A 55574-nucleotide genomic window follows, 5' to 3' on the forward strand; every position below is an offset into this window, starting at 1 on the left:
ACCCTGTTTCTTAACAAACCGCCGCTCACGGCAAATGTTACAGCCCCGCGAAGTGTTACAGACTGCGCTCTTCTTTTGTTTCAAAATATCCTGCAGGGGGCCTGGGGGATGCAAAATCCCCCAGTGGCGCACCACCAAATCCAGCCCAAAAAACCCGTCGGACAGGGCGTATGGCCTAGCGTCTGCTCACGGTATGGCAATGCGTCAGACACTTTGGCGCAACCAGTGTGTTCCCCGCGCCCGCCAAAAGCCGTATTGCCGCCGGCCTGCAGACCTGATTTGGTCGGCCGATGCTAAGTGCTTTCATTCTGTCGGTCGTGGTTTTGACGGGCGCGCTGTTGATCTGGCCGCGTGTGGCGAATGCCCCGATCTGGCGCGCGACCATCACGCCCTTGGCGTCGATTATCGGCAGCGGCTTTCTGGTTCTTGGCCCGATCCTAGACGTCAGTTTCGGAGGGTATGCGCCTTTGGTCATGATCGGCCTATGCGCCGTAGCCTATCTTTTCGGTAGCGCGATCAGGTTCAACATCACCGATATCGCAAACGGGGCCGCAGCATCGCCCCTTTTGAGCAAACTTGAAACCGCCGCGTCAGGGGTGCTGGCTTTTGCCTTCATTATATCTGTTGCCTATTATCTTAATCTGTTTGGCGCTTTCGGCGTTAGCCTGACCGCTTTGGACGATCCGTTTCACGCCAATTTGCTGACGACATCGGTCTTTATGTTGATCCTGTTCACGGGCATGACGCGTGGCTATGCGGCTTTGGAACGGATGGAGCAAGTCTCGGTCGGGCTGAAGCTGGCGATCATTGCCGGGTTGATCTTTGGCCTTGCGGTGCATTTTGGAAAGGTCAGCGGCCAGCATGCTTTGCATTTTGAGGCCCCGCAGGTGACGGGATGGGCCGCGTTTACCTTGATGGCGGGTCTGATTGTGACGGTTCAGGGGTTTGAAACCTCCCGCTATCTGGGCGCCACCTATGATGCGCCCATGCGGGTCCGCTCTATGAAATTGGCGCAGTGGGTCTCGTGTGTGATCTACGTCGTCTACATCGTGCTTTTGACCTATGCGTTCGACGCGGGGTCATTGTCTTTGGATGAGACCGCGATCATCGCATTGATGCAGGTGGTTGCGCCGATCCTTCCATTGCTTTTGGTTGTCGCTGCGCTGAGTGCGCAATTCAGCGCGGCGATTGCGGATACCAGCGGGTCTGGTGGATTGGTTTATGAAATGAGCAACGGGCGCGTTCCCGAAAAGCTGGCCTATGCCCTTTTGGTGGGCATCGGTATCGCGCTGACATGGACTGCCAACATATTTGAGATCATCAGCTATGCGTCGCGCGCCTTTGCGCTGTATTACGCCATTCAATCGGGTATGGCCGCACTCCGTGCCTGGCACGCAGGGCGGCTGGCAAAGGCAGGGCTGTTCGGGTTTATGTCCCTCGTGGGTCTGGTGGCCGCAGTGATCGGGACATCTGTCGAATAACGTGCAGATGCGCATCAAGGGGCCAAAGCGTGTCTTGACCTTTGCCCCGTGACAGACACTTCTCACCCCATGCCCAAGCGTTACGCCGAGATTTACCCGTCCCTTCCGCTGCTCAATAGCGAGGCGATGCAACATATGTCAGCGGCGTCTTTGATGTCTGTGCGCTATTTCCAGGCCCAACCTGACACAATGCCCGAAGATGTTTTTGCAGAGCATCATGTGCTTTTGAACATATGCCAGACACCGCACCGTGTGCAGAACCGCAGCGATGGCGAGATGCGGGACTTCACGATCGAACCCAACGAGATCATCGTGACCCCTGCGGGCATGCGATCGGGGTGGCGGTGGTTTGGCACATCGGATGTGATCATCGTCACACTGGACCCGGGCAAGGTGCAGGATTTTGCGCAAAAGGAATTGGGGATGATCCTGGACCGTCAGCAACTGGTCGATCTGCCCCAGTTCAAGGATGCCGATCTGGTCGCCGCTGGCGTGATGTTGCGCGATGCGTTGGAGCAGGATGATCTGACATCGGGTGTCATGTTCGAAGCGATGAGCCGCGTTTTATTGGTCAAGCTGCTTCAGAAATACGGGCGTAGGCGTCCCGAGGAGGTGGCGTTGAGTGCCAAGTTCACATCAGCGCATTCCAGTCGGGTTCTGGCCTATATCCGTTCTCATCTGGATCAGACGATTGGTCTGGACGATCTGGCGCGCGAGGCGGGTATGTCGCCATCGCATTTCAGTCGCGTGTTCAAAGAAACGCTTGGATCGACGCCGATGCAATATGTGATGGCCTACCGGATCGAGCAGGCGATGAAGATGATGGGGGATGCCGCGCGGCCCTTGGGCGAGGTGGCGTTGGCGTGTGGTTTTGCCGATCAGGCGCATTTCTCGCGCAGCTTTAAGCAGATTACGGGACAAACGCCGCGGGCGTTTCGTGCAAATCAGAGCGCGTAAAAGCAGGAATATGCAAAAACCGAGCAGGGGCTTTCAAGTATAGCGGCAGGTGGTGCCGTATTTCTTGTGTCATCGGGCAAGACGCCCACCCACACAGATACTTGAAAGAGAGACCGAGATGAAAGTTTTTGCATTGACCACCGCCGCCGCTTTGATGGCTTCCACTGCTGCGATTGCCCAAGTCGAGATCCGCAGCTTCACATTTGAAAATGAAGGCGCAACGCTGGCGGGCACGCTGTATCTGCCCGAAGGTCACGATGGATCGGCCCTGCCCACAGTGGTGGTGACAGGCGCATGGACATCGGTGGAAGAGCAGATGCCAAGCCTTTATGCCGAACAGACGGTCGAGCGCGGTTTTGCGGCTGTCACCTTTGATTTTCGCGGTTGGGGTAAATCGGGTGATTTGCCAGGCAACACGCGCTTTGTAGAAAGCCCTGCGGCCAAGACATCCGACATTCGTGCCGCCTTCGAATTTGCGGCCTCCCTGCCCGAAGTGGATGGCATGCGGATGAATGGTTTGGGCATCTGCGCATCGGCGGGATATATGGTAGATGCGGCTGCGGGCAATGAACTGGTGCAGCGCGTGGGCCTTGTGGCCCCATGGCTGCAAAACGCCGAGATTGTGAATGCCGTCTATGGCGGTGAAGAGGCCGTGCAGGGCCTGATCGAGATGGGCCGCACGGCTGAGGCCGAAGGCGGGCAGATCATCCCTGCCGCGGGCGACGTCGGCGCCGAAGGTGTGCTGATGCCATTCGGCGGCTACTATTATGAGGCCGACCGCGGCGCCATTCCTGCCTATGACAACCAGTGGAACAACGCAGGGTGGGAAGGCTGGCTGACCTATCACTCCGCGGACAATGCCGAACGTCTGACGCAGCCTTTGGCCATCGTACACTCTGAGGCTGCAGCGATCCCGCAGGGCGTGCGCACGTTCCTTGAAGGCTTTGCAGGCGAGGCGACGTTGCAGATGTTGGAAGAGGTCACACAGTTTGATTTCTACGACAACCCCGAGGATGTGACCCGCGCTGCGGACACTGTTGCCGCACACTTCGCCGCAACCTCTGGCACAGACCGCTAAAGGATGCAGCCTTGCGCGTCACACAGATGCGCGGGGCCAGCACTTCACATCAAACGAAAAAGAAAACCCGATAGAATCCCTTATGCCCGCGACAGCACATATGACGTCGCTTGGTTACGCGTGGAACCCTTTGGAAAGCGGCCTGCTGGCCGAAAACGGCCGCAATGATCTGTGGGAAGTTTGGGGCGCCGTGCAGATCAGGCATGGCGCCCTTTTTTCAGGGTGTGGTCAGATCGCCACCGCGTCAGAGCTTTCCAGATCGAAGGCGGCCGCCATCAAAGCGCGGGTGTAGTCGGTTTTGGGCGCGTCAAAAATCTGATCGCGGTCGCCCATTTCCATCACGTCGCCGCGTTTCATCACGATCACCTTATGCGACAGCGCGCGCACAACTTTGAGGTCGTGGCTGATAAAGATATAGGCCAGCCCGTATTTCTGTTGCAGGTCGCGCAACAGGTCCACGATCTGCACCTGCACTGTCATATCAAGGGCCGAGGTCGGTTCGTCCAGCACAACCAGTTTGGGGCGCAGGATCATGGCACGCGCAATCGCCACGCGCTGGCGTTGGCCGCCTGAAAATTCATGCGGGTAGCGGTCCATCGTGGCGGGATCGAGGCCCACCTCTTGCATGATCTCGGCCACCATTTCGCGTTTGTCGCGGCCCGGTTCCACACCGTGCACGCCAAGCCCTTCGGCGATGATCTGATAGATCGACATGCGCGGGGACAGCGAGCCAAAGGGGTCTTGAAACACGATTTGCATATCACGGCGCAACGGGCGCAGGCGGCGCTTTTGCCATGTGTGAATATCAGCACCCTGAAAGTTGATTGTGCCTTCGGAACTGATCAGGCGCATCATCGCCAGCGCGAGGGTCGTCTTGCCAGAGCCCGACTCCCCCACAATCCCGATGGTTTCGCCTGCGCGGACTTCAAGTGTGGCGTCGTTCACCGCTTTTACGTAACCCACGGTGCGTTTGAGCAGACCGCGTTGGATGGGAAACCAGATTTTCAGGTTTTCGGTATGGGCCACCACGGGCGCATCGGCTGGCACAGGCACAGGCACGCCCACCGCCTCTGCCCCCAAAAGCATTTGCGTATAAGGGTGTTGAGGGTTGTCGAAAATGTCGGTGGTGATGCCTTCTTCAACGATCTCGCCATCTTTCATGACACAGACCCGGTCGGCAAATTTGCGCACGATGGCGAGGTCATGGGTGATGAAGAGCATCGACATGCCGAGTTTCGTTTTGAGGTCGGCCAGCAGTTCGAGAACCTGCGCCTGAATGGTCACGTCAAGGGCCGTTGTCGGCTCGTCCGCGATCAGAAGTTCAGGGCCATTGGCCAGTGCCATCGCGATCATCACGCGCTGGCGTTGCCCGCCGGAAAGCTGATGGGGATAGCTGGTCAGACGGTTTTCCGCGTCATGGATGCCCACCTGTTGAAGCAGTTCCAGCACTTTGCGCCGCGCGTCGCCCCCGCGCAGCCCTTGGTGCAGCGCGATGGATTCGGTGAGTTGTTTTTCCAGCGTATGCAGCGGGTTCAGCGAGGTCATCGGCTCTTGGAAGATAAAGCTGATGTCATTACCGCGCACTTTGCGCAGCAGCTTTTCCGATGCACCGACCATTTGCTGACCGTCATAGGTGATTGAGCCGCCGATGGTGGCGCTGTTGGGCAAAAGGTTGACCGTGGACAGCGCGGTGACCGATTTGCCAGAGCCGCTTTCGCCAACAAGGGCCACCGTCTCGCCTTTGTTCACGTGAAACGTGACGCCTTTTACCGCACGGCTTGAGGTGCCGTCCTGACGGAAATCAACCGTTAGGTCGCGGACATCGAGAACCGCACTCATTGAAATGTCTTTCTGGGGTCGAACGCGTCGCGCACCCCTTCGAAGATGAACACGAGAAGCGACAGCATGATCGCAAAGGTGAAAAAGTTGGTAAACGCCAGCCACGGGGCTTGCAGGTTGCGTTTGGCTTGCAGCGTCATTTCACCAAGCGACGGGGCCGATGCGGGCAGGCCGTAGCCCAGAAAGTCGAGCGTGGCGAGGCCGCCGATGGTGCCTGTGATGATGAAGGGCAGCATGGTCAGCGTGGCTACCATCGCGTTGGGCAGCATGTGGCGGAACATGATGGTCCAGTTGGAGACCCCAAGCGCCTGGGCCGCGCGGACATATTCAAAGTTGCGCGCGCGCAGGAATTCCGCGCGCACCAGCCCCACAAGCGCGGGCCAGCCGAATAGCACCATCAAGAACACAAGCATCCCTATACTTCGCCCAAAAATGGCGAACATGATGATGATGACGTAAAGCGACGGGGTCGCACCCCAGATCTCGAGCACACGCTGGAAGATCAGATCCAACCAGCCACCGAAAAAGCCCTGCACCGCGCCTGCGATGATCCCGATGACAGAGGCAAAGCTGACCACAACGATGGTAAACAGGATCGACAGGCGGAAGCCGTAGATCGTGCGCGCCAGGACATCGCGCGTGCCTTCGTCGGTGCCTAGCCAATGGGTGGCATCGGGGGGCGACGGGGCGGGGCGGTCAAGGGTGTTGGGCGTGTCATAGCTGAACGGGATGATCGGCCAGATCATCCAGCCTTTCATGAAATCAGGGTCATCAAATGTGCCCGCATTAATCTGTTCTATGATGCCAACGGGATCATCAAAACAGTCGATCACACCGCCTGAGCGGATCAGGCATTTGACCTCATCATCGCGGTAGATGGCTTCGGTCCTGAAATCACCCCCAAAGGCGGTTTCGGGATAAAAGCTAAAGATCGGCATGCGGTATTCGCCGCGGTAATTCACGAGGATCGGTTTGTCGTTCGCGATAAACTCGGCAAACAGCGACAGCACGAAAAGAAAGGTGAAAATCACCAACGACCAATAGGCGCGGCTGTTGTTGCGGAAATTGCGCCAGCGGCGCTGGTTGAGCGGTGAAAGCATCATGTCTTGCGGCTTTCAAAGTCGATGCGCGGGTCGACCAGCACATACATCAGGTCAGAGATGATCCCCATCAACAGGCCCACAAGGCCGAACACGAAAAGCGTGCCAAAGATGACAGGGTAGTCACGGGCGACGGCGGCTTCAAAACCCAGACGCCCCAACCCATCAAGCGAAAAAATCACTTCGATGATCAGGCTGGAGCCGAAGAAAATGCTGATAAACGCCGCAGGGAAGCCTGCGATTACAATCAGCATCGCGTTGCGGAACACATGGCCATAAAGCACGCGTCCTTCTTCCAGCCCCTTGGCTTTGGCGGTGGTGACGTATTGTTTGTTAATCTCGTCCATAAAGCTGTTTTTCGTCAGCAAGGTGAGGGTGGCAAAGCTGGCGATGGTGCTGGCGATGATCGGCAAACAAATGTGCCACAGATAGTCGGTGATTTTGCCCCAAAGCGTGAAGTCCTCCCACCCGTCGGATGTGAGGCCGCGCAGCGGGAAAATGCTGAAGTAAGACCCCCCCGCAAAAAGGACCAGCAAAAGGATCGCAAACAAAAACCCAGGGATCGAATAGGCCACGATGATCGCGCCCGAGGTCCATGTGTCAAAGGGTGTGCCATCGCGCACGGCCTTGCGGATGCCCAATGGGATCGAGACGATATAGGCGATCAGCGTCGACCAAAGCCCGAGGGTAATAGAGACAGGCAGCTTTTCGGCGACCAGTTCAAACACACCAATCGAGCGGAAGAAACTTTCCCCGAAATCGAGGCGCATATAGTCCCACATCATCAACAAGAAGCGTTCCAGCGGTGGTTTATCCAAACCGAACTGTTCTTCCAACTGGGCGATGAACTTGGGGTCCAGCCCCCTGCCCCCTTGATAGCCATCTTCGCTTTCGATGCCAGAGGCACCATCGCCCGCACCCGAGCCTGTCACACCTGCCAGAACATCCCCTTCGCCTTCAATCTCGGCGATGATCTGTTCGATGGGGCCGCCCGGCACAAATTGCACCAGTGTAAAGTTGACGATCATCACCCCCAAAAGGGTCGGGATGATCAGCAACAGCCGTCTGAGGATATAGGCGCCCATGTGTTAGCTTTGGTTCTCTGCTGCGTTTATCGTTGGAAAGCGCCTGCGTCGCGCAGGGCCTCATATTTTTCTTCGTTAGACCACCAGAAGTCGCGCACGCCAAGGGCCAAGGTGGGCAATTCTTCGGGATGTTCGTAATAATCGTAGTAGGCGACCCAATGGGACGGGTTATACCACGCGGGCACGATAAAGCGTTCAGCGCGCATCAGACGGTCCAGCGCGCGGGCCGCCCCGATGAATGTTTCCGCGTCCCCTTCGAACTTCAGGCTTTCGAGGATCTTGTCAGCGGCTTCATTGCCAAAGGCGGCAGGGTTGAAAATACCTTCCAGCCGATCCTTGCTGCCAAAGCGTTGTTCATACCCCAAACCCGGACCATAGGCGGTGATGTAATCGTCAAAGACCATGTCGTAATCCAACTCGCGGGTCAGTGCGGTGTATTGGGCAGGATCGACACGGTTGTAGGTTGCCTCAACCCCCAGACGTTTAAGGTTTTCGACATAAGGCAGGATCAGGCGGTCCATCTGCGGGTTGCCTTCAAGAATATCAAGTTTCAGCGTTTCGCCATCCTTGCGGCGGATGCCGTCATCGCCCACGTCCCAACCCGCTTCATCCAGAAGGGCAGATGCGCGGCGCAGATTGGCACGGTCAAGCTGACGTGTGCTGCTTTCGTGGGGCATTACAACCTCATCGGTCAGAAGCGCGGGATCAATCAGGTCAGACACCGATTGCAGGATTTCCAGCTCTTTGCCCGTTGGCACGCCCGTCGCGGCCATTTCGGTGTTTTGCCAAAAGCTGCTGCGTTGGTTGAACAAACCATACTGCAAGGTCTCATTCGTCCACGTGAAGTTATACATCAGGCCCAAGGCCTCGCGCACGCGGATGTCTTGCAGATGCGGTTTGGTCAGGTTGAACGCAAAACCGCTGGCCCGCGGCAGGGACCCATTGGGCAGTTCCTTTTTCACAGCGCGCCCGTCGTTTAGCGCAGGGAAGTCGTATTGCGTGGCCCAGATTTTGCTGTCGGTCTCTGTACGGAAGGTGACACTGCCGGCCTTGAAGCCCTCAAACGCGGCGTTGCTGTCGCCAAAATATTCCACGCGGATGCGGTCAAAGTTGTGGCGGCCGATGTTGATGGGCAGGTCTTTACCCCAATAATCAGGGTTGCGTATGTAGCTGACCGAGCGGCCAAAATCGACCTTGTCGACCATGTAAGGGCCACTGCCCAGAACCGCCGTGGGGCCACTTTCATCGATGCGCGTGCCTGTTTCTTCGAACCATGCTTTGGAAAACACTGCGTTGCTGCCCATCTGCGGGATCAGCCCATCGCGCGGCACGCCCTCGCGGAAGGTGTATTTGATACGGCGTTCATCAAGCGCCACGGCACTTTCGACCAGCGCGTTCAGGGCTTCGCGGTAGCTGACAAACGCCTGTTCCATCAAGAGCGACCACGTGAATTCCGCGTCATAGGCTGTCAGCGGTGTGCCATCGGAAAACCGTGCTTCAGGACGCAGATGGAAGATCACCCAATCGCGGCTTTCGGGGTATTCGATCTTTTCGGCCAACAGGCCGTAATCGGTGTTGGGATCATCGAGTGCGGTTTCCATCAATCGTTCCACCATAACCGATGCAAGCGCCGCAGGATCACCTTTGCGCGAAAACGGCATCATGGAATTGAAGGTGCCGACAGTTGCGACCGAATACTCGCCGCCTTTGGGCGCATCGGGGTTCACGTAGCTAAGATGCGGGAAATCCTCTGGGTATTTCGGCTCTCCGATGGTGGAGTAGAAATAGGAGGTGATGATCTTTTCATCCTCGGCGACCGCTTGCGACACCGTCCAGACCAGCGCCACTACGATCAAAGAGGCCGCAAGCCACAGCTGTTGGACGAATGGGCGGGTCGCGGCGCGTGCTTGTGCCTGCGCCTGAATCTGTGTCGAGCGGGAAAAATGGATCATTGCGCACCTCATATTATCGGCTGTCTGTGCCTTAAAATGAAGCTAAGTGCGCAAAAGTCGAATATTCAAGCCGCAAACGACGCAAATCATCGAAACGTGAGAGGCACGCGAGGTGCCTTAAATGACAAACGCGCGCCAGGTTTCCCTGACGCGCGGTCTTTTTTCGGTCAAATCGGCTGGCTTAGGGCGCGCCGTTCGCTGCCAGATATGCGATCAGATTGGCGCGGTCTTCGATGTCTGCCAATCCGCGATAGGCCATAGCTGTGCCTGGCGCATATTCACGTGGGTTTTCGAGGAAGCCGTTCAGGTTTTCCGGTGTCCATGCACCACCCACGGCGACCAGAGCGCCCGAGTAGTTGTAGCCGTCTACAGCACCTTTTTCACGGCCGACGACGTTATACAGGTGTGGACCTGTGCCATTCGCGCCATCTTCGATCTTGTGGCAAGCAGCACATTGGCGCCAGATACGGCTGGCGGCACTCGCGTCTGCATTTGCGTAAACTTCTTCGAAGCTAACTTGCACAACTTCTTCTTCTGCCGCGTCATCCCCTTCGACAGGAATCACATAGGCTTGTTGTTCTTCGCCATATCCATGGCCGCCACCGGTGTGGTAAAGTTCTTCTGCGGCCCATGCACCAAGCAAAAAGACCAATAGGGAGCCGCACAAGCCACCCAAAACTTTTGTAAACGTCATCGTGTCCATTTTGTCGCGTCCATCATTTGGCGTTTCGTCGGGGGTCTATATGCGCTTTCAAACGAAAAGAGCAAGGTATATGCACCGCGACCAAACGCCCTTTTTATGAATAAGTCGCGGAGACTTTGAGTTGACCAAGAAAATTGCATTTCAAGGCGAGCTTGGAGCCTATTCCCATGAGGCGTGTGCCGCGGCCCGTCCTGATCACGAGCCTTTGCCCTGCAAAACATTCGAGGACGTGATTGAAGCCGTGCGCAAGGGGCATGCAGATCTGGCGATGCTGCCGGTTGAGAACAGCATCTATGGCCGCGTCGCGGATATTCACCGCCTGCTGCCAAGTTCGGGGCTTTATATCATAGACGAAGCGTTCGTCCGCGTGCGCATTGCGTTGATGGCAGGCGAAGATGCAACGCTGGACGATATCAAACTGGTCCGCGCCCATCCCGTTTTGATCCCGCAGTGCCGCAGCTTTCTGGCCGAACACGGCATTACCGCCGAAGCCGCGATCGACAACGCAGGAGCGGCCGCAGATTTGGCAGCATCGGGCGAGGTGGGCGCAGGTGCACTGGCATCGGAATTGGCCGCACAGCAATACGGGCTGAAGGTGCTTGCGCGTGATATTGAGGACAATGACACCAACACCACACGGTTCTTGATTATGTCGCGCGAGATGGATTTGAAACGGCGCGGCAAGGCCGTGATGATGACCAGCTTTGTGTTTCGGGTGCGCAACATTCCTGCTGCGCTGTATAAGGCGATGGGCGGATTTGCCACCAACGGTATCAACATGACCAAGCTTGAAAGCTATATGGTGAACGGCGCATTCACCGCGACCCAGTTCTTTGCCGATATCGAAGGTCACCCTGATGACAGAAACGTGCAGCTTGCGATGGAAGAGCTGGACTATTTCACCGATCAGGTCAGTTTGCTTGGGGTCTACCCGGCAGATCCGCAGCGCAGTTAAACCACTGCGCTGCGTTTTGAATGGAAAAGCGGTTTAGTAGATACCGCCCTTGTCCACTTTCTTGGAAAAATCGGTCTCGCCGCCGTCTGCCAACAGCTTGGCTTGTGACACCCAGTTGTCGCGCGAGGCACGGCCTTTGAAACTTGCGAGGTTGCTATCGACCCACGCCAGTTCAGAGTCCGACCAAGAGGCAATCTGGTCAAAGTGCCAGAACCCAAGCTGGTTGCACAGTTTTTCCATTTGCGGGCCAATGCCTTTGATCCGCTTGAGATCATCTGCCTTGCCACCACGCGGCGCATCAAGGGTTGTGGGTTTTTCTTGCTCTTCCACCGCTGGCACAGCGGCAAGGGGCGCCGCCACAGCGGCGGCTGCCACGGGTGCCGGTTTGCTTTGCAGATCGGCGACACGTGCGTTGCATGTGTTCAAATCTGCCTCAAGTTCGGCAATGCGGCGATCTTTTTGGGCGATCAGATCGGCATCACCATTGCCTTCGACCACCTCTTCTCTCTTGCTCCAGATGATCCAGCCAGCCAGCAGACCAAGCAAAGCGGCCAGCAGGATCAATCCCCACATCTCGCCAAGCAAAAAACCCCAATTCTGTATCATAACGCGTCCTTCCGTAACCTGAACCTAGTCTCGCCACACCAAAACGGTGCGACGATTTTCGGCGCGCCCTTCTTCGGTATCATTGTCTGCAATCGGGCGGCTTTCGCCGAAACCGATGGATGTTAAACGTGCGTTTTCAATGCCGCGCTCGGCCAAGGCGGCGACCACGGCATTCGCGCGGTCACGGCTGAGCAGTTGGTTGCTTTCGGCGCTACCGACACTGTCGGTATGGCCCTGAACGATCACCGTCAGCTCAGCGTTTTGGGCAAAGCACGTTGTCACAAGCCCTGCGAGTTCAGCAATCACCGAACGCGATGTTGCATCCAACTGGGCCGAGCCTGTCACGAAGTTAATGGACTGGCCTTCAAAGACCGCACGTGTGGCATCATCGCAGAGGTTGGCAGTGGCATTACTGATGTCCACAACAGGCACCCAGAACCCGTTTTGATACACCTCGTCGCGCCCTGTCAGCGCATTGGGGCGCAGATCGCCATCGTTAAAGCGCGGCTCTGCCCGCGTGAGCGCGACGGATGTGTAAAGGCCCGTATCTGTCAGACGTTGCTCAATTTGATCCAAATCGGCTTCGCGCAGAACAGTTCCTTCCAAAGCAACATCTTCGCCCATCACGGTGGCGCGCACGGTTTCAAACTCTGGCAAAAACGGCTCAAGCCCCGTCAGCGCGTCTGTTACAGGGGCGGCCGCTGTCGTGCCTGTTGATTGCAGGCTGCCCGTGACAGCAGGCGCGCCAATCTGTTGGGCGATGCTGGCTTCTGACAGATCAGCCGGGGCGACACCGCCCACAAACAAACCGCGCACGCGGTCATAGCGCACCGACATATCCGCTTCGATCACCGGCGGGGGCGCCACGGTAAGCGCGGCCAACGCTGTGCCGCCGCCCTGCGCGGCCAAACCTTCAACCGCCTGGGTGACGTCGGCCATATCAGCATCTGTCGCAGCCTCGCCCGAGATCGTCATCTGCATATCATCAACACTCAGCGTGCCTGTGTTCAGACGTTGTAACTGGCCCAGACCCCCAAGGGTCATCGTGGACCAGCCATCAGGCGCTGTGCGTGCAATGACCAACCCACTGGCATCGGCCCCTGTTTGCGATGCGATTTGCGCGCGCACCTCTTCGGACGGGATAAACCCCTCAAGCGTCATGGTGCCGTCAGCGGCCCTTTGTGCATTAAGCGTGAAACGGTCAATCGTTGGCACAAATGTGACGTCCTGGGTCACTGCAAAATCACCTTCAAGACCCGCAACCGATGCAGTGACCGTATCCAGAACCTCTTGTGAAGGTGCCTCGCCTGTCAATGTCACGGCTGTGTCGGTTACGCGCAATTCGCCAAACGTCAGTGCGTTCAGTGCGTCCAACCCCGTTGTCATGGCTTGTGTGTAGTTTGCTGGCGCACCCGATGCCAAAGGCAGATCCCCAAGGGCTGCCACGCCGCTGGCATCTACCAAACCGCTTTGCACTGCAGCCGTTGGCACAGTGCCATCGGCGCTATAGTCGCCCGCGTCGGACTTAACCACACCAGTGATATAGGGGCTGGCCACGGGGATAACTTGCAGGTCGTCGCGCACAACGCGCCGCCCTTCCACGGCGGTGGCCGCTGCCACAAGCGCATCGCGCTCGGCGGCGCTGTCTGCGATGCCCGTCAAAACAATGTCGCGTCCAAAGACTTCGGTTTGCACGCCATGGATGCTTTGTTCACTGACCACTTGGGCGGCTTGGGAAATCTTGGTTTCCATTTCGACGGCGTTGTTGAAATTGCCCCATGCACCAAGGCCTACGACACCCAACCCAAGCACACCAAGACCCAAACCCTTAGACATCACACACCCCTTCAAAAAGTCGATAACCAAGCGAATGGGAATATTAACGCAACGTCAACAATTAATTCACTTTTAGGGGTATTGTTCAGCCAACCGCCTTAAAATCGTCCTCGATGCTCTCTGCAAAGGCACCCATCCGCTTGCGCAGTTTGCGATTTATGCGTCGCTTGGCCAGCTTGAGCGACTGAATAACCAGTTTGGCACGCAACGATTTAGACACCATTTTGATATCCAGCGTCAGCCGTGTGCGCGATGGCGACAACGCCACCAGATCAAGCGTGACCACAGCCACCAGCCCCTTGATCCGTGTTCGGTATACCACCGATGTCGGATGATCCAGCTGCGCCACTTTTACAGTCATGCGCCGTTCGGCCCCGCGCAGCATGAACGACACTTCCCATTTCGCACCATCGCCAGACGCAGCCCCCTGTTCGACACGGCGCACCTTTGCACCGCGCCGCAACACACCGCGTTCAAACGCATCAAAGTTTGTGACGCGTGCAAAAACATACTCAATAGGCGCTGAGATATCTTCGACGACAGAAATTTTCATAAGCCTGCTCGCTTGTTTTTTTGATAGCTAACTTTGCCGTTAATCCAACGTGTCGGCAAGCCAGTTATGCAAAAGAAAATGCGCAATCGCGCCTTCGCGGGCAGGATTGATCAAAGGGTGGTTGCCTTCAAAAACCTGCGCCATCTCTTCGCGCGTGACCCAAACCGCATCCTCGATCTCGCTTGGATCAATGGTGATCTGCGATGTGGTCGCCTGCCCCCATGCCCCAAACATCAACGATGCGGGAAACGGCCACGGCTGTGATGCCAGATAGCGTACAGGGCCGACGCGCACGCCTGCTTCTTCGAAAACTTCGCGGCGCACCGCAGCTTCCAGCGTTTCACCAGGCTCCACAAATCCGGCCAAAAGCGAATACATCTTGTCCGGCCACCCGGGCGAGCGGCCAACCAGAACCGAATTTCCATGGGTGATCAGCATAATGACAACTGGGTCCGTGCGCGGAAAATGATGCCGCCCGCAGTCAGGGCAGTTTCGTTGCCACCCTGCCTGCGCCATCTGGCTGGCCGCACCGCAATTGGCACAAAACCCGTGAATGCGGTGCCACTCCAATATACCGCGCGCCGTTGCCGCCAATTCGGCATCACGCGGCGACAGGTGCGTCATGATCCCCCGCAATTCGCAAAACGCCCAATGGTCTGGCACGTCAGGTGGCGTTTGTTGGGTCGGGTCAAGGAACTGATTAAGCTGGCTGTCATCCAGGTCGTCGGGCACCCAGTGGGACACATCGACGGCAAAAAGCGGCCCGCGGTCTTCGTCTTGGCCCAAAAACACGGCCTGTTCGGCCCCTTTGGCAAGCGTTTGCGCCACCAAAGGATGTGTTGCGGACACCAATCCAAGGGCCGCATCCGCGATCAACGGTTTGCCGCGCCACATCATCAAAACCTGCGCGGGGCCTTGAATATCACGTGCCAAGCGCTGTGCATCACCACGCCGTTCCGCATGACGCTCAAGGCGCGAGCCTCCGAAGGTAACTGTTTCTGCATGTCTCACGACGCGCGCCGCCTCACTTGTTTGCTGTGCCTGCGTCGCATACCCAACATCCCCAAGTTTGGCGAGGGACTTTTGAATACAACCTATGGTTGACAAGCCCATCAGCCGCACCAATGATGCGCCCATCACGGGGAATTTCAGAAAGGCCGTTCGGACCTGCAATGCCCAAAGTGCACCTATCCCTTTTTGTCACCACCGATGTCCACGGGCGTATCGTGCCAGAGCCAGAGCAAACCCGCGTGGGCAGCCTGTCTTTGCTCGCATCGGCTTTGGCAGACCTCAGACAGCATGTGCCAAACGTCATCGCACTGGATAACGGTGATACGCTGCAAGGCTCTGCCGTTTCGGATTGGGCTGCAGCGGTTCAGCCCGCATTGGTAAATCCCGTGATCCAGACCTTCAATGTGATGGGCTATGATGCCGGCACACTTGGCAATCATGAATTTGACTTTGGCACTGCGTTTCTTGGTGCCGCGATCAAGGATGCGCAATTTCCCTTTGTCTGCGCAAACATTGTCAGCACAGACCCGCATCTTTCAAAAGTGCAGCCCTTTGTTTTGATCGAACGCAAAATGACAGACACCCAAGGCGCCCCCCGCATCGTAAAAATAGGGGTCACGGGATGCATCACGCAGGCCACACAACACTGGGCGCGCAAGGATCTGGGCACGCACACCCAGATCACCGATTGCGTCGCTGCCACGCGCCATGCCCTTGCTGCACTTGACCAGATGGGGGCGGATGTCACCATTTGCCTTGCCCATATGGGAATGGCTGAAAAGGGGGCAACAGCCGATACCGCCATGAATGAAAACAGGGCCGATGAACTTGCAGAGTTGTCAAATCTCGATGTTCTGATCACAGGCCACACGCATATGTCGTTTGCGACGCGCAATGCCACAAAGCCTGTGATCGTCTCGCCCGGATCAAAGGCCCAGGCCTATGGTCGCGTCGATCTCGAACTGGACGGGACAGGCGCAACCGTCAGCGATGCCCGCATCATCCCCTGCCCCCCCGCGCCACAAGATACCGCCATCACAGATCTGGCAGCGCCCTACCTTCAAGGTGTCAGCGCGTGGCAATCGCAACGGCTTGGGTCCACGGACGTGCCACTGAGCACCGATTTTGCCCTGCTGTTCCCAAGCACCGCGTTACAGCTGATCGCCGATGCAAAACTTGCATGGGCCAACACCCAGAACATCCCGCGCGATCAGCCCGTTCTGGCGCAGGCGGCTGCCTTGCGGTTTGGCCTGATGCGGCGGCGCGAAAGCTACACCCATATTCCCAAAGGGCCCATCACACGGGCTGATCTGCTTCACCTTTATCCCTTCCAAAACGATATCGCGCTTGTCACGATCACGGGCGCGCAACTGCATCAACTTCTTCTTAACAGCGCACAATGCTTTGCCCAATGCAGCCCCGCCCAAGATGGACCACAATGGATTATGCAAAGCGGCGTCGCGCCCTATCGATCCGATGTTATCTTTGGCATCGATTACCGCGTGGACATCACCAAAGCCACCGATGACCCCGCCCGCATTACGCCCATCCTTCATAACGGCACCGCCATCACAGCCGATATGCGCTTCACCCTTGCGACCAGCGAATTTGCGATGAACGACAGGATGCCTGCCATCGGTGGCCCCTTGGATATTCTCCGCATAGGCGCGGCCCCGTCGCTGCGCGACGTGCTGACAGATCACCTTGAACAGGCAAGCCCCGTCACGCCGCGCCCCACCCATGCAGGATGCCCCATCGGTGCGCCAGGCCAGACAATCGCCTTTTATGCCCCCGATCGCGCCCCGCCCGAAATCGATGGGCTTCAACGTATCGCCCCCCACCCGACCGAACCGGATATGGCGCGCTTTGATTATACATTCCCCCGTGACGCCCCACCCGTGTCGTGATTAACCTGCGCCCAAACAAGCAGACAGGCACATCACATGAAACTTATCCGCACTTTTATTCTTCTTGCCGTCATCGCAGGCGGTCTTGGCTATCTGACAAAACCAAGCGAAGCCGATGTCGACGCCAAGATCAGCGAAACCATCGCACAGGCAATCGCAAGCGGCGATGTCGATGCAGCCCGGGACCCCGCTCTGGCCCTTGTGCTTCTGACCTGCAAAAGCAATCAATCCACCTGTGCCCAAATCCTCAAAAGCGGCATTGAAACACGTGTCGATGATCGCCTTGTCTATACATCTGTCGATGTTCAGGGCTTTGGCCACCGCGCCACATGCTATGGCGCTTTCACGCAGTTTTTCTGCCCCGGTGGCTTGCAGAAATAGGATTCTTGCGAATCTGACGCGCCGCCCCTATATCAAGCGGCGAGAGGTTGGCGCGGGCAAGTGCCTCGCCAACCTGGTCAGGACCGGAAGGTAGCAGCCACAACGAGCCCCACTTGGGTCGATGTCCAACCTCTCACCCACGCATCTTCGCCGCGCACAGAAGATCGCGCCAGCGTCCCGCACAACCGTCATTCCCCTGTGGACCTTGCCCGCCCCGCGCCCTAGTCTGCATCCGTTCACGCAAGAGGCCGCAATGACCGATCAACCCGCCTATCAGGTGCTTGCCCGCAAATACCGCCCCGAAACCTTTGCCGATCTCGTCGGCCAAGAGGCGATGGTGCGCACCCTGAAAAATGCGTTTGAAGCGGATCGCATCGCACAGGCCTTCATGATGACGGGCATCCGAGGGACGGGCAAAACCACCACCGCCCGCATCATTGCCAAAGGCATGAACTGCATTGGCCCCGACGGCGATGGCCAGCCCACAACCGAACCCTGCGGCACCTGCGAACATTGCACCGCCATCATGGAAGGGCGTCATGTCGACGTGATGGAAATGGACGCCGCCAGCCGCACCGGGGTTGGTGACATCCGCGAGATTATCGAAAGCGTGGCCTACCGCGCCGCCTCTGCACGCTACAAAATCTATATCATCGACGAGGTGCACATGCTGTCCACCTCTGCCTTCAACGCGCTTCTTAAAACGCTGGAAGAACCGCCCGCGCACGTCAAATTCATCTTTGCGACGACCGAGATTCGCAAGGTGCCTGTTACTGTGCTGTCGCGCTGCCAACGCTTTGATCTGCGCCGCATCGAACCCGAAGACCAGATTGCCCTGCTTCGCAAAATCGCCACCGCAGAAGGTGCAGAAATCAGCGATGATGCGTTGGCCCTCATCACGCGCGCCGCCGAAGGATCGGCCCGTGATGCCACCTCGCTTCTGGATCAGGCGATCAGCCACGGCGCAGGAGAGACCAGCGCCGATCAGGTCCGGGCTATGCTTGGGCTGGCCGACCGTGGCCGCGTGCTGGACCTGTATGACATGATCCTCAAAGGTGATGCGGCAGGCGCGCTGACAGAACTGTCTGCGCAATACGCCGACGGCGCCGATCCGATGGCGGTGCTGCGCGATCTGGCCGAAATCACACATTGGACCAGCGTGGTGAAAATCACGCCCGATGCCGCCGACGATCCAACCATCAGCCCCGATGAACGCGCCCGCGGCCAATCCATGGCCGCCGCGATCCCCATGCGCGTGTTGACCCGTATGTGGCAAATGCTGCTGAAAGCTATCGAAGAAGTCAGCAACGCACCCAACGCCATGATGGCCGCTGAAATGGCCGTGATCCGCCTGACCCATGTGGCCGATCTGCCCGCGCCTGACGATCTGGTGCGCAAGCTCAAAGACACCACACCGCCGCCCGCGCCTGCCCCCACGACCCCGCCATCAACTGGCGGCGGTGGTCCCGTTGCCTCTGCGGCCACCCCCTCTGGCACCGTCACTGCGCTGGCCACCGATCAGGGGCTGGCCCATTACCCGACCTTTGATAGCGTTGTCGCCCTGATCCGCGCGCACCGCGACGTCAAGCTGCTGGTCGATGTGGAAACAGGCGTGCGCCTGATCAACTATCAACCGGGGCGCATCACCTTTGCGCCCACCCCGTCGGCCCCTGCGGACCTTGCCCAAAAACTCGGAAGCCGCCTGCAGGCATGGACAGGCAACCGTTGGGCCATCAGCGTCGAAGCCGACGGCGGGGACGCCACCATCGACGAAAAGCGGCACGCCGAAGAAAATGCGCTCAAAGCAGAAGCCCGCGCCCATCCAATGGTCGCAGCCGTTTTCGAATTGTTCCCGGATGCAAAAATTACCGAAGTCAAAACGAAACAAGAGCTGACAAACGAAGTGGCCGTCGAAGCCCTTGCCGAAGTGGAGGACGAATGGGATCCCTTCGAAGAGGACTGATCATTGCCGCCCTTGCCATCCCGACACCCGTTTGGGCCGAGGTCTGCGACAAGGAACGCCCCGATTGGAACGGCACGCCCGTCACCGCATGGGGCGAATTTCTCTATCTGCTGACAACACCCCTGACCATGCTGCTGCTCTGCGCCACGGCGCTTGCGTTTCGGCTGGCACGCAAATGGCTGACCGTCGCTGTTGCGGTGGGGTGGACTGCCTACACCTGCCTTCTGGCCTTCAACGTGCCGACCGATGCAACCAGCATCAGTGCCGCCGCCCTACGCGAAGGCTGCGTCGGATCGCCCGCCCTCTTCATTGCCTTCGCTTGTGCCCTTACATTGGCACTGGTGTTTTATGTTTCACGCGGTGCAGATGCGCCGCCCCAACCCCCAAAGGAATAATTCATGCTCAAAGGTCTCGGTGGACTTGGCGATATGGCCAAGATGATGAAAAGCGCTCAGGAAATGCAGGCAAAGGTCACACAACTGCAAGAAGACCTCGCCGCCATGACGGTCACAGGCGAAAGCGGTGCAGGGCTGGTTAAAGCAACCGCCACCGCCAAAGGCGAACTCACAGCGCTCGACATCGACCCAAGCATCTTCAACGGCGATGACAAAGAAGTGGTCGAAGACCTGATCCTTGCTGCCATCAAAGACGCCCAGATCAAAGCATCCGAAAAATCCCAAAGCGAGATGCAAAAGCTGACCGAAGGCATGGGGCTTCCAGCAGATATGAAGCTCCCGTTTTAAGGGAGCTTCATGTCTGACGGTGGGACAGAATGGGTTTTGGAACAAAACCCGTGGAGTCCCACACCCCCGAAAACCTAGGCGCTGCAACACCATGGCCAACCAACAATCCGACCTCGAAACGCTGATCGACATGATGGCCAAGCTGCCAGGGCTTGGGCCACGGTCCGCGCGGCGTGCTGTGCTGCATATGATCAAGAAAAAGTCGCTGCTGCTGATGCCCCTTGCAGATGCCCTACAGCAAGTGGCCGCGACGGCCCGCGAGTGTCTGAACTGCGGCAACATCGGCACCACCGACGTCTGCGCCATCTGCGAAAGCGAAAAACGGCGCAACGGTCAGATTTGCGTGGTTGAGGACGTGGCCGATCTGTGGGCGATGGAACGCGCTCGCGTGTTCAAAGGGCGCTACCATGTGCTTGGCGGCACGCTATCGGCCCTTGATGCCATCGGCCCCGATGAATTGCGCATCCCCAAGCTGATCCAACGTATCGCATCCGAAGACGTCACCGAGGTGATCCTCGCCCTAGGTGCGACCATCGACGGGCAAACCACGGCGCATTACATCGCCGATCAGCTGCCCCAGATCACCGTCACATCCCTTGCCCAAGGGGTGCCCATCGGCGGAGAGCTGGACTATCTCGACGACGGCACAATCACCGCCGCCCTGAACGCGCGCAAGTCGTTCTGAACGCAAAGAAAAACCCCCGAAAACTGTCGGCGAGAGGGCATAAAAAGACACACTAAGGTGCAGCCTTACGCGCCACCTGCCATGTATTGCATCAGCATAGTGTAAGATGCATGGTGGTCTTGTATTTTTGGCATTAGAAAACTTGAATTATGAATATCGCAGTTTGGGAAGCAGACAAGACGAATTTGATGCGGGATATGTCCCAGTCAATGCAAGGCATGGTCGACCACGGACTAATGGAAACTCCGCTTTATCAAGCGATGGATGGCCACAGGCGCGCTATCAGCGCTGCCGATGCTGGAGAGCCTGTTGAAGCGCTCAGATCCGGCGCCGAAAGCTACATGCAGCAGGCAGACGAAGCCGTCTATCAAAGCCAACGACAACAAAGCATGGTCGACCCAGAAAACGGCTCCGCGCTCATCGAATGTAACCCAGGTGGACCATGTTGCATCAACACAGTAACTTTGGGGTGCTCTCATGGAACGGGCCGCCTGACCCTGCCCGTGGAAGGCGAACAGGAAGCGAAGCTAACGCTTATCTGTGATAAATCTTCCAGTCCTATGGATACGCTCACTGTCGATACCACACGGATCACGCCGCCCTGCCCTTGTGGTATGCCCAGCCAACGCCCGGACATCCTACTTAAGCGTCAAGGACGCAGCCAGACCTTCAGCTCGGACGCCTTTAGCCACGACATCACTTACGAAAGTCGCGGCGGCACCGACGGCAGTGACCTTCTGAAATTCGCGCGCGCCACAAAAATGGCGCTCTACTCAAACCTAGATGATGTTGGACAATCCCACCGCCTAGAATACCGCAACTGCGTGTTTACGACCATGTTCGATGCAGAAATCATCGCTTTTCCCAAACTGTCCTGGGAAGCCAAGAATTTTGGGTATCGTTTCAGCGGCAAACTGGGCGCGAACGGATTTCGCGCCAAATATCTGTTTGGTGGAACACTCGAAGGCAAATATGGAAGCTCCGCTTTTGAGATCAAAGGTGGCGTTGATGCAGCCCCGTCCAAAGAGGATCTTGAGAGCAGCGGTCAGGACGACTCAGCAGGTGAAGCGGAGGAATCCAGCGGAGGCTTTGTCGAGGCGATCAAAAATCTTGTGGTCCGCACAAAAGCCAATGACGGACCTCCAAGCGCCAATCAGACAAGCATCGAAATCAGCCACGCTGTCGACTTGGCAAACAGCAAATTTGAACTGAAAGAACACCCTACTGATCCTGCAAAGGTCGGTGTCGAAGCATCTGTGGAAATGGCGTTCGACCCGCTTTTTGGCGTCGAAATAACCATTGATCTTTTGGAGTTGATCATTCGCATGGCGCCAGCCGGGCTAAGCACGGCAGCCCTCGAACTACGCGATCGTCTCGCAAAAGGGTTTGGATCTTCTACATCTCAGGCCGCAGGGAATGTTTCAATCGGCCTGAACCTCGTTGGAAAGGCAGAAATTGGCGGTGGCGTGACACTGACACGCGCTGTCGCAGCTACAGAATGGCAGGGAACGGGCGAAGCTGTAGGCAGCGTTGGCCTATCCATTGAAGGCGCGATCCAGGGTGAATTGCGCTATTATTTTGTCACAGGATCGATGTCCGCTTCGGGAACTGGCAGCACATCTATCGATGCGTCTATCAAAACCCTTTCAGGTGGCGAAGAAAAGCTCCACACAAAGGTGGAGTGGAAGGGCATTAGGTTTACTTACCGCGTGCAAGGGACGCTGGAAATCGGTGATCATGTGGACATGTCTGGAGGTTCGGGCTCAAATGAACCAGTATTACTCGTTGGTGGATCTATCCTATATGAAAAACGTTCTTAGTCGCTTCATTCTACTCCTTTCATTCATCACTATTTTCGCGGGAGGTGCCGCCATGGCCGAGAACGCAAATGTTGCTCAGACACAATTCCAAATCGAACTCCAACTGCAAAACACGACAATAGATGTCGAGGTGAATGGTAAATCCATTTTCGGGGTGAACAATCCGATCGTTAATATAGGTGGCGCTGCATTCCCTTTGCCCATCAACCCGCACATACATAACGGTGAAAACACGGTCACCATCACCTACAGTCCCAGTGAGGGCGCAGGAGAAGACTCCTCTTCCTTCCGTGCGCGCTTTGAGCACGTGGAAAAGAACACATTTCCGCCGCTGTTCGCAGACCGCCTGACGGCCGCAGACATCTCGGTGCCTGGCCCCGCGGAATTGCCATTTTCGTATGCACCCGGCGACATGGCTTTCCTGACAGGCAGCACCGCCCCCGAATTTACCGACGGGCAAATAACCTTTACGCTTACAGCACGGTCAGACCGCCCTGATGCGCTCTGGTTCAATGGTCAGACACTTCAACCCGACTCAGAGACAGCGTCTGCCGTTTTGACCCAATTTCAAAACGCTTATGGCGCTATTGAACGCGGCCGCGAGGCCGTTCTGGACACACTCGGGCCGCATCTGGCCTACCAAGGTGGCTCAATCGGGCTCACCGCAGAGCAAGTGGCCGATACACATTTTGCAATCTACATTGACGCCGCACGAGGGTTTGTGCGTCAGCCTTTTGACCCAAGCCAGTCCGAACTGGTTATCACGGGCAACGGTCGTCTCGCCACATTACACCCGTCGCCCATCACCTTCATCAATGATGACACCCAACAGATGGCCACCGTACGCTTGTTCTACTGGAAAGACGAAAACGGCGCCTGGCAGGTGATGCACTAAAAAGGCCCCCGCAAAGCAATCGCAGCAGGGGCCATCCGATCATAAGACAACCAAGTTATTTGTCGTCATCATCCTCGTCACTGCTGTCAGGCAGATTAAAGAACGTATCCGCATCTGGCACAGGCTCTTCTTTCTCAGGCTCGGGCGCATCGCCAAGGGTGAACTGCTCAAGCCCCGCAATCGCAGCAGGGATCTTGGGCTCTTCCCCACCAAGGCTCTGCTCGGTGCTCACCAGTTTGCGGCGCTCATCATCCGACATCACACTGCCGTCTTTGGCTTTCTTGGCGTTGGCCTTTTGCACGGCCGCATCCAGCTCGGACTGTTTGCACAGGCCCAAAGCCACAGGATCAATCGGCTGGATGTTGTTGATATTCCAATGCGTGCGCTCACGGATCGCCTGAATGGTCGGCTTGGTCGTGCCGATCAACTTGCCGATCTGCCCGTCTGACAACTCTGGGTGAAACTTCACCAACCAGTAGATCGACGCAGGACGGTCCTGACGCTTGGACAACGGCGTATAGCGCGGACCACGGCGTTTTTCCTCGCCCTGTGCCGCCTGATAGAACTTCAGCTTCAACACATGCGCGGGGTTCTTTTCAGCCGCATCAATTTCCTCTTGGGTCAGCTGGTTGTTGGCAACAGGATCAAACCCTTTGACACCCGTGGCCACATCACCATCCGCAATGCCCTGCACTTCCAATTCATGCAGCCCGCAGAAATCCGCGATTTGCTTGAACGTCATCGTCGTGTTGTCGCACAGCCAAACGGCGGTGGCTTTGGCCATAATCGGTTTACCGGACATCGCGTGCCTCCTTCATCAAAACATATCTCTCCCGCGACCTTAAAACGGTCAGCCCTTGATCGGACGGGTTCACATTGTCGGGGAACTTGGAAGCTATATAAGGAAGGTCATCAGAATTGGGAAGATCAAAAAATGCGCTGGCTTTTCGCCCTCATACTCTCTGCTCAAATGGCCCACGCCGATGGCGAACGCGCAGGCGCGTTTGACTACTATGTTCTGGCCCTGTCATGGTCACCCACATGGTGCGCTTTGGAAGGCGACGCGCGCAAATCCCCCCAATGCGACGATGATGCCGATTTCGGATGGGTGCTGCACGGTCTGTGGCCGCAATATTGGGAAGGCTGGCCCGCCTATTGCCGCACATCCCTGCGCCCCGCCACCCGCAGCCAGACGCGCGCGATGGCCGATATCATGGGCACCTCTGGCAGCGCATGGCACCAATGGAAAAAACATGGCACCTGCGCAGGTGTGCCCGCCGCCGACTACTTCGATCTGGCGCGCAATGCCTATGAAAGCATCACGCGCCCGCAAGTCTTTCGCAAACTGCCCCGCACGGTCGCGGTCCCCGCGCAGGTGATCGAGGAGGCGTTCCTCAAAGCCAACCCCACCCTGACCCGTGACCAGATCACCATCACCTGCAAACGCAACCGCATCCAGGAGGCCCGCATCTGCCTGAGCCGCGATGACCTGACCCCCGTCACATGCGGCCGCGATGTGATCCGCGATTGTAGCCTTGATGATGCGTTGATGGATCCGATCCGATAGCCCGCTTCCTGACAGCGCCACTGGCCCTCCAAATCATCCCGCTTCTGCTGCGCGGTCTTTAGGGTTTGGCTTTGTGATGTGATGCCGTAACCCGACAAAACGGGTGTGTCTGGACCAACGGAAATCCGCTCTGCGGCCATTCACAGTGGCTTGCATTTTCACTTTACTTGTGTGGCAAGCCTATCTCGACCAGTCGTCTAAATTTCTGCTCGGCCACCCTCATACTAGGTTCCAAAATTAAGGTCAGAGCCACCCACCGATCAGGCAGGCTCAGCTTTATGCTGCTCCCTGGATACTCACTATCGTAAATCAACTTGATGCACAGCTCGTCAAAATCATAGGATCTGCGGTAAGGTTTCCCCCATGGCAGATCAAAGTCACAGGTGACCATTCTGCGATCGGCATCGATTTTGGTAACATGGTTTGGGGATAGCAGCGCAGTATATAAGCTGGCAATCGCCACAATAATCGGAAGGACAACAACGCAAAAGAAGAACACGAGATAAACTGCGAAATCGACAAAGCGTGTCAAATCTCCTGCGAATATGGACGAGACAAGTTCGCGGGCTTCATGGCCAAACACACCCGCAACGTGCGTTAAGACAATCCCGACAAATGCAAAGAACGCGGCCCCCGCTATTTTTATCATTCTATGTGAAAGTTTTAATTCATCGCTGTATTCAATCGACATGGCGCACCAAGGACATTCATTTTTTCACATATACACATGTTTTTGGGGCGATTTTTGGGCGCATTCTCGGTTTAGGTGATCAGCTGTGTTGCGCTGCAACATCCGCCACTTTGCGCCTCGCCCCCATTCGCTGCGTCCCTTCCAAATCCCCCGCATCCCACCACCGTGCGGTGGTGTTGCGCGGGTGGTGATGTTTCGCTTTGCCCAAAGGTTTGCCAGGGGTGTTGCGTAAATCGCAAATGGCCGAACGTCTGACGCATTGCCATACCCCCAGCAGACGCTAGGCCATACATGCGGTTTTAGCCGATTCGCAGGACGATTTTGCCGATATGCGCACTGCTCTCCATCCGCGCATGGGCCTTGGCTGCATCAGCCAGATCAAAGGTGCTGTCCATCACAACCCGCATCCGCCCTGCGTCCAGTAAGGGCCAGATTTCATTACGTAATTTCTGTGCGATCTGCGCCTTGGCCTCGTCACTTTGGGGCCGCAACGTGCTGCCTGTAATGGTCAATCGGCGCATCATGACATGGGCAAAGTTGATCTCTTGGATCGGGCCTTGCAGAAAAGCGATCTGCACCAACCGCCCGTCATCGGCTAACGCTTTGATATTACGGGAAATATAATCTCCGCCGACCATATCAAGGATCAGGTTCGCGCGGCCCACGTCCTTCATCACGCTGACAAAATCTTCACTGCGGTAATTGATGGCCCGCTCCGCCCCAAGCCCTTGGCAAACCTCACATTTTTCGTCCGTGCCAGCCGTCGTGAACACCCGCGCGCCCAACACATTGGCCATCTGAATAGCTGTTGTGCCAATCCCGCTTGATCCGCCATGCACCAAGAACCGCTCCCCCGCCGTCAGCCCCCCCCGCGTCACGATATTTGAATAGACGGTGAAATAGTTTTCAGGCAAGCAAGCCGCCTGATCCAGCGGCATATCTTGAGGGATCGGAAGGCAATGCACCGCAGGGGTCGCTACATATTGTGCATAGCCGCCGCCGGGCAATAGGGCGCAGACCTGATCACCCACACGCGGCCATGTCACCCCTTCGCCCACCTGCACCACCTCGCCCGCACCTTCCAGGCCAGGCAAATCACTGGCAAATTTCGGCGGATGATAAAGCCCCGCGCGCTGCAAAGCATCGGGCCTGTTGACCCCCGCAAAAGCCAGTTTGATCACCACTTCACCGTGCGCCGCCTCGGGCTTTGGCCGTTCACATAGTTTTAAGACCTCTGGTGTACCATGTTCGGTGATTTCTACGGCTTTCATTGCTCGGGTCCTTCTCGGCGCTAGGTCTTTCGCCAACAGACTAAATGCCCAGCCTCCAAAAGGACAGATGATGATCGCAGCTGCTTTGATACTGAACTTGGTGATTTTGCTTCCTGTCATCACCTCGTTCTTCACGGGCAACGCCGACGCAGCGTTTGGCCCCGACACGGATGCACGCCGCATTTTGGTCAGTATCTACATCGCTATTGCAGCATGCAGCGCAGGGTTGCTTGTTGCGCTGTTTCAGGGCGCCAGTTGGATCATACCTGCCGCGCTCAGCCTCTTTGCGGTGCAAATCACCTACAAGGTTTTGACCATAGGTTTGGTCGGGTTGGCCAGCCCGGTTGTTATGACAAACCTGATTGTCGTGGTTGTGCAGCTGGCGGTTATTTTCACCGTAATCGCAAGGGCTTAGCCGCGCGTCCAGCGACCCGGCAAATCATCAGGGGCGCGCATCGCACTTGGAGCTTTGATCTTGCTCAGGATCATGTTTGGCCCTGCCATCAATTTGGACAGCACGGGGTTACCGTTGACCTTGGCTTTGACCTTTTCGATCTGCATCACGTTCTCGATGCGGCGATCGATGAACTCCCATGTGGCTTGGTTATCCAAGCTATCATCGCCCAGCCAATACAGAACCGTGCTGGAATAAACGCCCGACAGGGTGGCGCGTTTCGTGTACCAATTCACATCCTCGGATGTGTCGCCCAGCGTGGTCCAAATAGCATCACATGTGCCCCAAATCAGCTTGGCCCCATCGGCGGCCAAATGGGGCAATGCAAAGAGCGTAGTGCCACGGCGCACGGCCTCTTTATCAGCAATCGCTTCAATCCGCGCGCGCACCGCAAAAGCCACTTTGTCGCGGAATTTCATGTCGCTTAAATCAGCCGCCTTGATTGCCTCAACCATCGCAGCATCGCCTGCTTTGTGAAACGCGATGGCCAGATCAACCGCCCCACGCGGACAGGCCGTGCGTGCCACATGCGGCTCAACCCCAGAATCAGCAATCGCCGCTTTGAACGTTTCTTCCGACCAGCCATCAAAGGCCACATGCATCAAAGCAGCGTCCAAAAGCTGTGTTTTTACGGGGTCTTGCGCAGGCGTGGTCATCGTGGCTCTCCTATATGGGCGAATACTAGACATGTAGCGCGATGATTGCTATACGGCCACTTCCTGCAAATCCTTGCAACTTCAAACTAGAAAGGTGGTGAAAACCACATGCAGGTTAGTGTTCGCGACAACAACGTCGATCAGGCGCTTCGTGCCCTGAAGAAAAAGCTACAGCGTGAAGGTGTCTTCCGTGAAATGAAGCTAAAGCAGCATTTCGAGAAGCCGTCCGAGAAAAAAGCACGCGAGAAAGCTGAAGCGATCCGCCGTGCCCGTAAACTGGCGCGCAAAAAAGCACAGCGCGAAGGTATGATGTAAATCATTCCGACGACTGTCAGAAATTAGGCCCCCGTTTGATCCGTCAGGCGGGGGTTTTCTTTTGGGTCAGACGGGCAAAGCCGTTGTCTTGAAAACAGTGCGCAATGCGAAACTGGACTGCATCGTCTGCACCCCGGGCAAGCGCGCCAGATACCTTCGGTGGATGGCCGCAAAGTCATCTGTATCGCTGGCGACAACCTTCAAAAGGTAATCCGCCGTGCCCGCCATCAGATGGCATTCCAAAACATTCGGGATACGGCGCACAGCTTTTTCAAAGTTTTCCAACACATCATCAGCTTGGCCCGACAGCGTGATCTCGACAAACACGGTCGTCGGCAAATCAATCTTGCGTGGATCAACCATGGCGACGTAATTGCTGATAAAGCCATCCTCTTCCAACCGCTGCACCCGGCGGTGACACGATGATGGCGAAAGATGCACCGCATCAGACAGCTCGGCGTTCGACATCCGCCCTTTGGACTGTAACGCCTTAAGAATACGCCTATCGATATCGTCTAGGTCCATGTCTGTCATTGCCTTCTTGCACCAGAACTCAGGCCCGAACAGTCGCGCATTTTCGACAAGGCGGCCAGCAAAAAGGCCCACCAAACTGGCGGGCCTTTTCTTTGGATGATTTGGATAGGCTTACTTTTTCAATGCAGCCAGAATGTCAGCCAACAGCTCTTCCTGAGTTGGACCAGCTGGCTCTTCCGGAGCGGCCTCTTCTTCCTCTTTTTCACCGGCCTCTTTGGCGCGGTTCACCGCTTTGACCAGCAAGAACACCACAAAGGCAATAATCAGGAAGTTGATGATCGCCATGATGAAACGACCGTAAGCAAAGACCGCGGCCCCTGCTTCTTCTGCAGCTGCCATGGAGGCAAACTCGCCTTCGCCAAGCAGCACATAGAGGCTACTAAAATCGATACCGCCCATGAACAGGCTGATAATCGGATTGATCAGATCGGCCACAAGGCTACCCACAATCGCCGTGAATGCGGCACCAATGATGATACCCACGGCCATGTCCATAACATTGCCCTTGGCAATGAAGTCTTTGAATTCTTGAATCATTTCGCGTTCCCTCTTTAAACCTAAGCGCTCTTTGGCGCGTATGCGCACACTGTTAACGCTGATAAAGAACAAATCTATAGCTATTTTTACAAAGCAACGCCCCATATGTGTTGAGCAGACACATTCAGAGGACATTTCATGACACAGCACCCCATTTCGCAAAAGTGGCCGTCGAAAGACCCAAGCGTTTTGCAGCTTTATTCGTTCCCCACACCAAACGGTGTGAAGGTCTCCATCGCCCTCGAAGAAATGGGGATCCCATACGAGGCACACACAGTCACCCTGTCAGACGCAGACGTCAAAAGCCCCGAATTTCTGGCGTTGAACCCCAACAACAAGATCCCCGCGATCATTGATCCCAATGGACCCGATGGCGAAGTAAGCCTGTTTGAAAGCGGTGCAATCCTGATTTATCTGGCCGAGAAGTCAGGCAAATTCATCGGTAAGACCGCGGCCGAGAAAGCCACGGTTATCCAGTGGCTGATGTTCCAGATGGGTGGCCTTGGTCCGATGTTTGGCCAGATGGGGTTCTTCATCAAATTTGCGGGCTCGGAATGGGAAGACAAGCGCCCGCAGCAAAGATACGTGGACGAAGCCAAGCGCCTTTTGAACGTGCTGAACGGTGAACTGAGCGAGCGCGACTGGATCGCCGGTGACTATTCGATCGCGGATATGGCAATCGGTCCGTGGCTTAACGCCCTGAACTTCTATGGTGCCAAGGACGCGGTCGATTGGGACAGCTACCCCAATGTCGCCGCTTATCTTGATCGGTTCATGGCACGGCCTGCCGTCAAGAAAGGGCTGACCGTCCCACCGCGCACGCCTGTCTAGGGCTTAGGAGGGCAAGACACCGTCTTGCACATAGCGCAGAATTTCAGCGACCTGCTGCGGCGTCTGCACCACTGCAAGCGCCGCGGCATCCACCTCTTTCAAGGCGTGCTGATGTTCGTCTTGGTGCATCACAATAAGCGATTTACCCAACGCTGCAGCCATGCCCGCATCAAAGGCCGCGTTCCACTGTTTGTATTTTTCACCAAAGCGAACCACCACAATATCTGCGTTCTCAATACCGTGACGCGTACGGATCGCGTTTAACTTGGCACCTTTGTTATCGTGCCAGAACTTTTGATCCTCGGGTCCCATGATCGCCACACCGCAATCATCGCTTGCCGCGTGATCCGTAACAGGTGCGCTGAACGAAACATTTAGGTCTTTACAGGCTTCAAGTATTTGATCACGCCAATCGGTGTGAATTTCGCCTGAAAGATAGATGTTGAGTGTCATGTTGGTCTCCTCGTCCCGGGCCAATAGAGGTAGCGCGGGTCACTGCACAAAAAAGGGCCGCTCGTCATGCGAACGGCCCCTGAAAACAAAAGTGGCTTTAAACTGCTTCGAAGACTGGTCCACCTTCAAAGAAGAAATCCAACAGTTCACCAAAGCCAACGTTTGCAAGCGTGATGGTGTCACCTGTTGCCAGCTCCAGTGTCGTGAATCCGTCGTTTTCAAAGATGTTCTCGATCAGGCCTGATGGGCCTTCAAAATCTGGCGGGAATGGACCGTCAAAGCCTGGAGGGAACGGGAAGTCATCACCGGGGAACACAGGGATCGGGATCAAGCCGCCATTGAAATAGTCAAACAAGGCCTGCATGCCGTCTTCGCCATCCAGCGTGAATGTATCCTCACCCAGATTGAAGTCTTGAATCAGAACGTCGGACTGTTTCGCTTTATCCAGCTGAACAAACTCGAATGTATCGGCGCCCAAGCCACCGCGCACTTCATGGTCAGCGCCTTTTTTGGTGCGGATAACGATTGTATCGTCGCCGACACCGCCGTCGACAAAGCTGGCCTGATCACCTGTGCTGATCCAGTCGTTGCCAGCACCACCGTCGATGGTGTTGTTGCCTTTGACGCCAAAAATAATGTCATCGCCCGTGCCACCAAAGATCAGATCATCGCCTTTGCCGCCGTTGATGCGGTCATTGCCTTGGCCACCTGACAGCGTGTCATCACCGTTGCCGCCACGCAAGAAATCATCGCCATTCTGACCGTTCAGATTGTCGTCGCCGCCCTGACCAACAAGGATATCATCGTCATCCCCGCCAAGCATGAGATCGTCAGAATTGCTCCCCAAAAGGATGTCATCGCCGTCCAGACCATTCAGCGTGTAACCGCCCGCAATGTTCAGATCGCCGCCAAGAATGTCGTCTCCAAGAGATCCTGTTTCAATATTTGGCATCTTCGCCTCCTCAAAAAATACCCGAAAATCGGGCTTTCAAAATTAACCAAGAATCTCAGGAATGAAAGGCGGTTCTTCACCGTCAAACGCATAGTCACGCAACTCGGCCTCGGACACGCCAAGCAGTGTAACGCTATCGCCTGTGGTCAGCTCGATTGTTACGCTACCATCAATCTCGATGACCTCTTCGACAATGGTTTCTTCGCCAACGAACAGGCCATCGTCCAAGAAATAGGTGGCCAATTCAAACTTACCCGCAAGATCATCGAACCACATGGCATCTTCGGACGTGTCAAAATCGGTGATCGTCACGTCGGATTGCTTGGATTTTGCAAGCTGGATGAACTCGAAGTCATCTGCTCCTGCGCCGCCCGTAATAATGTGGTCTGCGCCTTTTTTGGTTCGGATCACAATGGTGTCGTCGCCGCTTCCGCCATCAACGGTGCTGGTCTGGTCGCCTGTGCTGATCCAGTCGTTCCCGCCGCCCGCGTTAATCGTGTTGTTGCCTTTTTGGCCAAAGATGATGTCATCACCGCCGGCCGCGAAAACCACATCATTGCCCTTACCCAGAAGGATCGTGTCGTTGCCCTGATTGCCGCGCAGCACATCATTGCCGTCTTCACCGCGCAACGTATCATCGCCGGTACCACCTTTCAGCACATCACGGTCACTGCTTCCGATCAGAAGGTCATCGCCATCAAGGCCTTCCAGAACTACTGTTTGTGTCGTCTCCGCGAAATCCGCGTCCAACAGATCGTCACCGATCGTTCCAGTCAATGTAACAGGCATCACTTGTCCCCTTTAATGTCCCATGCAGCTTGGCAGCGCTGCTCACATTTAAGGTTAACAAAGTGCTGTCACAGTGTCGCCTGATTCCTGCCACATTTCGAAAACCGGGGGCGATTGCTTTGCATGTGGAAACAAAAGGCCCCACCCCTCGCAAAAGGGGCGGGGCTGAAAACAATTACTCAGGTTTAGCCGCGTAGTGTGCCACCTGTCGCTTTGCTCACTTTCTCAACCACTTTGGCCGCAACGGCTTCGATATCCTTTTCGGTCAATGTCGCATCGACGGGTTGCAGACGGACTGCGATGGCAAGGCTCTTCTTACCCTCGCCAAGGCTGCCGCCAATGAATTCGTCGAAAACGCGCACGTCCGAGATCAGCGCTTTGTCTGCGCCTGCCGCCGCGTTCACCAACGTCAGTGCCTCGACCTCGGCATCCACGACAAAGGCAAAGTCGCGTTCGACCGCTTGCAAATCAGTGGCTTTCAAAGCAGCGCGCGTTGCGGACGATTTGCGCGGCATCGGGATCTCTTGCGGGAAAAGCGTAAAGGCCATCGCAGGCCCTTTGATATCCATGGCGGTCAGAACCTTGGGGTGCAGCTCACCAAAGACGCCCAGAACTTTCTTGGGGCCAAGACAAATCATGCCGTGACGCCCCGGGTGCCACCATTCAGACGCCCCACGCAGGATTTGCACCTTTGCAGGTGCGCCCATCGCGGCCAGCACAGCCTCAGCATCGGCTTTCACGTCATATACATCGACGGGACGCATCTCGCCGTGCACATCCTTGGGCCCTGTACGACCGACCAACAAACCACAAATCTGATCGTGCTGTTCGCCTGGTTCGCCGCCGTGCCACGCAGGGCCAGCCTCGAAGAGACGTACATCCGCAAATCCGCGCGCTTGGTTGCGTGCAGCGGCCTGCAAAAGTCCGGGCAGCAAAGCAGGGCGCATATGGCTCATGTCGCTGCTGATCGGGTTGGCCAGCATCGTCGCATTGGTGCCGCCACCGAACATCGCAGCCGATTTCTGATCAATAAAGCTGTAGGTCACCGCCTCGTTATACCCAAGGGCCGCGGTGGTGCGACGCGCGGCGGACATACGCTTTTGCATCGGGGTCAGCACGGGCTTGGGCACACCAGCGACCCGTGGCAGCGGTTTACCTTGTAGCTTGGTCAGCGATGCGATCCGTGCGACCTCTTCGACCAGATCAGCCTCGCCCATGACATCGGGGCGCCATGACGGCACATGCGCCATATCGCCTTTTAGCGTGAAGCCCAAATCGGTCAGCGTCTTACGTTGCACATCAGCGGGGATTTCCATCCCAACAAGCGAGACAACGCGGTCCGTATCCAGTTTATAGGCGCGGGACGTATCAGGCACTTCGCCCGCTTGGATGACCTGTGACGCCTCACCACCTGCATGATCGACGATCATGCGCACGGCATGTTCCAACCCTTTAGGCGTAAACGCAGGATCAACGCCGCGCTCGAACCGGTAGCGCGCATCGGAATTGATCTTGAGCGCACGACCCGCATAAGCGATCTGCACAGGGTTCCAATAGGCGCTTTCGACAAAGACGTTCACGGTCTCTTCGGTGCAGCCTGTGTCCAAGCCACCCATAATGCCGGCGATGCTTTCTGGGCCTTTGTCATCGGAAATAACCATCTGGCCCGTCTGAAGCGTGTAGGTTTTGTCGTCCAGCGCAAGGATTTCTTCGCCACCTTTTGCGCGATGCACACGTAGGTTACCCTGCACTTTATCCGCATCAAAAACGTGCAAGGGGCGGTTCAGGTCATAGGTAAACCAGTTGGTTACATCGACGAGGAAACTGATGGGGCGCAGGCCAATCGCCTTAAGCTGATCTTGGAGCCACTGCGGCGACGGACCGTTCTTCACGCCTTTAATCAGGCGGCCACAAAATACAGGGCAGCCATCACGCGTATCCGCGTCAATGCTCACCGTCAGATCAGACGTAAAGCTGGCAGGCACCGCATCCATATCACGGGCCTTCAACGTGCCAAGACCACGTGCCGCCAGATCCCGCGCCACACCGCGCACGCCAAGCGCATCGGGGCGGTTCGGCGTAATTGCGATTTCAATGACGGGGTCTACTTTGGCTGGATCATGTTCGGCCAGATAATCGGCAAAGCTCTGACCCACTTCGCCGCTTGGCAACTCGATGATGCCATCATGTTCGTCCGACAGTTCCATCTCGCGCTCGGACGCCATCATACCGAAGGACTCAATCCCGCGGATTTTGCCAACGCCAATCGTTGTGTCGATTCCTGGCACATAAACACCCGGCTTGGCGACCACGACGGTGATCCCTTCGCGTGCGTTGGGCGCGCCGCAAATGATCTGCACTTCGCCCTCATCGGTTTGCACCTGACAGACCCGCAGTTTGTCCGCATCGGGATGTTTTTCAGCCGAGTTCACATAGCCGATGGTGAACGGGCGCAGCTTTTCGATAGGGTTTTCGATCCCTTCGACCTCAAGCCCAAGATCCGTCAGCGCATCCGCGATTTCATCAACAGAGGCGTCGGTTTCGAGGTGTGATTTGAGCCAGGATAGTGTGAATTTCATTGGTCAGTTTCCTGATTTTTCGCGGTGATGGTGTCGAGCCACTTGTCCACGAGAAAGATGGGCGCAAGGATGATGGTCCATCCCGTTGCGTTAATGATGGTGAAGGCCAGCTTGGCATTAAACGCGATGTCCGAGCGCCACAAAAACACGTGGGCAATCACGATAAGCGTGACGAGCACGCCGACTATGAGGGTCCGCCCGCGCATCAGCGCGACAGCCCCCCCGCCAAGTTCGGTTGTTCCAGCGATGCAAACCCGTAGTGGCGCAACCAGCGCAGGTCTGAATCGAAGAACGCGCGCAGATCGGGGATGCCGTATTTCAGCATGGCGATCCGGTCGATACCGACGCCGAATGCGAAGCCTTGGTAGACGTCAGGGTCGATGCCGCCCGCCGCGATGACCTTGGGGTGGACCATGCCGCTGCCCAGAATTTCCAGCCAGTCGTCGCCCTCGCCCACTTTGAGCGTGCCGCCTTCCCATGAACAGCGGATGTCGACTTCTGCCGATGGTTCGGTGAACGGGAAGTGCGAGGCGCGGAAACGCAGTTCAACATCATCGACTTCAAAGAACGCTTTGACGAATTCTTCGAGAACCCATTTCAGATTGGCCATCGAGATGTCTTTGTCCAGCGCCAGCCCTTCGACTTGGTGGAACATCGGGGTGTGGGTCTGGTCATAGTCCGCGCGGTACACACGACCGGGACAGATCACGCGGATGGGCGCGCCATTGGCTTCCATCGAACGGATTTGCACAGGGCTGGTGTGCGTGCGCAGAACATGCGGCGGGCGGTCGTCGCCTTTCGCGCGGTGTGTGTAAAACGTGTCCATTTCAGCGCGTGCAGGGTGGTGGCCAGGAATGTTCAACGCGTCGAAATTATACCAGTCACTTTCGATCTGCGGGCCTTCGGCTACTGAAAACCCCATGTCCGCAAAAATCGCTGTCACCTCATCGGTAACCTGACTGATCGGGTGGATGGTGCCCGCGGGGCGCTGGCGCGACGGCAGTGTAACGTCCAGCCATTCGGTACGCAGGCGTTCATCCAACGCAGCATCTGCCAGCGCCTCTTTCTTGGCGGCCAAGGCGCTGTTGATCTCGTTTTTCAGGGCATTCAGCTTGGGGCCAGCCGCTTGGCGTTCCTCGGGGGTCATCTTACCCAATTCACGCATTTGCAAACTGATCTCGCCCTTCTTGCCCACGGCTTGAACCCGTAAATCCTCAAGAGCCGCCTCATCACCCGCATTGGCAATAAGACCCAGATATTTTTCACGTAGATCGGTCATAAAAGCACCCAAAGTTTTGCCCAGTCGGACTACCACAGGGGTCGTTGAGTGCAAGGCTTCCGCAAAACAGGATTATGTTGCGGCTACGGTTGACCCGACGACAATATATGGCATGCTTGTCCACATATGGTAGGTTTGCCAGAGATCCAGTTGGGGGAATTAGGTTGAAGATATTGTATTCACATCGTTTGAAATCAGTCCTCACGCACACGGTTAAAGAACTGGGTTTGCAACTCACAATCGATGACTCCAATACCGATTTTTCGATCATTGAAAATCAAGCCATGTTGCTGGAAACAGCCACGCTCATGCGCATTCAGGTGAAGATCGTTGAACAAGGTCGCAATGCGACAGCGACATTTTTTCAATAGGACTTTTAGCTATGAAGTTTTCTAAAAAGCAACAAAAGCAAATAGTTAGAATGCGGCGGAGTGGGATTGATTTCGCCAGCGCGTCCAACCACACCGCTACGCTGCGCCCCAAAGGCAGGGCCAAAACCGCTGGTTTGATAGGCCTGACAGTTTGCCTTCTGGGGGGCGTTGCGCTTGGCGGCGCGCTGTACATGCAGCCGCGGGCTGTGGTCGAAGCGCAAGGCCTGGATCGTGCGACATTTGAGGCAAGCGTGGCAACAGTTGCGCAGCTTCAATCGATCCAGCAGCCGACTGCGGAAAACAGAATCGCAACGGATGTTACCCGTGCCGCAGCGACCCCATTGGATTTGACAACGCAGGCACAAGGTGTCGCGCCTGAAAATACGTCCAATGACAAATGCGAAAGCGACCTGTTAAAGCAAGCAGCCGCAGCGACGGTTTTCTTTGATGTCGGTGTTGTTGGCATTCCAGAGCCCGAGAAACTGGAAAAAGGCCAAGCCCTGATTGAGCAAGCAAAGGACTGCCCGTTCACGCGCATAGAATTGCGCGGTCACTCTGATAGCACTGGTCCGCAAGACGTGAACGATCAACTTTCGTGGCAACGCGTCAACAGCGTTCGCAAAGGTCTGGAAGCATTGGGCGTCAATACGACGGACGTGGTTTTCACGGGCATGGGCGCGAAACTTGCCAAAACAAGCGCCACCACCACCAACATTGAAGAACACGCGCGAGACCGCCGAGTAGAATTTCTGATCGTACGGACGCTGGAAACACAATCCCCCACAGGAGAGCAGTAATGGGTGTCGTTGAAAACTACGGAGTTTTGATGCTGATTGTCTTTGGCGCCATTCTGGCAGCAACTATGGTCGGCTTTTTCCTGGGCCGGCAACACGCGACCCGAAATCATATAGATCAATCAAGTTTCTATGAGCGTGAATTTTCGCGTTTGCGTCGCCGTATGATGACAGCAAAAGACCGTGAAGCCAAATTGAAGACTGAAATTCAACGCACCCGCAGTCGGTATCGCCGGGCCAACGCAAAAGCTGGCCCGCGCGTTTCTGTTCAGCTCAATTCAGCCGCGAAATCCTGAAGAACGTCGAGCAAGCTATCGACGTTCACTGTTTCTGGGTTCACTTCATCCGTCGCAAAATAGCGCAGGAAAATCTCTCGCGATCGCCCTTCCAACCCTTCGTGTAGGCCCATCGACCACACAGGGAACATGCGCTCGCGAACATCCGTACATTCCATCAAGATAATATTGACGTGGCGGGTATCGCGCGCGATGCGGTGATAAATCGCGCTGACTTCCGCGCGACCACCTTCAAGAACTTGCAAGAAGTGGTCACCGTTGTAATGCAAAATACCTGTGAGGTTTTGGCGCGCATTATTGCGTTGGCATGTCTCGATAAGGTCTTGGACGTTCAATGTTTCAGATGGGTTTCGTTGGCTATAATAAACCAGTCGTGTGAGATTCATAACCCGAATCCTTTCTATTCATCTACATCTTGTATTAGATACTGCCACGACAGCTATATCAACCAGATGCTACGCCAAAGTCACGCCGTTCAGCCATGAAAAAAGCCGCGCTTCTTATTCAGAAGGCGGCCTTTCAATTCTTATCCGGGCATTTGACTTTTAAGCCAACGCCGCCTTCGCTTTTTCAACGATGGCTGTAAACGCGTCAGGCTCATTCACGGCAAGATCGGCCAGAACCTTACGGTCAACTTCAATGCCAGCCAGTGACAAGCCGTTGATGAACTTGCTGTATGTCAGCGCCTCATCGTTCATGCGCACGGCTGCGTTGATCCGCTGGATCCACAGTGCGCGGAACTGGCGCTTGCGGTTCTTACGGTCGCGTGTGGCGTATTGGTTTGCTTTGTCGACAGCTTGACGCGCTACCTTGAAGGTATTCTTGCGGCGGCCATAATAGCCTTTCGCTGCATCAGTGACTTTCTTGTGACGGGCGTGGGTAACGGTCCCACCTTTAACACGTGCCATTGGTCAGGACCTCCTTAGCGCGAATAGGGCATCATCGACTTGACGATTTTCTCGTCAGGTGCGGTGAGCGTTGTTGTGCCGCGTGCATTGCGGAGGAATTTGTTGGTGCGCTTGATCATGCCGTGGCGTTTGCCAGCTTGACCCGCTTTGACACGGCCCTTGGCCGTGACCTTGAACCGCTTTTTGCAGCTCGACTTGGTCTTCATCTTGGGCATTTCGGTCTCCTAGAAGTAGAGGTTCAGACGAATCTAGGCATGCCACTTGAGCCCAGTTCATCGGTTAGAGCGCGTCCTATAGGATGACCGCGCCATTGGTGCAAGAAGATTCTAGCGAATGATCTGCCCGACAACTGTGACAAACAACTCTGGAATTTCACCAAGCTCATATCCGCCGGGTTTGTTGGACGCCGCATAGGCCATAAGCCCCCCTGCGATAACCACCATAATCGCCGAAAACCGTGGTGTTCGGTTTTCGGAATAAGCCGAGATGATTGCGGGAACACACAAGATGGCCAAGACCAACCCAAAGATGAAATAATAATCCAGGCTCACCGCAATATCTCCAATCTAAATGAGATCATCATTCAGGATCGGTGCGAAAAATCAACCTTTCTTCACAGGGGGCAACCCGCAGGATGTTTGTTGTACCCGCTTGGTTAAACGGAACACCGGCTGTCACAACGATCTGATCGGTCTCGCTGGCAAAGCCCATCGTGCGCGCGGCACGCGCCGCTGCAACAACCGCCATTTTGAAGCGTTCGACATCGCCCGTCATGGTGCAATTGGTTCCCCACGACAGCGACAGACGCCGCGCTGTGCCGCGCTGAGAGGTCATCGCAATAATCGGGACGCGTGGACGCTCGCGGGCGGTCAATAGGGCCGTGGTGCCAGACTGCGTAAAGCAGCAGATCGCTTTGACATCTGTTGTTTCCGCGATTTCGCGCGCGGCTGCAACGATACCATCTGCCACTGTGGTGCGTTTGGCCGAGCGTGTATTTTCGATGATATCGGTATAGGTCGGATCGCTTTCCACTTCGACGGCCACGTTATTCATGGTGGTAACCGCTTCAATCGGATAACTGCCTGCCGCCGATTCAGCCGAAAGCATAATGGCGTCGGTGCCTTCATAAATCGCAGTCGCAACATCGCTGACTTCAGCGCGGGTCGGCATGGGCGAGTCGATCATTGATTCAAGCATTTGTGTCGCGACAATCACAGGTTTGGCCGCTGCACGGCATTTGCGCACCAATTGCTTTTGGATCGGCGGCACATTTTGGACAGGCAGCTCTACTCCCAAATCGCCACGCGCAACCATGATACCGTCGCTTACGGCCAGAATATCGTCAAAGGCTTTGACCGCGGCAGGCTTTTCGATCTTGGACAAAATTGCCGCACGCCCGTTGGCCAAAGCGCGCGCCTCGTAGACATCCTCGGGGCGTTGGACGAACGACAACGCCAGCCAGTCGACGCCCAACTGACATACGAATTCCAGATCCGCGCGGTCTTTTTCGGACAGCGCCTTAAGCGGCAGCACAACATCAGGAACATTGACGCCTTTGCGGTTAGAAATCGTGCCGCCAGCAACAACCACGCAATCTGCAAAGTCTTTGCCGCAGGCTTCAACACGCAAGCGGATTTTACCGTCGTTCACCAAAAGATGTGCACCAGCTTCGAGGGCTTCAAAAATTTCGGGATGTGGCAGGCGCACGCGGGTCACATCACCTTCGGCCTCGTCCAGATCCATGCGGAATTTTGCGCCCTCAAGAAGCTCTTCACCTTCGGGATTTGCAAATGTGCCAACGCGCAGTTTTGGACCCTGAAGGTCGGCCAGAATACCGATCGGGCTATCGAGATCCTTTTCAACCTGACGGATGATTTCGTGACGCACGCGGATTTCGTCGTGATCACCGTGGCTCATGTTCAAACGAAAGACATCTGCACCCGCTTCGTGCAACTTGCGGATCATCTCATAGTCGTTTGAGGCTGGCCCCAAAGTTGCAACAATTTTTACATTACGAAGGCGACGCATTTTTTTCCCTTTTCATCACGGATCAGACGGCAATGTTACCGCTATCATTTTGTCGGCGTTATGAACCAATTTCCATTTCTCTACAACTCCCCTAAGAGTAAATGAAAGAGGGTGCGCGCTTGATGACATATTCACCATACGAAATTCATGGGGAAAACCGGAAGGGCCAATGGCTGATCACCTGTGACCATGCCACCAACACCGTGCCCCCATTTGTCAACGGCGGCGATCTGGGTTTGCCCGCCGCAGATATGAACCGCCACATTGCATATGACGTTGGTGCTTTGGGTGTATGCCAAGTATTGGGCGACTTGTTGGGTTCACCTGTCATCGCCTCGAATTTCTCACGGCTTGTGATTGATCCAAACCGCGGCGAGGACGATCCAACCCTTTTGATGCGACTTTATGATGGCACTTTGATCCCCGCAAACCGCAGGGCAACCGCGGACGATCTGAACGAACGTCTCGAAAGATGCTACCGGCCCTATCACCGTGCCTACGCAGGGCTCGCCGCTCAGGAAAACGCCCGCGCCATTCTGGCCATTCACAGCTTTACACCGCAGCTTGCAGGGCGACCCAAACGCCCTTGGGAAATCGGCGTGCTGTATACCTCGCAAGACACACGCTTGGCGCACCCCCTTCTTGAGCGTCTTTCCAATGAAACGGATCTGACCATCGGTGACAACCAACCCTATTCGGGCCACCTGCCCGGTGATGCGATTGACACCCACGCGCTGAAACACGGCCGCGCCAACATCCTGATCGAAATCCGCAATGATCTGATCGAAACCCCCGACGATCAAAGCGCTTGGGCACATCGCCTTGCGCCGATCCTTGAAGAGGTTTTGACCGACACCACTTTATAATCAACGGATAGGAGACCCCCAATGGACGCCCAAACCAAAATAGAACTGGAAGCCGCAGCCTTTCGCCGCCTTCAAAAACACCTGATGGAAGAACGCACCGATGTGCAGAACATCGACATGATGAACCTTGCCGGGTTTTGCCGAAACTGCCTGAGTCGTTGGTATCAGGAAGCTGCAAATGAACGCGGGATCGAGATGTCCAAAGAAGAAGGCCGTGAAGCCTTCTACGGGATGAGCAGTGCCGAATGGAAAGCGAACTTCCAAACTGATGCGTCAGACGCGGCCAAAGACGCCTTCAAAAAAAGCCACGGGTAAGCATCGTCGGAAATCGGGAAGTGAGGCGGCGGTTAGACAGCCGCCTTAAGGCTCTCACTTAGATAAATCTCGCGCAGACGGCGCGCGACTTCGCCCACTTCGCCTGTGCCAACAGGTCCACCGTCGATTTCAACCACAGGCATGACAAACGTCGAAGCGCTGGTGATAAAGGCCTCATCTGCGTCTTGCGCCTCTGCCAAGGTGAAGGGGCGTTCCTCGACCTTGATCTGGGCTTCTTCCGCGAATTTCAGAACCGCTTTGCGGGTAATTCCGTGCAAAATCTCGTTGCCCAGGTGCCGCGTGATAAGCACGCCATCTTTGACGATATAGGCGTTGTTGCTGGTGCCTTCGGTGACAAAACCGTCTTCGACCATCCACGCATCATCTGCACCCGCAGCCTTGGCCATCATCTTGCCCATCGACGGGTAGAGAAGTTGGACCGTTTTGATATCACGGCGCCCCCATCTTTGATCTTCGATGCTGATGACTTTCATACCCGTTTGCGCCAAAGGGCTATCGGCCAGCCCCCGCTTGGCTTGGGTGAACAAAACAATCGTTGGCTCTGCATCTTTGGGGTAGGCAAAATCACGGTCTGCCGCACCACGTGTGATTTGAAGGTAAACCAGACCGTCGTCGATATCGTTACGTTCAACCAACTGACGGTGAATTTCCAAAAGCTCGTCTTTGCTGGTCGGATTCTTCATCTCCAACTCGTTCAGCGAGCGTTCGAGGCGCACAGCGTGGCCATCAAAGTCGATCAGCTTGCCACCCAGAACGGATGTGACCTCATAAACGCCATCGGCAAAAAGAAAGCCACGGTCAAAGACCGAGACGGTTGCTTCTTCTTCAGGCACATATGCCCCGTTAACGTAAACTGTGCGGCTCATCGTTGGTCTCCTATCCCCAGAGGGTCGCGCTCGGGGCATGAACGCCCTGCGCATCAAACAAAAGTGGGTCTTTACGGTCTTCGGCCAGAAGAAGCGGCCCGTCAAGATCAACCACCTCCGCGCCCTGTGCAATGATCGTCGCAGGGGCCATTGCAAGAGATGATCCAACCATGCAGCCAACCATCACCTGATAGCCTTCGGCACGGGCGGCATCACGCAATTCCAGCGCTTCGGTAAGGCCACCCGTTTTGTCCAGCTTGATATTAACCATATCATATTTGCCCTTTAGCGCAGGTAAGCTGCCCCGGTCATGGCAGCTTTCATCCGCACATACGGGCAAAGGGCGTTCTATTTCGGCCAACATATCATCGGCACCTGCAGGCAAGGGCTGCTCGACCATTTGAACGCCCAGACGGATCAAATGCGGCGCAAGTTCGGAATATACCTCTGCGGTCCAGCCTTCGTTCGCATCAATGATGATCGGCGTATCTGGCGCACCAGCGCGCACAGCCTCAAGGCGCGGCATATCATCCGCCGTGCCAAGTTTGATCTTAAGAAGCGGACGATGCGCATTTTGCGTCGCCTGTGCCTGCATGTTTTCAGGCGTATCCAACGATAACGTATAAGCGGTTGTCATGGGTGTCGGCTCTGTTTGCCCGATCAAATCCCAAACGCGGCAGCCTTCCTGCTTGGCTTCCAAGTCCCATAGCGCGCAGTCCACGGCATTACGGGCCGCACCTGGCGATAGCATCTGCTCCAGCATATCGCGTGTGATCGTATCGGGCAGCGCCGCGATTTCGTCAGCGACGCTTTCCAAGGTTTCGCCGTATCGGGCGTATGGCACACATTCGCCCCACCCCGTGACGCCACCGCGTTCAATCCGCACCGTCAAAACCTTAGCTTCGGTGCGCGACCCGCGACTGATGGTAAAGACCTGAGCCAGTTGGAATGTATCGGGCGTAACAGTGATCATAGCGTCTCCAGCGCATCCACAAGCTTACCTGCACCAAAGCGATAAGGATCGGTCGTTGGCAAGCCCATTTCGGCTTCAACCTTCTCCAGATAACTGCAGGCTTCGTCCTCGCCCATGTGCTGCGTATTCACCGATACACCTGCGACCTGACACGCAGGGTTTGCCACACGTGCCAGTGGCAACGCCGTGTCCCGAAGGACGCCAAGAGAGGGCAGATCATATTCAGGCAAGCCACGCATGTGCGTGCGGGTCGGCTCATGCGCAAGGATCAACGCATCAGGCTGACCACCATGAATAAGCGCCATCGTCACACCAGAGTAAGACACATGGAAAAGCGAGCCTTGCCCTTCGATATGGTCCCAATGATCATCGTCGTTATCAGGTGTAAGGTATTCGACCGCACCGGCCATGAAATCCGCAACCACGGCATCAAGGGGCACACCACCCCCGGTGATCAAGATCCCCGTTTGGCCGGTCGGGCGGAATGTCGATTTCATGCCGCGCTTCCGCATCTCCGCATCCATGCACAGACCAGTGTACATCTTGCCAACGGAACAATCGGTGCCAACGGCTAGCACACGTTTGCCACTTCGTTTCTTGCCGTTTGCAATCGGATAGGCCACCGATGGAATACGCACGTCAAACAGGGTGCGGCCACTCACGCGTGCGGCACTCATCAACTCGTTTTCATCTCGCAAAAGGTTATGCAGGCCCGAGGCGACATCATACCCCATCTGAAGCGCCTTCACGAGGATCTCTTTCCACGCGTCACTGATCACGCCACCACGGTTCGCGACACCGATAACAAGCGTCTTTGCCCCTGCGGCCAGCCCCTTTTCCAGCGTCATATCAGTCAGACCAACATCCGCACCGCATCCAGCCATGCGGTATTGTCCGACGCTGTTTTCAGGACGCCAATCGGCGATACCACGCGCGACTTTTGCGGCAAGTTGATCAGGCGCATCGCCCAAGAACAGCAGATATGGTGTTTGAATCATGGCAGACCTCCAGTTTTTTCCTAAGTAACTCAAATATTCTGCAATATTTTACCGTTATTTTTATTTTTCCAGAATTTTCGTGCGCGGCCCCTTCATATTTCGGGCAGAGATGCATCATTCTTCATGCTGCATCTGCGAAATAGCACTTGCAGCAATTCGCGCAATAATCTACCCAAAGCCAACCCTTATGCGAAACATCATTACCCAAGGAATTCAGAAATGTCGTTCACGCTGCAACCTGCCCCCGTCGCACGCCCCAATCGCTGCCAATTGTTTGGGCCAGCCTCGAACACAAAACTTTTTGAGAAAATGGCCGCAAGTGCTGCAGACGTCATCAATGTCGATTTGGAAGATAGCGTTGCGCCGTCCGACAAAGACATCGCCCGCAAAAATGCGATTGAAGCGATCAATGATGTGGACTGGAACACCAAACATCTCAGCGTTCGGATCAACGGTCTGGACACACCGTACTGGTATCGTGACGTTGTGGACCTGCTGGAAAACGCAGGCGACCGTCTGGACCAGATCATGATCCCCAAAGTCGGATGCGCCGCTGATATCTATGCAGTTGATGCGCTTGTCACGGCGGTTGAGGCCGCGAAAGGCCGCACCAAACGCATCGGGTTTGAGGTGATCATCGAAAGTGCTGCGGGCATTGCGCACGTCGAAGAGATCGCAGCGGCCAGCCCACGTATGCAAGCCATGTCACTTGGTGCTGCGGATTTTGCCGCCTCGATGGGCATGCAAACCACCGGCATCGGTGGCACGCAGGAAGACTATTACATGCTGCGCGAAGGCGTTAAGCACTGGTCCGATCCGTGGCACTGGGCCCAAACAGCCATTGTTGCGGCCTGCCGCACGCATGGCGTTCTGCCCGTTGACGGGCCTTTCGGTGATTTCAGCGATGACGATGGCTATATCGCACAGGCCAAACGTTCGGCCACACTGGGCATGGTCGGCAAATGGGCCATCCACCCCAAACAAATCGGCTTGGCCAATGAAGTGTTCACCCCGTCGGCAGAAGCCGTTGCCGAAGCCCGCGAAATTCTGGCGGCCATGGAACAAGCCAAAGCAAATGGCGAAGGCGCAACAGTTTACAAAGGCCGCTTGGTGGACATCGCCAGCATCAAGCAGGCGGAAGTGATCGTCAAACAATCCGAGATGATCGCAAAAGGCTAAGGTTTTTCGTGATAGCGGAACGCCCGCATCAATAACATTTCCAGAGGCTGGCTTTCGGCCTCTGCGACACTTTCGAAGAGCACCCCTCGATTGCCATCAAAACGCCCCTCAAACGTGGCGGCATAGTCGGCAATCACCGTGCTTGAACACGATACAAACAGACCGAAACCACCCGACTTGGGCGTGCCAATCCGCACGGGTGTGCCGTTTAGCGCCTTGAAAGACGGCTGTCCCCATTTCACTGTTTCTTCCAACACAATTCCATTGGCATCAGCGCAGGCTGAAATACGTGCGCGTAAATGGGCCAACCCGTCATGTTGGTCTTGGCTTATCTCGGTGTCGGCTTTTAAGGTCACCATGTCCAATCATAGCACAATCCTTGCGCAGTTGCATCGGCTTTGCCTAAGGGCCATATAACACGAAACCAAAGTGGAGCTGACGCGCGTGACCAATTATCTTGATTTTGAAAAGCCGCTCGCTGAAATCGAAGGCAAGGCCGAAGAACTTCGCGCCATGGCCCGATCAAACGACGAGATGGATATCTCGAAAGAAGCCGCAGCACTGGATCAAAAAGCGGCCGATATGCTGGTTGATCTCTACAAGGATCTGACCCCTTGGCGGAAATGCCAGGTGGCCCGTCATCCGCAACGCCCCCACTGCCAAGACTATATCGACGCGCTTTTTACAGAATATACCCCGCTTGCAGGGGATCGCGCCTTTGGTGACGATCATGCTGTGATGGGCGGCTTGGCCCGTTTTGATGGCAAACCTGTCTTGGTCATCGGTCATGAAAAAGGCAACGACACCAAATCGCGGATCGAACGCAATTTCGGCATGGCGCGCCCCGAAGGATATCGCAAAGCGATCCGCCTGATGGACATGGCTGATAAGTTCGGACTGCCCGTTATTACCCTTGTCGATACGCCGGGCGCCTATCCCGGAAAAGGGGCAGAAGAGCGCGGTCAGTCTGAAGCCATCGCGCGCTCCACCGAGAAGTGTTTGCAAATCAAAGTGCCGCTGATTTCACTGATCATCGGCGAAGGCGGGTCTGGCGGCGCGGTTGCCTTTGCCACGGCCAACCGTTTGGCCATGCTGGAACACTCGGTCTATTCGGTCATTAGCCCCGAAGGCTGCGCCTCGATCCTTTGGAAAGACGCAGAAAAGATGCGTGAAGCGGCCGAAGCCCTGCGCCTGACGGCCAAGGATCTGGCCGAACTTGGCATTTGTGATCGCGTGATCCCCGAGCCATTGGGCGGTGCGCACCGTCACCGCGCGGATACGATTGAGCTGGTCAAAGGCGCCATCGAGAAAATGCTGGCAGAGCTTTCAGGCAAATCGGGTGACGATCTGGTCAAAGATCGCCGTCAAAAATTCCTGACAATCGGATCGCGTGGACTGGCCGCTTAACGCGGGCGGCACCAGTATGGCAAAACGCGCACTGCTGCCCGCTTCATCGCCCTCAAACGACGGTTAATGATGGCAAAGCCGTATCCCAAGTCTTGAACCTACCTCAGTGAGCCTCATGATTTCAATCAATCACCTGCGCCGCAGATAAAGCCGAGTATTTTGGCTACCACATGGTATCCTTTGCCCGCGCCGCCCATCCTTCATCGTAGGATTTGGCATCAAAGCTGGCCTTTTGTTCTTTGACGATTTCACCGATGCTTGGCAGATCCGGCATCTCGGCAGGCGACCAAAGCGCGGACCGCATCAAGGCCCGCGCACATTGGGTATAGATTTCGCCAATTGTAATCACAATGACCGTTCTTGGATGTTTGCCTGCCTGTTCGAACCTTTCGATCAAGTCTTGGTCCTGACTGACCACTGCCATGCCATTTACCCGCACCACATTGTTCGATGGGGGCACCATAAACATCAGACTGATCCGTCCGTCCCGCACAATGTTGCGCAGGGTATCAATACGATTGTTGCCGCGCCAATCGGGCATGAGCAGGGTTTTTGGATCAAGTTCGCTCACCACTGGTCCGGCATCGCCACGCGGGCTTGCGTCCGTGCCTTCATCCCCTACCGTGGCCACAACACAAAACTTGGAGGCCATGACCCACGCGCGGTAAAGCGGCGTCAGATGGTCCGCGACCTTAAGAAGTGATGCTTCGGCAGGCGCGCCGTATATCGCTTCAAGATCTTCAACGCTACGTATGGATGTGTGGGTCAAAACCGGCCTCTTCAAGCAGTTTGTCAGATGCCGTCTCGACCTCGGCCTCCAACCGTTCGCGGAACACATCAACCGGCAAGCCTGCTTCGATCATCGGCAAAAATTCCACGACCGCCGTCCCCGGCGTGCGGCGAATACCGGTGCGCGGCCAAAAAACACCAACGTTTGTCGCAACGGGCGCACAGGGTTGCTGAAGCTGATCATAGATCACCGCGGTGCCGACCTTATAGGGTTTTTTGACCCCGGGAACGACGCGGGTGCCTTGCGGATAGATAATCAACTGACCGGGATGTTTGGTGCCATCTGCCACATCCTTGATCATTTTTTCAATGGCCTGCACCTTCTTGCCGCGATCCACAGCAATGCAATCAAGCCGCCATGCGTAGACCCCGATGACAGGTGTCCACAGGATCTCTTTTTTCATGATGAACCGCGCCTCTGGCAGTGCGGTAAAGATCATCATGATATCAAGGAATGACTGGTGCTTGGCGGCCACAACAACCTCGCCGCTTGGCACCTCGCCACGCACTTCTGTCTTGATCCCCACCATCCATCGGGCCGTCCAGAACACCCAGTAGGAAAACGCCTTGCATCCTGCGCGCGCACCACGCCTGCTGACCAGCGCCCAAGGCAGCCACAACAGACCGATCACAGGCATCATAAAATACATTTGCCCTAAAAAAAGCAGCGACCGAAGCGTGGCGAACATTAACGAAGTCCTTTCAATGTACGGTCCGCAGCTGCACGTGTGGCAAAGAATGCAACAATTCCCCCCAGGATCGGCAAGGTAAGCGGCAGCAACCATCCCGCCCCCGAAAAGCCCAAGCCCGTGAGGAACCCGTCATCAGGGCCATTGGGTAGCGCAATCACAGCAACCAATCCGATAAGCGTGCCAATGCCCGCACCCAAAATAGTGCGCAGCGTAAAACGGCGCACAAAGGCCTGCGCGATGAAACGATCGTGGGCACCAACAAGACGCAACACGGTGATCACCTGTGCATTGGCGGCCAAAGCTGCATTGGCGGCAAGGGTTATCATGGCACCCGTTGTCGCACCGATCAAAATCACCGCAAGCCAGCCCAAAAAGTTCAAGCGACTGGCCGCCTGCACCAACGGCGCGCGCCAGCGGGTGTGATCATCCAAAACAGCGCCAGGCGCTTCGGTCGACAGGCGCAATCGCAACCCTTCGGCATCAAACCCATCCCCGTCTTGGATCACCTCCACCAGCGTGGGAACAGGAAGCGTATCCAGCGGCACATCAGGGCCAAACCACGGCGCCAACAGCGCGCGCTGCTCTTCGGTGGTCAAAATTCGGGCGCTGGCAACGCCCGCGGTTTGGTCCAGAACCCGCAAGACCGCGGCGACCTGAATTTCAACCTCTGCCGGCGGGGCCGAAATGCGGACCGTGGCGCTTTCTGCCAACTCTGATGCCCAACGGTCTGCCAAACGGTTTGCAGACACCGTCAACGCCAAAGCAAACACCGCCAGAAACGCCATAGCGGCGCTGACAAAAACGGTCAGGCGTGCCGTGAACCCTGTAGGCGGCACGACCGTATCCGACGCGCCCTGCGGCCTGATCAGGCTTTGCGCCATATCCAGCAGGCCGCTCATAGGTCGGCCCCTGCAAGGTGAAGGTGACGGTTCTGAATACGCAGCACACGCGATGCGACTTGGGGCTTGGCGGCGCGGATCAACGCAATATCGTGGGTGGCCACCATCACCGTCTTTCCCATGCGGTTAAGCTCTACCAGCAGCTGCAGAACCTTTTGGGACATCTCCCAATCAATATTTCCTGTCGGCTCGTCAGCCAAAATCACATCTGGCGATAAGATGACGGCACGGGCCAACGCGGCACGCTGGCGCTCCCCACCAGAAAGCTCTGGCGGTTTGGCATTCACACGGTCATTCAATCCGACCCACGCCAGCAAATCCAAAAGGTCAGCACCCGCGCGTTTGCCCTGCACCATCAACGGCAGGGCAACATTCTCTGCAATCGTCAGATGATCGAGAAACTGACAATCCTGATGAACAACGCCGATACGCTGTCGCACACCTGCAACCTCGTCGCGGTCCATCGTGCGGGCGTCTTGTCCAAACAGATGCACCGCGCCTGATGTCGCGCGCAATTCAGCGTAGAGCAGCTTGAGAAATGTCGATTTTCCGGCACCCGATGGCCCCGTCAAAAAATGAAACGAACCTTGCGATAGCTCAAGCGACATCCCCTCAAGCAGCGCGTCTGCACCGTAAGCGTAGCTCGCATTTTGCAATGTAATCACAACGGATCGTCCTTGTGGCCCGTTTCCTGTATCTGTTTCATGCCGCACACAGTCCTCAGTTTCAATCACTCAAGAGGCTCAATACCGTTGCGCATGCGGAATTGTTCCGTAAATATAAAAAATTAAACGGTAGTTCCGTCGGCAAACGACGGCGAAAGGGGCAGAATGAGACTGGTGTGTCCAAATTGCGGGGCGACCTACGAGGTGCCAGATGACGTCATTCCCGATGGCGGCAGAGATGTGCAATGCTCAAATTGCAACACAACCTGGTTTCAAATGCCCGCAGGGTTTGAGCCGCCTCAAACGGATCAAGCGGACAATCCCCAAAGCGCATCGGTGATCGAACCTACGATCGATGTTCCAGTAGCAGAGCCTGAAGAAGCCGACGCTCAAGACGCACCGCCAGACCCAAAAGACGAGCAGCCTCAAGCCACGCCGCCGCAGCCAACGATGTCGCCCGAGGCCGAAGAGATTTTGCGGCAGGAGGCCGAATTTGCAGCACAGATGCGCGCTGCCGATACAACCGACTTTGAAACGCAACCCGATCTTGGGTTGGACGCGGGCGAAACCCCACGCGAGGCAGAGGTCCGCGACAGGCTGTCCAAACTTAAGGGGATCGACCCCGAAGAGATCGCCGCCGTTGGCGCAGGAGCGGTTGCCGCCGCAGGAGAACGCGGCACCTCCAGACGCGAGTTGTTGCCCGACATCGAAGAAATCAACTCGACCCTCAGCAACGGCGAAGGGGCCGACGAAAACGGCGAAAGCTACGACCCCGAAAAAGTCGAAGCGAAAAAACGCAAAGGGTTCAGGACAGGTTTCATTGGCGTGCTGCTTATGTTTGCCCTGCTCATCGCGCTTTATTTGTTTGCGCCGCAGATCAAGGCGCTGGTTCCCGCGCTTGGCGGCGTGCTTGATAGCTACACATCTGCCGTGGATGGCTTCCGCCTGATGCTGGACGGCGTTCTGGCCTCCATTGGGGGCGTCATCACAGGCTGGATGGAAAGCGCGACAGACGCGGTAAACAGCGTGGACGCCCCCGCCGATAACTAAGGCCTAGAACCTTTCCAGCAGTCGCTTGAGGTATTCAAGTTCCACCTCGGGGCGTTCGCCCTCACCCGAACGGCGGCGGATTTCGTCCAGCAACTCGCGTGCGCGACGGTAAACATCTTCGCCCTGCAGCAAGTCTTCACCCGTGCCAACATTGCCCTGATTGCCGCGGTCGCGTCCAAGCGGGTCGCGGCTTCGGTTGTCACCGCCTTCACCAGCTTGCTGGTTTTGTTGCTGACCTTGGCCTTGCTGTTGTTGCTGTTCTGCCATCGCCTCACCCAGACTGCGCATTCCTTCGCGCAAGGCTTCCATCGCGCGTGATTGCTGATCAATCGCTTCCGCCAGATCGCCGCCCCGCAGCGCATCCTCTGCATTCTCCATTGCGCCTTCGGCGCGGCCAAGCGCATCGCGTGCAGCGTCGCCTGCTTCCGTTCCAGCGCCGGGCAGATTGCCGCGTTGCTGATTAAGCTCCTGACGCAGGGCTTGCTGACGATCGGCAAGATCACCTTCCAAGCCGCCTTCGCCGTCCTGACCGCCCTCTCCCTGCTGCTGGCCTTGCTGTTGTCCTGGCTGTTGTCCTTGGCCACCCTGCTGCCCTTGACTGTTGTTGCCTTGGCCCTGCCCTTGTTGGCCCTCATGGCTTTCGCCTTGGCCTTGGGCACCGTTGCGGCCTTCGTTACCTTGGTTTTCACCAGCTTGGGCATCGGGATTAAACTGCTCTTGCAGATCGCGGAAGGCCTGATCCGACAACCCTTGCTGGTCCCGCAACGTCTCGGCCAGTCCTTCCATCGCCTGCTCACCCTCGCCGCCCTGCTGGCCTTGGGTGACACGCATGTTTTCCATCATCTGGTTCAGCTGTTCCATCAACTCCTGCGCCTCGGCCATGCGGCCTTCTTCCATCAGGCGCTGGATTTCATCCATCATCTGTTGAAGCTGATCTGCCGACAGTTCCTGACTTTGGCCGTTCTGGGCTTGCTGTTGGTCCTCGCCATTGCGCTGCTGTTCTTGCGCCAACTGGCGGATGTAGTCACGCGACGCGTCGCGCAATTCTTGCATCAACTCGGCGATTTCCTCATCCGACGCACCATTGCGCATGGCCTCGGACAAACGTTCCTGTGCACGGCGCAACCGCTCACGCGCATCTTCAAGATCGCCTTCTTCTAGCAGCAGGGCCAAGTCCCACATCGCCGTCGAAACCTCTTCGACCTGTTCATCTGTCATGCCGTAGGGGGCAAGCGCTTCGATGCGGCGCAAGATAAACCGCAGACGCAGATAGGCTGTTTCAGACCGGAATATATCATCGGGAAGATACGACACCGCCCGCAAAATTTGGGCGACGCGCGGCCCATTCTCGCGGTTCCAAAGCAAATCACGGCGCTGCTCGATAATGGCGGCCGCCATCGGATCAAAAAACCGACGGCCAGGCAAAATCATCTTCACCGCCGCAGATTGCGCAGTCTGTCCAAGGTCGTCCTGCACCTCCAACTGCAAAATCACAGGCAGATTGGCATAGGCATATTCACTGAAATTATCTTGCAGCACCTCTTCGAATTGGGTGCGATCCCCGGTGATCGTCATGGGCAGATCAACAACCAGCGGCGCACGGTCTTCGGGCGCAGCAATCAACCCGTGGCGCCGCTCTACGGCGGTCAGGTCAAGGGTGATGGTGCCTGTTCCCGAAACCACGCCATAATCATCACGGGCCATAAACAGCTGTCGCATCGTGCCATCCGCCTCGCTTTCAAGCGGGGCCGACACTATAACCGACGGCGGTTGATCTGGCTCGACCACAACACTCCAGCTGCGCCCACCTTGGCCTTCGATCGCAAGGGTGCCGCTTTTGGTCAAATCAAAGGTCTGCACTGGTTCTACAGGGGCATCATCATCTGCTAAAATGGGGCGGCCAGAGACTGTTTCAGCCACGTCCAATGCGCCCACCTCACCATAAAGACGGAGGGTGATGCGCGATCCTTGGGGGGCGCGAAACGCTTCGCCATTAATGTCGTTCAAATACAGAGTCGGCTTTCCTGTGTAGGCTGGTGGCTCAACCCACCCCTCCCAAGTTGGCCCCGCCGCAAGGGCAGGGTTGCCAATCGTCGCATCTGTCACCGAAGCGATCCGACTGACCGAGCCAAACAGCACCGCAACAGCCAAGCCGATCACCGCAACAAAGCGCAGCCCATAAGGGTCGCGGTCAGAAATCCGCAAATCAGGCTGTGGCGCCTTCGCAGCAGAGACTTTGTCGGCCATTCGCTCCAGATGAGCCTGCCAGACCCCTTCGGATGCCGTGTCGCCCGCACCAATGGCCTGTTCATCCAATAGCGCCGCGATGGGTTTGCCGCGCAAGGTGCTGTCCAAACGGTCCAACGCTTCTTGGCCTGTCGGGCTTTGATAATGACGGACACCAAAAACAAGCGCCCAGACACCTGCACCTAGGGCAAGCGCACCAAACGCCCATATGCCTTCGGCCGGCAACGCATCCTGAAGCCCCATCATAAGACACGCAGCCGTGGCAAAAAGAACTGTCCAAAGCGGCCAGAATGCACGGGTCACGCGTTCTGCCACCATGCCGCGGCGCGTCCAGATGGCAGCGCGCAGGGCTGATTTCGGCAGTCTTGGCTGATCACTCATATCGCGTTCCCGTTGCTCGGCACGCAGGATAGCGTATCAGAGCCATTCGGGGATGGTATCTCGATTTATCATCTCGTCAAAGGTCGGACGTGGACGGATAACCGCAAATTGATCGCCTTGCACCAAAACCTCCGGGATCAACGGGCGCGAATTATACTCCGACGACATCACCGCGCCGTATGCCCCCGCGCTGCGAAACGCGATAAGATCATCCGCTTTCAGCAGGGCCATATGGCGACCCTTGGTAAAGGTGTCGCCGCTTTCGCAAACAGGTCCGACTATATCATAGGGCGTTTGTTCCGTTCCAGCCGCAGGCTCTATCACGGGAATAATATCGTGGTAGGCCCCATACATCGCAGGGCGGATCAAATCGTTCATCGCGCCATCAATGATCAGGAATTCGCGGTCGCCGCCGTCCTTCACATAAATCACTTTGCTAACCATAAGACCCGCGTTTCCACTGATCAGACGGCCCGGCTCAATCTCGATCTCAACATCCAAGCCGTCAAAAACACGTTTGACCATCGCACCATAGTCGGTCGGCAGGGGCGGTGCCTCGTTGCTGGCTTGTGCATAAGGGATGCCCAGACCACCACCCAGATCAAGGCGGATGATCTCATGGCCCTCTGCGCGCAACTGTTTGGTCAGCTCACGCACTTTGTTATAGGCCAGCTCAAATGGCTCCAACTGGGTCAACTGGCTGCCGATGTGCACATCAATGCCAACCACCTTCAAACCAGGCAAAGCCGCCGCACGGGCATACACTTCTGACGCCCGTTCAATCGGGATGCCAAATTTATCACCTTTTTTGCCTGTGCTGATCTTCTCGTGGGTTTTGGCGTCCACATCGGGGTTCACCCGCACCGTAATCGGCGCTTCTACACCCATCGAGGTCGCAACTGCCGATAGCACCTCCATCTCTGGCTCGCTTTCCACGTTGAATTGGCGCACCCCGCCTTCAAGCGCCAGACGCATCTCATCAGCCGTTTTGCCGACGCCTGAAAACACAATCTTGTCACCCGATACACCCGCCGCTTTTGCGCGCATGTATTCACCACCTGACACAACATCCATGCCGGCCCCTGCATCGCCAAGCAGCTTGAGAACCGCTTGGTTGCTGTTGGACTTCATCGCAAAACACACAAGGTGATCGATGCCCGAAAGCGCATCGTCAAACAGGGCGAAGTGCCGCAACAGCGTGGCGCTGGAATAGACATAAAACGGCGTGCCGACCTGTGCTGCAATCTGCGCAACAGGCACATCTTCGGCCATCAACTGGCCATCACGGTAAAGGAAGTGATCCATAGGCTATATCGTCCAGACGCTCAGACCCGCGCGGCCGCAGGAGACAATTTGAAAAAAGCATAAAGC

61 protein-coding genes and 1 other RNA gene (1 of these 62 running past the window's edge) are annotated in these 55574 nt (G+C 56.3%); 25 read left to right on the top strand and 37 right to left on the bottom strand.

Translation table 11 applies throughout. The features are described 5' to 3' along the window. Positions 1-290: 290 nt before the first annotated feature. The 3 genes from L1065_RS05970 (at position 291) to L1065_RS05980 (ending at position 3516) form a co-directional block, all read left to right on the top strand. Positions 291-1481 carry a hypothetical protein gene (locus tag L1065_RS05970; RefSeq protein ID WP_237094565.1) on the top strand — a complete coding sequence of 397 codons (1191 nt, stop codon included), beginning with the start codon at positions 291-293 and terminating at the stop codon, positions 1479-1481. 69 nt (positions 1482-1550) lie between these two features. Then, complete coding sequence (locus tag L1065_RS05975) at positions 1551-2438, top strand: AraC family transcriptional regulator (RefSeq protein ID WP_237094566.1); 888 nt, start codon at positions 1551-1553, stop codon at positions 2436-2438. Between the two features lie 118 nt (positions 2439-2556). Further along, a complete protein-coding gene (locus tag L1065_RS05980) occupies positions 2557-3516 on the top strand; it encodes an alpha/beta hydrolase (protein ID WP_237094567.1) in 960 nt (319 codons plus the stop codon). A 228-nt stretch (positions 3517-3744) separates the two neighbouring features. Here the strand turns inward: L1065_RS05980 and L1065_RS05985 are convergent, their stop codons facing one another. From L1065_RS05985 to L1065_RS06005, 5 genes are all read right to left on the bottom strand, one after another. Continuing rightward, the gene (locus L1065_RS05985; protein ID WP_237094568.1) at positions 3745-5355 is read right to left on the bottom strand and encodes an ABC transporter ATP-binding protein; all 1611 of its coding nucleotides are present in this window, start codon (positions 5353-5355) and stop codon (positions 3745-3747) included. After that, positions 5352-6458: an ABC transporter permease gene (locus L1065_RS05990; RefSeq protein ID WP_237094569.1), complete on the bottom strand. Its 1107-nt coding sequence runs from the start codon at positions 6456-6458 to the stop codon at positions 5352-5354. Before L1065_RS05990 ends, L1065_RS05985 begins: the two co-directional genes overlap by 4 nt. Next, positions 6455-7540 carry a microcin C ABC transporter permease YejB gene (locus tag L1065_RS05995; RefSeq protein ID WP_237094570.1) on the bottom strand — a complete coding sequence of 362 codons (1086 nt, stop codon included), beginning with the start codon at positions 7538-7540 and terminating at the stop codon, positions 6455-6457. Before L1065_RS05995 ends, L1065_RS05990 begins: the two co-directional genes overlap by 4 nt. Positions 7541-7566: 26 nt before the next feature. Continuing rightward, on the bottom strand, positions 7567-9492 hold the full coding sequence (locus L1065_RS06000; RefSeq protein ID WP_237094571.1) for an extracellular solute-binding protein: 1926 nt from the start codon (positions 9490-9492) through the stop codon (positions 7567-7569). A 181-nt stretch (positions 9493-9673) separates the two neighbouring features. Then, complete coding sequence (locus L1065_RS06005) at positions 9674-10195, bottom strand: cytochrome c family protein (protein WP_237094572.1); 522 nt, start codon at positions 10193-10195, stop codon at positions 9674-9676. Positions 10196-10316: 121 nt separating this feature from the next. Here L1065_RS06005 and L1065_RS06010 point away from each other — a divergent pair, with 121 nt between their 5' ends. Continuing rightward, positions 10317-11150, top strand: a complete 834-nt coding sequence (locus L1065_RS06010) for a prephenate dehydratase (RefSeq protein ID WP_237094573.1) — start codon at positions 10317-10319, stop codon at positions 11148-11150. Positions 11151-11183: 33 nt separating this feature from the next. On the opposite strand, the gene L1065_RS15910 is transcribed toward L1065_RS06010, so the two are convergent. The 4 genes from L1065_RS15910 to nudC all read right to left on the bottom strand — a co-directional run bounded on the left by L1065_RS15910 (position 11184) and on the right by nudC (position 15156). Beyond that, entirely contained in the window at positions 11184-11756 is a 573-nt protein-coding gene (locus L1065_RS15910) for a hypothetical protein (RefSeq protein ID WP_370641146.1), read from the bottom strand. 24 nt (positions 11757-11780) lie between these two features. Continuing rightward, positions 11781-13592 (bottom strand): OmpA family protein, encoded by a 1812-nt coding sequence (locus L1065_RS15870; RefSeq protein ID WP_305082545.1) that lies wholly within the window; start codon positions 13590-13592, stop codon positions 11781-11783. A gap of 85 nt (positions 13593-13677) precedes the next feature. After that, positions 13678-14145: an SRPBCC family protein gene (locus L1065_RS06030; RefSeq protein ID WP_237094574.1), complete on the bottom strand. Its 468-nt coding sequence runs from the start codon at positions 14143-14145 to the stop codon at positions 13678-13680. A 39-nt stretch (positions 14146-14184) separates the two neighbouring features. Then, positions 14185-15156 carry an NAD(+) diphosphatase gene (nudC, locus tag L1065_RS06035; RefSeq protein ID WP_237094575.1) on the bottom strand — a complete coding sequence of 324 codons (972 nt, stop codon included), beginning with the start codon at positions 15154-15156 and terminating at the stop codon, positions 14185-14187. A gap of 161 nt (positions 15157-15317) precedes the next feature. On the opposite strand from nudC, the gene L1065_RS06040 reads away from it, so the two are divergent. The 9 genes from L1065_RS06040 (at position 15318) to L1065_RS06080 (ending at position 23550) form a co-directional block, all read left to right on the top strand. Further along, on the top strand, positions 15318-17063 hold the full coding sequence (locus L1065_RS06040; RefSeq protein ID WP_237094576.1) for a bifunctional UDP-sugar hydrolase/5'-nucleotidase: 1746 nt from the start codon (positions 15318-15320) through the stop codon (positions 17061-17063). 36 nt (positions 17064-17099) lie between these two features. After that, the gene (locus L1065_RS06045) at positions 17100-17444 is read left to right on the top strand and encodes a hypothetical protein (RefSeq protein ID WP_237094577.1); all 345 of its coding nucleotides are present in this window, start codon (positions 17100-17102) and stop codon (positions 17442-17444) included. A 40-nt stretch (positions 17445-17484) separates the two neighbouring features. Further along, positions 17485-17583, top strand: an RNA gene (gene ffs / locus L1065_RS06050) — signal recognition particle sRNA small type. 66 nt (positions 17584-17649) lie between these two features. Next, complete coding sequence (locus L1065_RS06055; protein WP_370641147.1) at positions 17650-19407, top strand: DNA polymerase III subunit gamma/tau; 1758 nt, start codon at positions 17650-17652, stop codon at positions 19405-19407. Then, entirely contained in the window at positions 19383-19802 is a 420-nt protein-coding gene (locus L1065_RS06060; RefSeq protein ID WP_237094579.1) for a hypothetical protein, read from the top strand. The genes L1065_RS06055 and L1065_RS06060 overlap by 25 nt, the downstream gene beginning before the upstream one ends. A 3-nt stretch (positions 19803-19805) precedes the next feature. Continuing rightward, positions 19806-20150: a YbaB/EbfC family nucleoid-associated protein gene (locus L1065_RS06065; protein ID WP_237094580.1), complete on the top strand. Its 345-nt coding sequence runs from the start codon at positions 19806-19808 to the stop codon at positions 20148-20150. Positions 20151-20241: 91 nt separating this feature from the next. Continuing rightward, the gene (recR, locus tag L1065_RS06070; protein WP_237094581.1) at positions 20242-20835 is read left to right on the top strand and encodes a recombination mediator RecR; all 594 of its coding nucleotides are present in this window, start codon (positions 20242-20244) and stop codon (positions 20833-20835) included. A 149-nt stretch (positions 20836-20984) separates the two neighbouring features. Continuing rightward, positions 20985-22655 carry a hypothetical protein gene (locus L1065_RS06075; protein WP_237094582.1) on the top strand — a complete coding sequence of 557 codons (1671 nt, stop codon included), beginning with the start codon at positions 20985-20987 and terminating at the stop codon, positions 22653-22655. Positions 22656-22707: 52 nt separating this feature from the next. Further along, the gene (locus L1065_RS06080) at positions 22708-23550 is read left to right on the top strand and encodes a hypothetical protein (RefSeq protein WP_237094583.1); all 843 of its coding nucleotides are present in this window, start codon (positions 22708-22710) and stop codon (positions 23548-23550) included. Between the two features lie 55 nt (positions 23551-23605). On the opposite strand, the gene L1065_RS06085 is transcribed toward L1065_RS06080, so the two are convergent. After that, positions 23606-24352 (bottom strand): DUF1013 domain-containing protein, encoded by a 747-nt coding sequence (locus L1065_RS06085; RefSeq protein ID WP_237094584.1) that lies wholly within the window; start codon positions 24350-24352, stop codon positions 23606-23608. Between the two features lie 132 nt (positions 24353-24484). Between L1065_RS06085 and L1065_RS06090 the strand changes: the two genes are divergently transcribed. Next, on the top strand, positions 24485-25117 hold the full coding sequence (locus L1065_RS06090) for a ribonuclease T2 (protein WP_237094585.1): 633 nt from the start codon (positions 24485-24487) through the stop codon (positions 25115-25117). Between the two features lie 163 nt (positions 25118-25280). On the opposite strand, the gene L1065_RS06095 is transcribed toward L1065_RS06090, so the two are convergent. Both L1065_RS06095 and L1065_RS06100 read right to left on the bottom strand, forming a co-directional pair. Continuing rightward, positions 25281-25808, bottom strand: coding sequence for a hypothetical protein (locus L1065_RS06095; protein ID WP_237094586.1), 528 nt, complete (start codon positions 25806-25808; stop codon positions 25281-25283). A 299-nt stretch (positions 25809-26107) separates the two neighbouring features. Further along, positions 26108-27079, bottom strand: coding sequence for an NAD(P)H-quinone oxidoreductase (locus tag L1065_RS06100; RefSeq protein ID WP_237094587.1), 972 nt, complete (start codon positions 27077-27079; stop codon positions 26108-26110). A 70-nt stretch (positions 27080-27149) separates the two neighbouring features. Here L1065_RS06100 and L1065_RS06105 point away from each other — a divergent pair, with 70 nt between their 5' ends. Continuing rightward, on the top strand, positions 27150-27494 hold the full coding sequence (locus tag L1065_RS06105; RefSeq protein WP_237094588.1) for a hypothetical protein: 345 nt from the start codon (positions 27150-27152) through the stop codon (positions 27492-27494). Here the strand turns inward: L1065_RS06105 and L1065_RS06110 are convergent. Then, entirely contained in the window at positions 27491-28189 is a 699-nt protein-coding gene (locus tag L1065_RS06110) for a COQ9 family protein (protein WP_237094589.1), read from the bottom strand. The genes L1065_RS06105 and L1065_RS06110 overlap by 4 nt on opposite strands. Before the next feature lie 108 nt (positions 28190-28297). Between L1065_RS06110 and rpsU the strand changes: the two genes are divergently transcribed. Further along, a complete protein-coding gene (gene rpsU / locus L1065_RS06115; RefSeq protein WP_007118112.1) occupies positions 28298-28504 on the top strand; it encodes a 30S ribosomal protein S21 in 207 nt (68 codons plus the stop codon). 66 nt (positions 28505-28570) lie between these two features. Here rpsU and L1065_RS06120 read toward each other — a convergent pair whose 3' ends face one another. Together L1065_RS06120 and mscL are read right to left on the bottom strand one after the other, a co-directional pair. Continuing rightward, positions 28571-29029, bottom strand: coding sequence for an Lrp/AsnC family transcriptional regulator (locus L1065_RS06120; protein WP_237095169.1), 459 nt, complete (start codon positions 29027-29029; stop codon positions 28571-28573). A 120-nt stretch (positions 29030-29149) separates the two neighbouring features. After that, positions 29150-29575 carry a large conductance mechanosensitive channel protein MscL gene (mscL, locus tag L1065_RS06125; RefSeq protein ID WP_237095170.1) on the bottom strand — a complete coding sequence of 142 codons (426 nt, stop codon included), beginning with the start codon at positions 29573-29575 and terminating at the stop codon, positions 29150-29152. 138 nt (positions 29576-29713) lie between these two features. On the opposite strand from mscL, the gene L1065_RS06130 reads away from it, so the two are divergent. After that, entirely contained in the window at positions 29714-30406 is a 693-nt protein-coding gene (locus tag L1065_RS06130) for a glutathione S-transferase family protein (protein WP_237094590.1), read from the top strand. Positions 30407-30409: 3 nt separating this feature from the next. Here L1065_RS06130 and L1065_RS06135 read toward each other — a convergent pair whose 3' ends face one another. From L1065_RS06135 to pheS, 6 genes are all read right to left on the bottom strand, one after another. Further along, positions 30410-30859: a YtoQ family protein gene (locus tag L1065_RS06135; protein WP_237094591.1), complete on the bottom strand. Its 450-nt coding sequence runs from the start codon at positions 30857-30859 to the stop codon at positions 30410-30412. Between the two features lie 97 nt (positions 30860-30956). Next, a complete protein-coding gene (locus tag L1065_RS06140) occupies positions 30957-31811 on the bottom strand; it encodes a calcium-binding protein (protein WP_237094592.1) in 855 nt (284 codons plus the stop codon). 42 nt (positions 31812-31853) lie between these two features. Then, positions 31854-32600, bottom strand: coding sequence for a calcium-binding protein (locus L1065_RS06145; protein WP_237094593.1), 747 nt, complete (start codon positions 32598-32600; stop codon positions 31854-31856). Between the two features lie 185 nt (positions 32601-32785). After that, on the bottom strand, positions 32786-35179 hold the full coding sequence (pheT, locus tag L1065_RS06150) for a phenylalanine--tRNA ligase subunit beta (RefSeq protein ID WP_237094594.1): 2394 nt from the start codon (positions 35177-35179) through the stop codon (positions 32786-32788). Then, positions 35176-35385: a phenylalanyl-tRNA synthetase subunit beta gene (locus tag L1065_RS06155; RefSeq protein ID WP_237094595.1), complete on the bottom strand. Its 210-nt coding sequence runs from the start codon at positions 35383-35385 to the stop codon at positions 35176-35178. The genes pheT and L1065_RS06155 overlap by 4 nt, the downstream gene beginning before the upstream one ends. Then, a complete protein-coding gene (pheS, locus tag L1065_RS06160; RefSeq protein ID WP_237094596.1) occupies positions 35385-36458 on the bottom strand; it encodes a phenylalanine--tRNA ligase subunit alpha in 1074 nt (357 codons plus the stop codon). The genes L1065_RS06155 and pheS overlap by 1 nt, the downstream gene beginning before the upstream one ends. Before the next feature lie 188 nt (positions 36459-36646). Between pheS and L1065_RS06165 the strand changes: the two genes are divergently transcribed. From L1065_RS06165 to L1065_RS06175, 3 genes are read left to right on the top strand one after another with little or no spacing between them, the layout of a single operon-like run. After that, positions 36647-36829, top strand: coding sequence for a hypothetical protein (locus L1065_RS06165; RefSeq protein ID WP_237094597.1), 183 nt, complete (start codon positions 36647-36649; stop codon positions 36827-36829). A gap of 50 nt (positions 36830-36879) precedes the next feature. Beyond that, positions 36880-37626: an OmpA family protein gene (locus L1065_RS06170; protein ID WP_237094598.1), complete on the top strand. Its 747-nt coding sequence runs from the start codon at positions 36880-36882 to the stop codon at positions 37624-37626. Then, positions 37626-37919: a hypothetical protein gene (locus L1065_RS06175; protein ID WP_237094599.1), complete on the top strand. Its 294-nt coding sequence runs from the start codon at positions 37626-37628 to the stop codon at positions 37917-37919. Before L1065_RS06170 ends, L1065_RS06175 begins: the two co-directional genes overlap by 1 nt. On the opposite strand, the gene L1065_RS06180 is transcribed toward L1065_RS06175, so the two are convergent. From L1065_RS06180 to pyk, 5 genes are all read right to left on the bottom strand, one after another. Further along, entirely contained in the window at positions 37892-38305 is a 414-nt protein-coding gene (locus tag L1065_RS06180) for a BLUF domain-containing protein (protein ID WP_237094600.1), read from the bottom strand. The genes L1065_RS06175 and L1065_RS06180 overlap by 28 nt on opposite strands. 159 nt (positions 38306-38464) lie before the next feature. After that, complete coding sequence (gene rplT / locus L1065_RS06185) at positions 38465-38827, bottom strand: 50S ribosomal protein L20 (RefSeq protein ID WP_237094601.1); 363 nt, start codon at positions 38825-38827, stop codon at positions 38465-38467. Positions 38828-38841: 14 nt separating this feature from the next. Further along, entirely contained in the window at positions 38842-39042 is a 201-nt protein-coding gene (gene rpmI, locus L1065_RS06190) for a 50S ribosomal protein L35 (RefSeq protein WP_237094602.1), read from the bottom strand. A gap of 111 nt (positions 39043-39153) precedes the next feature. Next, positions 39154-39378 (bottom strand): hypothetical protein, encoded by a 225-nt coding sequence (locus L1065_RS06195; RefSeq protein WP_237094603.1) that lies wholly within the window; start codon positions 39376-39378, stop codon positions 39154-39156. A gap of 28 nt (positions 39379-39406) precedes the next feature. Then, the gene (gene pyk / locus L1065_RS06200) at positions 39407-40855 is read right to left on the bottom strand and encodes a pyruvate kinase (protein ID WP_237094604.1); all 1449 of its coding nucleotides are present in this window, start codon (positions 40853-40855) and stop codon (positions 39407-39409) included. Positions 40856-40977: 122 nt separating this feature from the next. On the opposite strand from pyk, the gene L1065_RS06205 reads away from it, so the two are divergent. Further along, positions 40978-41721: an N-formylglutamate amidohydrolase gene (locus L1065_RS06205; RefSeq protein ID WP_237094605.1), complete on the top strand. Its 744-nt coding sequence runs from the start codon at positions 40978-40980 to the stop codon at positions 41719-41721. A gap of 21 nt (positions 41722-41742) precedes the next feature. After that, the gene (locus L1065_RS06210; protein WP_237094606.1) at positions 41743-42036 is read left to right on the top strand and encodes a DUF1244 domain-containing protein; all 294 of its coding nucleotides are present in this window, start codon (positions 41743-41745) and stop codon (positions 42034-42036) included. Positions 42037-42068: 32 nt separating this feature from the next. Here the strand turns inward: L1065_RS06210 and L1065_RS06215 are convergent, their stop codons facing one another. Genes L1065_RS06215 through dgcN form a run of 3 tightly spaced genes read right to left on the bottom strand, consistent with a single transcriptional unit; the run spans position 42069 to position 44894 of the window. Next, positions 42069-42923 carry a D-amino-acid transaminase gene (locus L1065_RS06215; RefSeq protein WP_237094607.1) on the bottom strand — a complete coding sequence of 285 codons (855 nt, stop codon included), beginning with the start codon at positions 42921-42923 and terminating at the stop codon, positions 42069-42071. A gap of 10 nt (positions 42924-42933) precedes the next feature. Then, complete coding sequence (gene dgcA / locus L1065_RS06220; protein ID WP_237094608.1) at positions 42934-43896, bottom strand: N-acetyl-D-Glu racemase DgcA; 963 nt, start codon at positions 43894-43896, stop codon at positions 42934-42936. After that, a complete protein-coding gene (dgcN, locus tag L1065_RS06225) occupies positions 43893-44894 on the bottom strand; it encodes an N-acetyltransferase DgcN (RefSeq protein ID WP_237094609.1) in 1002 nt (333 codons plus the stop codon). Before dgcN ends, dgcA begins: the two co-directional genes overlap by 4 nt. A 219-nt stretch (positions 44895-45113) precedes the next feature. Here dgcN and L1065_RS06230 point away from each other — a divergent pair, with 219 nt between their 5' ends. Continuing rightward, complete coding sequence (locus L1065_RS06230; protein ID WP_237094610.1) at positions 45114-46073, top strand: L-malyl-CoA/beta-methylmalyl-CoA lyase; 960 nt, start codon at positions 45114-45116, stop codon at positions 46071-46073. On the opposite strand, the gene L1065_RS06235 is transcribed toward L1065_RS06230, so the two are convergent. Beyond that, entirely contained in the window at positions 46070-46438 is a 369-nt protein-coding gene (locus L1065_RS06235) for a DUF1801 domain-containing protein (protein WP_237094611.1), read from the bottom strand. The genes L1065_RS06230 and L1065_RS06235 overlap by 4 nt on opposite strands. A gap of 79 nt (positions 46439-46517) precedes the next feature. Here L1065_RS06235 and L1065_RS06240 point away from each other — a divergent pair, with 79 nt between their 5' ends. Then, entirely contained in the window at positions 46518-47480 is a 963-nt protein-coding gene (locus L1065_RS06240; RefSeq protein WP_237094612.1) for an acetyl-CoA carboxylase carboxyltransferase subunit alpha, read from the top strand. Between the two features lie 163 nt (positions 47481-47643). Here L1065_RS06240 and L1065_RS06245 read toward each other — a convergent pair whose 3' ends face one another. The 4 genes from L1065_RS06245 to L1065_RS06260 are packed head-to-tail and all read right to left on the bottom strand — an operon-like array spanning position 47644 to position 50525. Continuing rightward, positions 47644-48249 (bottom strand): pyridoxamine 5'-phosphate oxidase family protein, encoded by a 606-nt coding sequence (locus L1065_RS06245; RefSeq protein WP_237094613.1) that lies wholly within the window; start codon positions 48247-48249, stop codon positions 47644-47646. Continuing rightward, the gene (locus L1065_RS06250) at positions 48227-48958 is read right to left on the bottom strand and encodes a 1-acyl-sn-glycerol-3-phosphate acyltransferase (RefSeq protein ID WP_237094614.1); all 732 of its coding nucleotides are present in this window, start codon (positions 48956-48958) and stop codon (positions 48227-48229) included. Before L1065_RS06250 ends, L1065_RS06245 begins: the two co-directional genes overlap by 23 nt. Further along, complete coding sequence (locus L1065_RS06255) at positions 48958-49860, bottom strand: ABC transporter permease (RefSeq protein ID WP_237094615.1); 903 nt, start codon at positions 49858-49860, stop codon at positions 48958-48960. The genes L1065_RS06250 and L1065_RS06255 overlap by 1 nt, the downstream gene beginning before the upstream one ends. Beyond that, the gene (locus L1065_RS06260) at positions 49857-50525 is read right to left on the bottom strand and encodes an ATP-binding cassette domain-containing protein (RefSeq protein ID WP_237094616.1); all 669 of its coding nucleotides are present in this window, start codon (positions 50523-50525) and stop codon (positions 49857-49859) included. The genes L1065_RS06255 and L1065_RS06260 overlap by 4 nt, the downstream gene beginning before the upstream one ends. A 165-nt stretch (positions 50526-50690) precedes the next feature. Here L1065_RS06260 and L1065_RS06265 point away from each other — a divergent pair, with 165 nt between their 5' ends. Next, a complete protein-coding gene (locus L1065_RS06265) occupies positions 50691-51575 on the top strand; it encodes a zinc-ribbon domain-containing protein (protein ID WP_237094617.1) in 885 nt (294 codons plus the stop codon). A 3-nt stretch (positions 51576-51578) separates the two neighbouring features. Here the strand turns inward: L1065_RS06265 and L1065_RS06270 are convergent, their stop codons facing one another. The 3 genes in view from L1065_RS06270 to L1065_RS06280 are tightly spaced (at most 36 nt apart) and all read right to left on the bottom strand, a layout consistent with a single transcriptional unit that may run on beyond the window. Next, entirely contained in the window at positions 51579-54203 is a 2625-nt protein-coding gene (locus tag L1065_RS06270) for a TIGR02302 family protein (protein WP_237094618.1), read from the bottom strand. 36 nt (positions 54204-54239) lie between these two features. Continuing rightward, positions 54240-55508, bottom strand: a complete 1269-nt coding sequence (lysA, locus tag L1065_RS06275; protein WP_237094619.1) for a diaminopimelate decarboxylase — start codon at positions 55506-55508, stop codon at positions 54240-54242. Positions 55509-55528: 20 nt separating this feature from the next. Further along, on the bottom strand, positions 55529-55574 hold the end of the coding sequence (locus tag L1065_RS06280; RefSeq protein ID WP_237094620.1) for a DUF2834 domain-containing protein. 272 nt of this gene lie beyond the right edge of the window; only the last 46 of its 318 coding nucleotides appear in the window; its start codon lies beyond the right edge, outside the window; the stop codon is at positions 55529-55531.

This window comes from Nereida sp. MMG025 (genome assembly GCF_021654165.1).
Lineage (GTDB): Bacteria > Pseudomonadota > Alphaproteobacteria > Rhodobacterales > Rhodobacteraceae > Nereida.

What these genes read in the sequence shown, in the direction of transcription:
- L1065_RS06265 (WP_237094617.1), top strand. Translation starts at nt 50,691, where the DNA reads ATGAGACTGGTGTGTCCAAATTGCGGGGCGACCTACGAGGTGCCAGAT.
- rpsU (WP_007118112.1), top strand. Translation starts at nt 28,298, where the DNA reads ATGCAGGTTAGTGTTCGCGACAACAACGTCGATCAGGCGCTTCGTGCC.
- L1065_RS06000 (WP_237094571.1), bottom strand. Translation starts at nt 9,492, where the DNA reads ATGATCCATTTTTCCCGCTCGACACAGATTCAGGCGCAGGCACAAGCA.
- L1065_RS06065 (WP_237094580.1), top strand. Translation starts at nt 19,806, where the DNA reads ATGCTCAAAGGTCTCGGTGGACTTGGCGATATGGCCAAGATGATGAAA.
- L1065_RS06135 (WP_237094591.1), bottom strand. Translation starts at nt 30,859, where the DNA reads ATGACACTCAACATCTATCTTTCAGGCGAAATTCACACCGATTGGCGT.
- L1065_RS06230 (WP_237094610.1), top strand. Translation starts at nt 45,114, where the DNA reads ATGTCGTTCACGCTGCAACCTGCCCCCGTCGCACGCCCCAATCGCTGC.
- L1065_RS06130 (WP_237094590.1), top strand. Translation starts at nt 29,714, where the DNA reads ATGACACAGCACCCCATTTCGCAAAAGTGGCCGTCGAAAGACCCAAGC.
- L1065_RS06095 (WP_237094586.1), bottom strand. Translation starts at nt 25,808, where the DNA reads ATGTCGATTGAATACAGCGATGAATTAAAACTTTCACATAGAATGATA.
- rplT (WP_237094601.1), bottom strand. Translation starts at nt 38,827, where the DNA reads ATGGCACGTGTTAAAGGTGGGACCGTTACCCACGCCCGTCACAAGAAA.
- L1065_RS06045 (WP_237094577.1), top strand. Translation starts at nt 17,100, where the DNA reads ATGAAACTTATCCGCACTTTTATTCTTCTTGCCGTCATCGCAGGCGGT.
- L1065_RS06215 (WP_237094607.1), bottom strand. Translation starts at nt 42,923, where the DNA reads ATGAGCCGCACAGTTTACGTTAACGGGGCATATGTGCCTGAAGAAGAA.
- L1065_RS06105 (WP_237094588.1), top strand. Translation starts at nt 27,150, where the DNA reads ATGATCGCAGCTGCTTTGATACTGAACTTGGTGATTTTGCTTCCTGTC.
- L1065_RS05985 (WP_237094568.1), bottom strand. Translation starts at nt 5,355, where the DNA reads ATGAGTGCGGTTCTCGATGTCCGCGACCTAACGGTTGATTTCCGTCAG.
- recR (WP_237094581.1), top strand. Translation starts at nt 20,242, where the DNA reads ATGGCCAACCAACAATCCGACCTCGAAACGCTGATCGACATGATGGCC.
- pheT (WP_237094594.1), bottom strand. Translation starts at nt 35,179, where the DNA reads ATGAAATTCACACTATCCTGGCTCAAATCACACCTCGAAACCGACGCC.
- L1065_RS06085 (WP_237094584.1), bottom strand. Translation starts at nt 24,352, where the DNA reads ATGTCCGGTAAACCGATTATGGCCAAAGCCACCGCCGTTTGGCTGTGC.
- L1065_RS06040 (WP_237094576.1), top strand. Translation starts at nt 15,318, where the DNA reads ATGCCCAAAGTGCACCTATCCCTTTTTGTCACCACCGATGTCCACGGG.
- mscL (WP_237095170.1), bottom strand. Translation starts at nt 29,575, where the DNA reads ATGATTCAAGAATTCAAAGACTTCATTGCCAAGGGCAATGTTATGGAC.
- rpmI (WP_237094602.1), bottom strand. Translation starts at nt 39,042, where the DNA reads ATGCCCAAGATGAAGACCAAGTCGAGCTGCAAAAAGCGGTTCAAGGTC.
- L1065_RS15910 (WP_370641146.1), bottom strand. Translation starts at nt 11,756, where the DNA reads ATGATACAGAATTGGGGTTTTTTGCTTGGCGAGATGTGGGGATTGATC.
- L1065_RS06175 (WP_237094599.1), top strand. Translation starts at nt 37,626, where the DNA reads ATGGGTGTCGTTGAAAACTACGGAGTTTTGATGCTGATTGTCTTTGGC.
- L1065_RS06180 (WP_237094600.1), bottom strand. Translation starts at nt 38,305, where the DNA reads ATGAATCTCACACGACTGGTTTATTATAGCCAACGAAACCCATCTGAA.
- pyk (WP_237094604.1), bottom strand. Translation starts at nt 40,855, where the DNA reads ATGCGTCGCCTTCGTAATGTAAAAATTGTTGCAACTTTGGGGCCAGCC.
- L1065_RS05990 (WP_237094569.1), bottom strand. Translation starts at nt 6,458, where the DNA reads ATGATGCTTTCACCGCTCAACCAGCGCCGCTGGCGCAATTTCCGCAAC.
- dgcA (WP_237094608.1), bottom strand. Translation starts at nt 43,896, where the DNA reads ATGATCACTGTTACGCCCGATACATTCCAACTGGCTCAGGTCTTTACC.
- L1065_RS06080 (WP_237094583.1), top strand. Translation starts at nt 22,708, where the DNA reads ATGGCCGAGAACGCAAATGTTGCTCAGACACAATTCCAAATCGAACTC.
- L1065_RS06120 (WP_237095169.1), bottom strand. Translation starts at nt 29,029, where the DNA reads ATGGACCTAGACGATATCGATAGGCGTATTCTTAAGGCGTTACAGTCC.
- L1065_RS06075 (WP_237094582.1), top strand. Translation starts at nt 20,985, where the DNA reads ATGAATATCGCAGTTTGGGAAGCAGACAAGACGAATTTGATGCGGGAT.
- L1065_RS06210 (WP_237094606.1), top strand. Translation starts at nt 41,743, where the DNA reads ATGGACGCCCAAACCAAAATAGAACTGGAAGCCGCAGCCTTTCGCCGC.
- L1065_RS06090 (WP_237094585.1), top strand. Translation starts at nt 24,485, where the DNA reads ATGCGCTGGCTTTTCGCCCTCATACTCTCTGCTCAAATGGCCCACGCC.
- L1065_RS06030 (WP_237094574.1), bottom strand. Translation starts at nt 14,145, where the DNA reads ATGAAAATTTCTGTCGTCGAAGATATCTCAGCGCCTATTGAGTATGTT.
- dgcN (WP_237094609.1), bottom strand. Translation starts at nt 44,894, where the DNA reads ATGATTCAAACACCATATCTGCTGTTCTTGGGCGATGCGCCTGATCAA.
- L1065_RS05970 (WP_237094565.1), top strand. Translation starts at nt 291, where the DNA reads ATGCTAAGTGCTTTCATTCTGTCGGTCGTGGTTTTGACGGGCGCGCTG.
- L1065_RS06005 (WP_237094572.1), bottom strand. Translation starts at nt 10,195, where the DNA reads ATGGACACGATGACGTTTACAAAAGTTTTGGGTGGCTTGTGCGGCTCC.
- L1065_RS06270 (WP_237094618.1), bottom strand. Translation starts at nt 54,203, where the DNA reads ATGAGTGATCAGCCAAGACTGCCGAAATCAGCCCTGCGCGCTGCCATC.
- L1065_RS05995 (WP_237094570.1), bottom strand. Translation starts at nt 7,540, where the DNA reads ATGGGCGCCTATATCCTCAGACGGCTGTTGCTGATCATCCCGACCCTT.
- L1065_RS06155 (WP_237094595.1), bottom strand. Translation starts at nt 35,385, where the DNA reads ATGCGCGGGCGGACCCTCATAGTCGGCGTGCTCGTCACGCTTATCGTG.
- L1065_RS05980 (WP_237094567.1), top strand. Translation starts at nt 2,557, where the DNA reads ATGAAAGTTTTTGCATTGACCACCGCCGCCGCTTTGATGGCTTCCACT.
- L1065_RS06100 (WP_237094587.1), bottom strand. Translation starts at nt 27,079, where the DNA reads ATGAAAGCCGTAGAAATCACCGAACATGGTACACCAGAGGTCTTAAAA.
- L1065_RS06205 (WP_237094605.1), top strand. Translation starts at nt 40,978, where the DNA reads ATGACATATTCACCATACGAAATTCATGGGGAAAACCGGAAGGGCCAA.
- pheS (WP_237094596.1), bottom strand. Translation starts at nt 36,458, where the DNA reads ATGACCGATCTACGTGAAAAATATCTGGGTCTTATTGCCAATGCGGGT.
- L1065_RS06255 (WP_237094615.1), bottom strand. Translation starts at nt 49,860, where the DNA reads ATGAGCGGCCTGCTGGATATGGCGCAAAGCCTGATCAGGCCGCAGGGC.
- L1065_RS06060 (WP_237094579.1), top strand. Translation starts at nt 19,383, where the DNA reads ATGGGATCCCTTCGAAGAGGACTGATCATTGCCGCCCTTGCCATCCCG.
- lysA (WP_237094619.1), bottom strand. Translation starts at nt 55,508, where the DNA reads ATGGATCACTTCCTTTACCGTGATGGCCAGTTGATGGCCGAAGATGTG.
- L1065_RS06140 (WP_237094592.1), bottom strand. Translation starts at nt 31,811, where the DNA reads ATGCCAAATATTGAAACAGGATCTCTTGGAGACGACATTCTTGGCGGC.
- L1065_RS05975 (WP_237094566.1), top strand. Translation starts at nt 1,551, where the DNA reads ATGCCCAAGCGTTACGCCGAGATTTACCCGTCCCTTCCGCTGCTCAAT.
- L1065_RS15870 (WP_305082545.1), bottom strand. Translation starts at nt 13,592, where the DNA reads ATGTCTAAGGGTTTGGGTCTTGGTGTGCTTGGGTTGGGTGTCGTAGGC.
- L1065_RS06145 (WP_237094593.1), bottom strand. Translation starts at nt 32,600, where the DNA reads ATGCCTGTTACATTGACTGGAACGATCGGTGACGATCTGTTGGACGCG.
- L1065_RS06250 (WP_237094614.1), bottom strand. Translation starts at nt 48,958, where the DNA reads ATGTTCGCCACGCTTCGGTCGCTGCTTTTTTTAGGGCAAATGTATTTT.
- L1065_RS06110 (WP_237094589.1), bottom strand. Translation starts at nt 28,189, where the DNA reads ATGACCACGCCTGCGCAAGACCCCGTAAAAACACAGCTTTTGGACGCT.
- L1065_RS06170 (WP_237094598.1), top strand. Translation starts at nt 36,880, where the DNA reads ATGCGGCGGAGTGGGATTGATTTCGCCAGCGCGTCCAACCACACCGCT.